The organism is Nocardia sp. NPDC059195, assembly GCF_042754695.1.
Classification (GTDB): Bacteria; Actinomycetota; Actinomycetes; order Mycobacteriales; family Mycobacteriaceae; genus Nocardia.
Window position 1 is genome coordinate 56681 of record NZ_JBHZBG010000025.1, and the last position, 47540, is coordinate 104220.

General features: G+C 68.3%; 29 protein-coding genes (1 of these 29 cut by a window edge). 20 read left to right on the top strand and 9 right to left on the bottom strand.

All coding sequences use genetic code 11. The annotated features are described in order from the left end of the window. The 4 genes in view from ehuA to ehuB are tightly spaced (at most 7 nt apart) and all read right to left on the bottom strand, a layout consistent with a single transcriptional unit that may run on beyond the window. Positions 1-471: the 5' portion of an ectoine/hydroxyectoine ABC transporter ATP-binding protein EhuA gene (ehuA, locus tag ACFXKN_RS25995; RefSeq protein WP_378946135.1), read on the bottom strand. The gene continues 285 nt to the left of window position 1, outside the view; only the first 471 of its 756 coding nucleotides appear in the window; the start codon lies at positions 469-471; its stop codon lies beyond the left edge, outside the window. Between the two features lie 7 nt (positions 472-478). Continuing rightward, positions 479-1126 carry an ectoine/hydroxyectoine ABC transporter permease subunit EhuD gene (gene ehuD / locus ACFXKN_RS26000; protein ID WP_378944231.1) on the bottom strand — a complete coding sequence of 216 codons (648 nt, stop codon included), beginning with the start codon at positions 1124-1126 and terminating at the stop codon, positions 479-481. Further along, positions 1123-1839, bottom strand: coding sequence for an ectoine/hydroxyectoine ABC transporter permease subunit EhuC (gene ehuC / locus ACFXKN_RS26005; RefSeq protein WP_378944235.1), 717 nt, complete (start codon positions 1837-1839; stop codon positions 1123-1125). Before ehuC ends, ehuD begins: the two co-directional genes overlap by 4 nt. A gap of 7 nt (positions 1840-1846) precedes the next feature. After that, positions 1847-2734 (bottom strand): ectoine/hydroxyectoine ABC transporter substrate-binding protein EhuB, encoded by an 888-nt coding sequence (ehuB, locus tag ACFXKN_RS26010; RefSeq protein ID WP_379433994.1) that lies wholly within the window; start codon positions 2732-2734, stop codon positions 1847-1849. A gap of 258 nt (positions 2735-2992) precedes the next feature. Here ehuB and ACFXKN_RS26015 point away from each other — a divergent pair, with 258 nt between their 5' ends. From ACFXKN_RS26015 to ACFXKN_RS26025, 3 genes are all read left to right on the top strand, one after another. Next, positions 2993-4741 carry a proline--tRNA ligase gene (locus ACFXKN_RS26015; RefSeq protein WP_378944243.1) on the top strand — a complete coding sequence of 583 codons (1749 nt, stop codon included), beginning with the start codon at positions 2993-2995 and terminating at the stop codon, positions 4739-4741. A gap of 174 nt (positions 4742-4915) precedes the next feature. Beyond that, complete coding sequence (locus ACFXKN_RS26020; protein ID WP_378944248.1) at positions 4916-5743, top strand: hypothetical protein; 828 nt, start codon at positions 4916-4918, stop codon at positions 5741-5743. 128 nt (positions 5744-5871) lie between these two features. Next, positions 5872-7623: an acyl-CoA dehydrogenase family protein gene (locus ACFXKN_RS26025; protein ID WP_378944254.1), complete on the top strand. Its 1752-nt coding sequence runs from the start codon at positions 5872-5874 to the stop codon at positions 7621-7623. A 210-nt stretch (positions 7624-7833) separates the two neighbouring features. Here ACFXKN_RS26025 and ACFXKN_RS26030 read toward each other — a convergent pair whose 3' ends face one another. Both ACFXKN_RS26030 and ACFXKN_RS26035 read right to left on the bottom strand, forming a co-directional pair. Further along, positions 7834-8265 carry a ferritin-like domain-containing protein gene (locus ACFXKN_RS26030; RefSeq protein WP_378944257.1) on the bottom strand — a complete coding sequence of 144 codons (432 nt, stop codon included), beginning with the start codon at positions 8263-8265 and terminating at the stop codon, positions 7834-7836. Next, entirely contained in the window at positions 8262-9017 is a 756-nt protein-coding gene (locus ACFXKN_RS26035; protein ID WP_378944260.1) for a hypothetical protein, read from the bottom strand. The genes ACFXKN_RS26030 and ACFXKN_RS26035 overlap by 4 nt, the downstream gene beginning before the upstream one ends. A 183-nt stretch (positions 9018-9200) precedes the next feature. Between ACFXKN_RS26035 and rimP the strand changes: the two genes are divergently transcribed. The 7 genes from rimP (at position 9201) to ACFXKN_RS26070 (ending at position 16308) form a co-directional block, all read left to right on the top strand. Next, positions 9201-9830: a ribosome maturation factor RimP gene (gene rimP, locus ACFXKN_RS26040; RefSeq protein WP_378944264.1), complete on the top strand. Its 630-nt coding sequence runs from the start codon at positions 9201-9203 to the stop codon at positions 9828-9830. Then, the gene (gene nusA / locus ACFXKN_RS26045) at positions 9827-10855 is read left to right on the top strand and encodes a transcription termination factor NusA (protein WP_378944269.1); all 1029 of its coding nucleotides are present in this window, start codon (positions 9827-9829) and stop codon (positions 10853-10855) included. The genes rimP and nusA overlap by 4 nt, the downstream gene beginning before the upstream one ends. Before the next feature lie 69 nt (positions 10856-10924). Beyond that, a complete protein-coding gene (locus ACFXKN_RS26050; protein ID WP_378912298.1) occupies positions 10925-11236 on the top strand; it encodes a YlxR family protein in 312 nt (103 codons plus the stop codon). A gap of 108 nt (positions 11237-11344) precedes the next feature. Beyond that, on the top strand, positions 11345-14380 hold the full coding sequence (infB, locus tag ACFXKN_RS26055) for a translation initiation factor IF-2 (protein WP_378944274.1): 3036 nt from the start codon (positions 11345-11347) through the stop codon (positions 14378-14380). Between the two features lie 95 nt (positions 14381-14475). After that, on the top strand, positions 14476-14769 hold the full coding sequence (locus ACFXKN_RS26060) for a DUF503 domain-containing protein (protein WP_056811534.1): 294 nt from the start codon (positions 14476-14478) through the stop codon (positions 14767-14769). 90 nt (positions 14770-14859) lie between these two features. Then, entirely contained in the window at positions 14860-15306 is a 447-nt protein-coding gene (rbfA, locus tag ACFXKN_RS26065) for a 30S ribosome-binding factor RbfA (protein WP_378912296.1), read from the top strand. Between the two features lie 3 nt (positions 15307-15309). Next, a complete protein-coding gene (locus ACFXKN_RS26070; RefSeq protein WP_378944279.1) occupies positions 15310-16308 on the top strand; it encodes a bifunctional oligoribonuclease/PAP phosphatase NrnA in 999 nt (332 codons plus the stop codon). 76 nt (positions 16309-16384) lie between these two features. On the opposite strand, the gene ACFXKN_RS26075 is transcribed toward ACFXKN_RS26070, so the two are convergent. Beyond that, complete coding sequence (locus ACFXKN_RS26075; RefSeq protein ID WP_378944282.1) at positions 16385-17548, bottom strand: MFS transporter; 1164 nt, start codon at positions 17546-17548, stop codon at positions 16385-16387. 378 nt (positions 17549-17926) lie between these two features. On the opposite strand from ACFXKN_RS26075, the gene ACFXKN_RS26080 reads away from it, so the two are divergent. The 4 genes from ACFXKN_RS26080 to truB all read left to right on the top strand — a co-directional run bounded on the left by ACFXKN_RS26080 (position 17927) and on the right by truB (position 22117). Next, entirely contained in the window at positions 17927-19276 is a 1350-nt protein-coding gene (locus tag ACFXKN_RS26080; RefSeq protein WP_378944287.1) for an MATE family efflux transporter, read from the top strand. Between the two features lie 140 nt (positions 19277-19416). Then, positions 19417-20358, top strand: a complete 942-nt coding sequence (locus ACFXKN_RS26085) for a metallophosphoesterase family protein (RefSeq protein ID WP_378946139.1) — start codon at positions 19417-19419, stop codon at positions 20356-20358. Positions 20359-20513: 155 nt separating this feature from the next. Continuing rightward, complete coding sequence (gene npt, locus ACFXKN_RS26090) at positions 20514-21185, top strand: 4'-phosphopantetheinyl transferase Npt (protein WP_378944291.1); 672 nt, start codon at positions 20514-20516, stop codon at positions 21183-21185. Between the two features lie 20 nt (positions 21186-21205). Beyond that, positions 21206-22117, top strand: a complete 912-nt coding sequence (gene truB, locus ACFXKN_RS26095) for a tRNA pseudouridine(55) synthase TruB (RefSeq protein ID WP_378946143.1) — start codon at positions 21206-21208, stop codon at positions 22115-22117. Between the two features lie 89 nt (positions 22118-22206). Here truB and ACFXKN_RS26100 read toward each other — a convergent pair whose 3' ends face one another. After that, positions 22207-23697, bottom strand: a complete 1491-nt coding sequence (locus ACFXKN_RS26100) for an FAD/NAD(P)-binding protein (RefSeq protein ID WP_378944295.1) — start codon at positions 23695-23697, stop codon at positions 22207-22209. 195 nt (positions 23698-23892) lie between these two features. Here ACFXKN_RS26100 and ACFXKN_RS26105 point away from each other — a divergent pair, with 195 nt between their 5' ends. Both ACFXKN_RS26105 and ACFXKN_RS26110 read left to right on the top strand, forming a co-directional pair. Continuing rightward, complete coding sequence (locus ACFXKN_RS26105; RefSeq protein ID WP_378944299.1) at positions 23893-25008, top strand: LuxR C-terminal-related transcriptional regulator; 1116 nt, start codon at positions 23893-23895, stop codon at positions 25006-25008. 140 nt (positions 25009-25148) lie between these two features. Then, complete coding sequence (locus ACFXKN_RS26110; protein WP_378944304.1) at positions 25149-25985, top strand: hypothetical protein; 837 nt, start codon at positions 25149-25151, stop codon at positions 25983-25985. Positions 25986-26027: 42 nt separating this feature from the next. On the opposite strand, the gene ACFXKN_RS26115 is transcribed toward ACFXKN_RS26110, so the two are convergent. Further along, complete coding sequence (locus tag ACFXKN_RS26115) at positions 26028-26789, bottom strand: metal-dependent transcriptional regulator (protein ID WP_378944307.1); 762 nt, start codon at positions 26787-26789, stop codon at positions 26028-26030. Positions 26790-26889: 100 nt separating this feature from the next. Between ACFXKN_RS26115 and ACFXKN_RS26120 the strand changes: the two genes are divergently transcribed. The 4 genes from ACFXKN_RS26120 to ACFXKN_RS26135 all read left to right on the top strand — a co-directional run. Then, positions 26890-27858, top strand: a complete 969-nt coding sequence (locus ACFXKN_RS26120; RefSeq protein WP_378944310.1) for a bifunctional riboflavin kinase/FAD synthetase — start codon at positions 26890-26892, stop codon at positions 27856-27858. A gap of 127 nt (positions 27859-27985) precedes the next feature. Then, entirely contained in the window at positions 27986-28255 is a 270-nt protein-coding gene (gene rpsO / locus ACFXKN_RS26125; protein ID WP_056811493.1) for a 30S ribosomal protein S15, read from the top strand. 413 nt (positions 28256-28668) lie between these two features. Beyond that, positions 28669-30942 carry a polyribonucleotide nucleotidyltransferase gene (locus tag ACFXKN_RS26130; RefSeq protein WP_378944315.1) on the top strand — a complete coding sequence of 758 codons (2274 nt, stop codon included), beginning with the start codon at positions 28669-28671 and terminating at the stop codon, positions 30940-30942. Positions 30943-31535: 593 nt separating this feature from the next. Further along, positions 31536-47540, top strand: a 16005-nt coding sequence (locus ACFXKN_RS26135) for an amino acid adenylation domain-containing protein (RefSeq protein WP_379433995.1), incomplete at its 3' end; no start/stop codon positions are given.

Genomic DNA, 47540 nt, shown 5'->3' on the forward strand with positions numbered 1-47540 from the left:
GATCGCGACCCGCTGCTGCTGCCCGCCCGACAGCTGCGAAGGATGCGCGTTCGCCTTGTCGGACAGACCGACCACGTCGAGCAGATGCCGAGCACGTTCGCGCGCTTCGTCTTTCGACTTGCCGAGCACGTGGATGGGCGCCTCGGTGATGTTCTCCAACACCGTCATGTTCGGGAACAGGTTGAACTGCTGGAACACCATGCCGATCTTGGTTCGCACCGCGCGCAGATGTTTCTCCTTGGCGGGCACCAGCTTTCCGCCGCGCTCGGTATGGGTGAGCGGTTCACCGTCGACCCAGATCACGCCGTCGCTGATCGTCTCCAGGGTCATCAGCAGCCGCAGGATGGTGGTCTTGCCGGACCCGGACGGCCCGATCAGCGTCACCTTCTCACCGCGCCGGACGCTGAAATCGAGTTCGTCGAGCACGGTGAGCGCGCCGAAGCGTTTGACCACCTGATCGAATCGGATCATCTCGTCATCAGTAGTAGGCAAGTCGCTTCTCCAGTCTTCTGATCAGCACAGACGTCGGGTAGCTGGCAACGAGGAAGAACACCCCGGCCATCGTGATCGACTCCAGGTACGCGAAGTTGCGTGCCCCGAATTGCTGTGCGGCGGTCACCAATTCGACGACCGAGATGGCGAACAGGAACGGTGTGTCCTTGAACATCGAGACGGCGTTGGTGCCGAGCGCGGGCAGGCTCGCCCGGATCGCCTGAGGCAGCACCACCGCACCCCAGGTGCGTATCGGCGGCAACGACAGCGCGCGTGCCGCCTCCCACTGCCCCTTCGGCACCGCCTCGATCCCGGCCCGGTACACCTCGGCCAGGTAACTCGAATAGTGGATGCCCAGCACCACGATGCCGATCTGCAACGCCGAGAACTGCGTGAGCAGCGTGTAGGCGAACAGCAGCTGCACGACCAGCGGGGTGAGGCGGATGAACTCGCTCACCGCGTGCACCGGTGCGGCGATCGGGCGCGGCATCGTGCGCCGGATCATCGCGATCGCCAGCCCGAGCACCGCGGCCAGCGCGAAGCCGAGCACCGTCGCCAGCAGCGTGATCTGGAAGCCGTCCCAGAGCACCGGCAGCGCCTCGCGGGCGCGCTCCCAACTCCATTCCGCGGTCATGGCGCCACCTTCGTGTCATCGGGCGCCAGGCTCAGCACATCCTTGAGCGTGGCCCCGCGACCCAGCTTGGTCTTGGCGCGGGTTTCGAGCAGGTTCATGCCGAGGGTGAGCAGGTAGCCCAGGACGAAGTAGATGACCAAGCCGACACCGAAGGAGAACAGGGTGTCGCTGGTGGTCTTGCGCAGGTCACCGATCTCGTAGGTCAGGTCGTGCAGGGTGATGTAGGACGCCACCGCGGTGCCTTTGAGTAGGTGAACCAGCAGATTGGTCAACGAGGGCAGCATCAGCGCCCACGCTTGCGGGAACAGCACCCTGCGCATCCGCTGCCACGGACTGAAATTCAGCGCGACCGCCGCCTCGAACTGCGCACGCGGCACCGCGTTGAGCGCGCCACGCACCACCTCGGCACCGTAGGCGCCGTAGTTCAGGCCCAGCGCCAGGATGCCGCAGAGGAGTGGTTCGAGTTTGTAGCCGAGCAGCGGGAGCACATAGAACAGCCAGAAGATCTGCACCAGAAGTGACGTGCCGCGGAAGAATTCGATCATGACCCGGGCGCTGCCGCGCGCCGCGAGATTGCGGACGCGGGCGGTGGTGCCGAGGGCGAGGGCGAGGACGAACGCGAGGAGCGCGCCGCCGATGGTCAGCTCCAGCGTGACGGCGATGCCCTTCCACAGTGCGGGAAGGGCATCGCGTACCGCGTCGAAATTGCTCATGCGTGGATCAGATTTCGCCCTTGCACAGCTTGGCCGTCGTGTACTTCGGATCCGGCAGTTCGCGCTCGGTGAACCCGAACTTCCCGACGATCGACAGGTACTTGTCCTTGTCGCTGGTGATCTTGGTCAGCTCGGCGTTGTAGGCGGCGAGCAGGTCGGGATCGGTGGTGCGGAACACAGTGCCACCGGCGCCGACCTGCGGCTTGCCGTCGATGACGGCCACGAACGACGGTGTCACGTCGACCGCGGCGTTGGGGGTGTGGCTCTCGAGCCAGTTCAGCGAGATCGCGGTGAGCGCGAACACGTCGGCGCGCCCGGAGGTGACCGCGTCCATGCCGTCCTGCGGGGTGCCGACCTGGGTGGCGTCGATGCCGAGCGAGCTGGCGTAATCGGATTCGATGGCGCCGGTCATCGCGGCCATCTTCGCGCCGCTCGCCTTGATCGACTGCATATCCGTCAAATTCATCGGATTACCGGGTTTCACCATCAGCGCGGTGGTGTACATGAATTCCGGTTCGCTGAAAGACGCCTGTTCACAGCGTTTCGGCAGGATAGACATGCCGGCGCTGACCGCATCGAATCGATTGGCCTGCAGGCCGGGGATCAGTGCGCCGAACTCGGTCTGTACACCGTCGACGGTCTTGATGCCGAGGTTGGCGAAGATCTCCTTGTGCAGGGCCACGGTCGCACCGGTGAGCTGGCCGCCGTCTTCGAACGAATAGGGCGCCTCACCGGCGAAACCCACGGTGATCGTGCCTTTGTCCTTCAGTGACTGCAGGAGCTGACCGCTCTCGGTGGGCTCGGTCTTGGTACATCCGGCGAGGGCCGCGGCCACCAACGCGGCACCGGCGAACACTGCTGTACAGCGCTTCGACATGGATTTCGTCTCAGCCATTGTGACCTCTCGCAAGGGCAGCGTCACCGCTACCAATTCTCTGTTGTAAGTGCGTAATTGACTTATAGGGAAAACCTAGTCATCTCAGAATTGCCAAGTGCGGTTACGTTATCAGGTTGTTATCTGATGATTGAAATAGATTTGTAATGGGTAACCTGATGCGCGCTCTTTACCGGAACCGGTTTTCGGGGTCTGGCGGAGCGCCCAGGTGGTAATCGGCTGTCGCCCGGCCAGGACCAGGGACTACCCTGTGCATCCGTGATCACCCGCCTCTCCCGCCTGTTCCTGCGCACCCTGCGAGACGATCCCGCCGACGCCGAGGTGCCCAGCCACAAACTGCTCGTTCGCGCCGGCTACGTCCGCCGGGTCGCCCCCGGCGTGTACTCGTGGCTGCCGCTCGGTCTGCGCACGCTGCGCAAGATCGAGGACGTGGTGCGCCAGGAGATGGACGCCACCGGCGCCCAGGAGATCTCGCTGCCCGCGCTGCTGCCACGCGAGCCCTACGAGACCACCAACCGGTGGACCGAGTACGGCCCCGGCCTGTTCCGGCTCAAGGACCGCAAGGGCGGTGACTACCTGCTCGGGCCCACCCACGAGGAGCTGTTCGCGCTCACCGTGAAGGGTGAGTACAACTCCTACAAGGATCTGCCGGTCACCCTGTACCAGATCCAGACCAAGTACCGCGACGAGGAGCGGCCCCGCGCGGGCATCCTGCGCGGGCGCGAGTTCGTGATGAAGGACTCCTACTCCTTCGACATCGACGACAACGGTCTGACCAACAGCTACGCCACCCATCGCAAGGCCTACGAGGCGATCTTCGAGCGGCTCCGGGTCGAGTACGTGATCGTGGCCGCCACCTCCGGTGCCATGGGCGGCAGCGCGTCCGAGGAGTTCCTCGCCGCCAGCCCCGTCGGTGAGGACACCTACGTGCGCTGCGTCGAGTCCGGCTACGCGGCGAACGTGGAAGCCGTGGTCACGCCCGCGCCCGCGTCGCTGCCCATCGAGGGTCAGGCCGCCGCGGTCGAGTACGACACCCCGAACACCCCCACTATCGCGACGCTGGTCGACTGGGCCAACGAGGCGAAGGTCCTCGACCGTACGGTGACCGCCGCCGACACGCTGAAGAACGTGATGGTGAAGCTGCGCCACCCCGACGGCAAGACCGAGATCCTCGGCATCGGCGTCCCCGGTGACCGCGAGGTCGACGACAAGCGTCTCGGCGCCGCCGTCGAGCCCGCCGAGGTGGAACTGCTCACCGAGGCCGACTTCGTCGCCAACCCCTTCCTCGTGAAGGGCTACATCGGCCCGAAGGGGTTGGCCGCCAACGGTGTTCGCTACCTCGTCGACCCCCGCGTCGTCGAGGGCACCGCGTGGATCACCGGCGCCGACGTCTCGGGCAAGCACGTGGTCGGCCTGGTCGCCGGTCGTGACTTCACCCCCGACGGCACCATCGAGGCCGCCGAGGTCCGCGACGGCGATCCCTCGCCCGACGGCGCGGGCCCGCTGGTGTCCGCGCGCGGCATCGAGATCGGCCACATCTTCCAGCTCGGCCGCAAGTACACCGACGCCTTCGACGTCGACGTGCTCGGCGAGAACGGCAAGCCGGTCCGCCTCACCATGGGCTCCTACGGCATCGGCGTCTCCCGCATGGTCGCGGTGATCGCCGAACAGCAGCACGACGAGAAGGGCCTGCGCTGGCCCGCCGAAGTCGCCCCCTTCGACGTGCACGTGGTGATCGCCAACAAGGACGCCGCCGCCCGCGACGGCGCCGAACACGTAGTCGCCGGCCTGGACGCCGAGGGCCTCGAGGTCCTCTTCGACGACCGCACCGCCTCGCCCGGCGTGAAGTTCAAAGACGCCGAACTCCTCGGCATGCCTTGGATTCTCGTCATCGGCCGCGGCTGGGCCGAAGGCAAGGTGGAACTGCGCAACCGCTTCACCGGCGAAGCCGAGGAGATCCCGGCCGAAGATGCCGTCAGCGCGGTAACCGCCAAGATCCGCGGCTGATCTCGTCTCACCGATCGCGCTGTCCCACTTCTTGGGGGGCAGCGCGATTTGCTGTCTCAGGCGCCGATGCCGGCTGAAACTCGCTGGAACCGAATGGGTCTATGGCGCGTCTAATCCAGTAGACGAGGCTGAGCAATAGGGGATGGTGTGGGTAGGTACCGGAGTACGTCTGATTTGCCGCTGCCGGAGGATTGGAAACGCAAGGCATTCGGCGCGTACCGCTATATGGTGCTGCCGTTCGTGTGCGCGCTGGCCTTGTGGCCGATGGTGTTCAGCGCGATCTTGGTGATGGTGACGGAATCGGTGGCGGGCGGATTCTTCCTTCTCGCGCTGATCGGCCCACTGGCCGCCGCGTTGACCTGGTGGGGATTGTCGGAGCTGCCACGATCCGCTCCGGTGGCCGCTGACATTCGTGCCACCGATACGGGTCCCGCACTCGCGTTGCCCGTGGCGCGCCCGTCCTCGGCCGGACGTTTGGTGTGCGTAACGTACGGAGTGGTCGTTCTCGGGGCTGGGTTGTGGCACTTCATCGCATCGTTGAACGACGACTGGTCGATGGGAGCCGCGTACTTATTCATGATCTCCTTGCCCGCATTGGTCGCTCTACTCATCGGCTTCGGCATCTACCAGCCCCCTCGAAAGACCCTCGGCAACGTCGGCATCGTGCTTACGCCGCAGGACATCGCGATCGACTACGGCAAGGGTCCGACCAGCGTTGCCTGGCAGGATGTCACGGCGGTCGGCGCCCAAAGCCGCAAGGAGTCCCGATTGAGCGGCGGCACCAATGTGATCACCCTTGTCATCGGAGATGCCGATACCGGCTACCGAACCATCGATATCGAACACACCGAGCTCGAGACCGACCCGACCCGTCTCTATCACCTGTTCGTCTTCTACGTGCGCAACCCTGGGATGCGAGCGGAGCTCGGGACCGAACTCGGGCTGGATCGCTTCCGGCGCGCCGGATATGTGGGCGAATACCAGACCCCGGCCACGCTGTGATCGCCCCGGCGCTGGGTGTCGTCGAACAGGAGGCCGGGCGGTCCGAACTTACGGCTACGTAGGCGAAAGTGCTGGTAGCGGGTTCGAGGGTCGTCGAGGCGAGTGGGCGGCGCTGATAAGTTAACGGCATGACGAGTTCGCCCAGCCTGCTGTTCAACCCGGCCACCTACGACCCGCAGCATTTCGATGCCGAGACGCGGCGGCTGCTGCGCGCCACCATCGAGTGGTTCGAGTCCAAGGGCAAGGCGCAGCTGCTGGTCGAGGATCGCGACGCCGTGTGGACCTCGGAGTTCCTCGAGTTCGTCGGCAAGGAGAAGCTGTTCGCGACCTTCCTGACCCCGGCCGCCTACGCCGACGGCGACCCGAACAAGCGCTGGGACGCGGCGCGTAACGCGGCCCTGGCGGAGATCTTCGGCTTTTACGGACTTGCGTATTGGTACGCGGAACAAGTCACGATTCTGGGCCTCGGCCCGATCTGGCAGAGCGACAACGAGATCGCCAAGCGCAAGGCCGCCGCCGATCTCGACGACGGTCAGGTGATGGCGTTCGCGTTGTCCGAGCGCGACCACGGCGCCGACATCTACAACACCGACCTGATCCTCACCCCGAGCGAGCCGGGCAGTGCCGACGCCGAGGCGGGCATCCTGTTCCGGGCGAGCGGCGAGAAGTACTACATCGGCAACGGCAATGTCGCCTCGATGGTGTCGGTGTTCTCCCGGCGCGGTGATGTCGAGGGCCCCGAAGGCTACGTCTGGTTCGCCGCCGACAGCCGCCACGACAACTACCACCTGATCGAGAGCGTCATCCACGGTCAGATGTATGTCAGCCACTTCCGGCTGGAGAACTACCCGGTGACCGCCGCCGACGTGCTCCACGAAGGGCCCGAAGCCTTCTCGGCCGCGCTCAACACCGTCAATGTCGGCAAGTTCAACCTCTGCCACGGCGGCATCGGCATGGTCGAGCACTCGTTCTTCGAAGCCATCACCCACGCCAACAACCGCATCCTCTACGGCAACCCGGTCACCGACTTCGCTCATGTGCGGGGCAATTTCGTCGACGCCTATTCGCGGCTGATCGCGATGAAGCTGTTCAGCGACCGCGCCGTCGACTACTTCCGCAGCGCCTCGCTCGAGGACCGCCGCTACCTGCTGTTCAACCCGATGACCAAGTCCAAGGTCACCTCCGAGGCCGAGGTCGCGATGACCCTGCTACTGGATGTGCTGGCGGCCAAGGGTTTCGAGAAGGCCACCTACTTCGCGCAGGCCTCGCGCTACATCAACCACCTGCCGCGCCTCGAGGGCACCGTGCACGTGAACGTGGGCCAGATCCTGAAGTTCATGCCGAACTACCTGCTCAACCCGAAGGAATACCCGGCGATCGGCACCAACCTCGAAGCAGGCGACCAGCCGTTCTTCTGGCAGCAGGGTCCGGCACGCGGAGCGGGCAAGGTGCAGTTCGCCGACTGGACCCCCGCCTACGAGCAGGCAGCCGAGGTCCCGAATGTCGGCCGGTTCTACGAGCAGGCCCAAGCGCTGCGCAACCTGCTGCTCACCGCGGCCCCCGACGCGGCCCAGCAGAAGGACCTGGACTTCATGCTGACCATCGGCCACCTGTTCTCCACGGTGGTCTACGGCCAGCTGATCCTCGAGCAGGCCGAGCTCACCGGGCTCGACCGCGATGTGCTCGACCAGATCTTCGACTTCCAGATCCGTGACTTCAACACCCACGCCACGGCGGTGCTCGGCAAGCCGTCGGTCACCGAGGCTCAGCGTGCATGGGCGATCGCTGCCCTGCGCAGCCCGGTCGCCGACGCCGAGCGCTTCGACCGGGTGTGGCAGCAGGTAGCGGCCTACGACGGCGCGTACGCGATGCGCCCGTAGTCGGGCCCTCGGTTCCGGGTGGGTCGCTGAGCTACCCGGAACCGTGTCCGAACCCCGCCGAGGAGCAATGCTGAACTGGTCGGCACGGTCGTCATCGGTGGATCGGTTCGGCCGGATATCGGCTCGCTATGAGCCGACCATCGACCGGATCGCCCATGGGTCGAGTCGTCTGTGCAGGGCCCGGAATCGCCACAAATGTCGGCTCGTTGCCTACGCCCGCCCCGGGAAGGTGACGGTGACCGGGACCGATCCCAGAATCGTCTGCCAGCGGGCGCGGCGGACGGCGGCCTCGGTGAGTGCCTCCGTCGCGGTGGCGCGGACCGATTCGTCGGTCGCGTTCTCGACGACCGCGTACCACGCTGCGGCACAATCGGATTCGACGCTCACCGCCAGATGAGCGGCCGGGATCGGGTCGTCGACCGGCGCGGGCGGGGTGTAGGCGGCGCCGGGGGCGTTCGGTGCTGTGCCCTCTGCTTCGAGCAGCTCGACCGTGGCGTCACGGCGTGCTCGATGCGCGGCGCTGAACTCGGCGACCAGGCGGGATCGGTCGGCGTTGGCGTACGCGGCGATCAGGCCGTAGGAGTAGACGGCGGCGTACTCGGCATCGAGCGCGTTCTGCAGGGACTTGCGCTGTTCGGTCATGTCAGCAGGACTCCTGCCTGGGTGGCGCAGGCCGCACTGATCGACGCGAGAAGTCCGGCGCGATAACCGGATTCGGTGCGGGCCAGGGCGGCGGCGGATTGTTGGGAGCGGACCAGCTGATCACGCAACTGCGCGACGGTAGTCGGCTGCGCGGCCGCGGTCTCGACTTCGGCGGCGGGCACCGGGGAACCATCGGGGCCGGGCACGGTCACTGTGCCCGTGCGATGTACGGGGGTGGTGCCGTCGCCGTAAACGCCGATCACCCGGTCGATTTCGGTGCGAAGCGCGTCGGCATGGGCAGTGCGCTCGGTGGCGATCGTGCTCAGCGCGGCGTTCGACTGCGGTGCCAGCGCGATCGCGGCCGTCGCGGCGGCGGCATCGGCTCGGGCCAGAACCTCTTGCGCGGCAAGAGAATCCGGCGCGTGCACGGTATCGTCCGCAGCGCAGGCGGCTAGCGCGGCCACTGCGGGAATGCCGATCGCGCTCGCGCCGACGAGTCGCAGCAGTGTGCGGCGGCGCCACATCGACCGTGTGTCGGCCGGAGCGGGCACCGACGGTGAAAGCCGCTGCACCGGTGTGGGATGCGGCACTATGGCGGCTGGGCGCGGCGGGGTCGCGCCGGTGGGAGTCGGCGTCGACCCGGCGAGGTGCGCGGTGGCAGGCTCGACCCGTAACTGATGGGGTTCGTGCCGGTCGGAGCGCATGCCGGAAGGTCGCCCGGCTCTCGGCGGGACGGTATGGCGGTGGGGCACGTGCACCATCGTGCCAGATCGCGCGCGGGTAGTTCGCGCGCGCGGCGACACGCCTCGGGCACGCCGAGTCGGACCGGTGCGTGGTGCTCAGCGCCTGGTCCTTTACACTCTCTGAGCGCGTTACGCTAGACCTTCGGCGTAGATATTTCCGATCGCGTCACAACTGAACCAGGAGCCGCCCATATGCCGATGCCCACCGAGGAAAGGGTGAGCCAGCTTGTCGCTGAGCTCGTCGCACGCCGGGGGTTCGACCTCGAGGGCGTCGCGATCGTGGCTGCGGGCAACGGCGAGTTGGCTCCGGTTCGGGTGAAGGTCACCGTCGACAGCGACGGCCCCGCGAACCTGGACGCCATCGCCGCGATCAGCCGTGAGATGTCCGAACTTCTCGATGCCGCAGGCGATTTCGGCGAATCCGCCTATCTGCTCGAAGTGACGACGCCCGGCGTGGAGCGCCCGCTCAGCACCGAACGGCACTGGCGGCGCGCACAGGGCCGCAAGGTCCGCGTCAAGCTGGCCGACGGTGCCGAGCGGATCGAGGGCAAGGCCCGTTTCGACGCGCGCGTCGGCCCACTCGCCGACGACGCGACCATCGCACTCGTCATCGGCGGCAAGGCGAAGCCGCATCGCGTTCATGTGCGGTTGGCCGATATCGCCGAGGCTGTCGTCCAGGTCGAATTCAACGCACCGGGCGCCGCCGAACTCGAACTCGCCGGCGGCATCGCGCCGGGCCGCCCGGTACCGGGCGAAGAGCCCGCCGACCTGGCCGCGCCAGGACAACACCTTGACACTCCCACCGAAGGGGTTGCGGAATGAATATTGAAATCGAAGCCTTGCGGGCGATTGTCGCCGACAAAGGCATCTCGATCGAGACCGTGATCTCGGCGATCGAGTCGGCGCTGCTCACCGCCTACCGGCACACCGACGGCCACGAGGCCAACGCACGCATCGACATCAACCAGAAGACCGGTGTGGTGCGGGTGATGGCGCGTGAACTCGACGCCGACGGCAACCTCGTCTCCGAATGGGACGACACCCCTGAGGGTTTCGGCCGCATCGCCGCGACCACCGCCCGCCAGGTGGTGCTGCAGCGGCTGCGTGACGCCGAGAACGAGAAGTCCTTCGGTGATTTCGCCACCCATGAGGGCGAGATCGTCGGCGGTGTGGTCCAGCGCGACGCCAGGGCGAATGCTCGCGGCATCGTGGTGGTTCGCATCGGCAGCGAGGCCAACGGGGCCGAGGGTCTGATCCCGCCCGCCGAACAGGTGCCGGGGGAGACCTACGAGCACGGCGACCGGATCAAGTGCTACGTCTACGGCGTCTCGCGTGGCCAGCGTGGCCCGCAGATCCAGCTCTCGCGCACGCACCCGAACCTGGTGCGGCGGCTGTTCTCGCTCGAGGTGCCCGAGATCGCCGACGGCTCCGTCGAGATCGTCGCGGTGGCCCGCGAGTCGGGACACCGTTCCAAGATCGCCGTGCAGTCCACCGTGCCCGGCGTGAACGCCAAGGGCGCGTGCATCGGCCCGATGGGCCAGCGCGTGCGCAACGTGATGAGCGAACTGGCGGGCGAGAAGATCGATATCATCGACTACGCCGAGGATCCGGCGACCTTCGTCGGCAATGCGCTCTCGCCGTCGAAAGTGGTATCGGTCACGGTCGTCGATCCCGACGCCAGGGCGGCCCGCGTGATCGTGCCGGACTTCCAGCTGTCCCTCGCCATCGGCAAGGAGGGGCAGAATGCCCGCTTGGCTGCCCGTCTGACCGGCTGGCGCATCGATATCCGCAGCGACGCGGCTCCGCAACCGGACGACTCCACCCGGCCGGAAGCGCACCGTAGTTGATCCAGGCACATCGAATCCCTGCCTGCGGATGACATGTTGGTAACTTCCGGAGGGGAGGGGTTCGTCGTTATGACCGGGTCACCGGTAGAGTGGGTACAGGACCGGCCCGCGCAATCCGTTCGCACCTGTATCGGATGCCGTCAGCGTGAGCCATCTGCCGACCTGTTGCGGATCGTTGCGCAGCATCGGAACACCGATGTCGCGATTGTTCCCGATCCGCGGCGCAGACTTCCCGGACGGGGTGCCTGGCTGCACCCCGTTTCAGCTTGTTTGCGTTCCGCAGAGCGGCGCCGAGCATTCGGCAGAGCCCTACGAGTGTCCGGAAATCTGGATATCTCAGCCCTGGAGCAGTACCTCGAGAACAGGCACGAGCACTCATGAGCACACCGTGAAGCACCAACGATGAACGTCCGTCGGAGATAACCCGAGGTCGTGCGGGCCCGCCTTACCTAGGCGGCGTCACTGCTCGGCCTCTCAGTGAGGAGAGCAGTGGCAGGCAAGGCCCGCGTGCACGAGTTGGCTAAAGAGCTCGGTGTCACAAGCAAGGAACTACTCGCGAAGCTCAAGGAGCAAGGCGAGTTCGTGAAGTCGGCGTCCTCGACGGTGGAAGCACCCGTCGCACGTCGTCTCCGTGAATCTCTGGCGTCGAAGTCCGCTCCGGCGGCCGATGCCAAGTCGGCGGCCCGTCCCGGCCCGTCGGCGGCAGCGGCAGCAGCCCGTCCGGCTGGTGCCAAGCCCACCCCCGGTGGCCCCCGCCCCGGTCCGCGCCCGGCTCCGGCCGCTCCCGCCCCGGCAGCTCCTGCCGCGCCGGTTGCGCCCAAGGTCGAGACCGCTCCGGTCGAGGCGAAGCCCGCACCCGCGGCACCCGCGAGCCCCGCTCCGGCCGCCGCGCAGTCGGCTCCGGCCGCCAAGCCCGCAGGCGCCCCGGCGCCCGGCCCGCGTCCGGCTCCCGCCGCGCCGCGTCCGGCACAGGCGCCCGCAGCGCAGACCCGTCCGGGTCAGGCCACTCCCGGTGCGGCCGCTCCCGGTCCGCGTCCGGCCGGTCCCGGCCCGAAGCCGGGGCCCAAGGCTCCGCGCGTCGGCAACAACCCGTTCAGCTCGGCCCCCGATCGTGAGCGTCCCGCGCCGCGTCCGGCCGGTCAGGGTCAGGGTCAGGGTGGCGCTCGTCCGACTCCGGGTCAGGGCGGTCCCCGTCCGACTCCGGGTCAGGGCGGTCCCCGTCCGGCTCCCGGCCAGGGTGGTCCCCGCCCGCAGGGTGGTCAGGGCCAGCGCCCGGCCGCCGCGCAGGGCGGTGCCCCGCGTCCCGGTGGTCCCCGTCCCAACCCGGGTTCGATGCCTCCGCGTCCGAACCCCGGTGCCATGCCGGCACGTTCGGCACGTCCTGCCCCCGGTGGCGGCGCGGGTCGTCCCGGTGGCGGCGGTCGTCCCGGTGGCGCTCCCGGTGGTGGCGGCGCAGGCCGTCCCGGTGGTGGCGGCGGTGGCGGTTACCGCGGTGGCGGTGGCGGTGCTCCCGGTGCTCCCGGTGCCGGTGCTCCCGCGGCCGGTGGTTTCCGTGGTCGTCCCGGTGGCGGCGGCGGTCGTCCCGGTGGCCCCGGTGGCCGTGGTGGCGCGGCAGGCGCGTTCGGTCGTCCCGGCGGCGCTGTCCGTCGTGGTCGCAAGTCGAAGCGGGCCAAGCGCGCCGAGTACGAGAACATGCAGGCTCCCGCCGTCGGTGGCGTGCGGCTGCCCCGCGGCAACGGTGAGGTCATCCGCCTCGCTCGCGGCGCGTCGCTGTCGGACTTCGCCGAGAAGATCGACGCGAACCCCGCTGCTCTCGTGCAGGCACTGTTCAACCTCGGCGAGATGGTCACCGCGACCCAGTCGGTGAACGACGAGACCCTCGAGCTGCTCGGCGGCGAGATGAACTACGTCGTCCACGTGGTCAGCCCCGAGGACGAAGATCGCGAACTGCTGCAGTCGTTCGACCTCACCTACGGCGAAGACGCCGGCGGCGAGGACGACCTCGAGCACCGTCCGCCGGTCGTGACCGTCATGGGTCACGTCGACCACGGTAAGACCCGACTGCTCGACACGATCCGTAAGGCCAACGTCGCTGAGGGCGAGGCCGGTGGCATCACCCAGCACATCGGTGCCTACCAGGTGCTCACCAACCTCAACGAGGAAGAGCGCCTGATCACCTTCATCGACACCCCGGGTCACGAGGCGTTCACCGCCATGCGTGCTCGTGGTGCGAAGGCCACCGATATCGCGATCCTCGTGGTCGCGGCCGACGACGGCGTCATGCCGCAGACGGTGGAGGCGATCAACCACGCGCAGGCCGCGGATGTGCCGATCGTTGTCGCGATCAACAAGATCGATAAAGAGGGTGCGAACCCGGACAAGATCAAGCAGCAGCTCACCGAGTACGGCCTGGTCACCGAGGAGTACGGCGGCGACACCATGTTCGTCAACATCTCGGCCAAGCAGGGCACCAACATCGATCAGCTGCTCGAAGCCGTGCTGCTGACCGCGGATGCCTCGCTCGACCTGCGGGCCAACCCGGACATGGACGCCCAGGGTGTCGCCATCGAGGCGCACCTCGACCGCGGCCGTGGCCCCGTGGCCACCGTGCTCATCCAGCGCGGCACGCTGCACGTCGGTGACTCGATCGTGGCGGGCGACGCCTACGGTCGCGTCCGTCGCATGGTCGACGAGCACGGCGAGGACGTCCACGCGGCGACCCCGTCGCGCCCGGTCCAGGTCATCGGTTTCACCTCGGTGCCCGGCGCGGGCGACAACCTGATCGTGGTCGAGGAAGACCGCATCGCCCGTCAGATCGCCGATCGCCGCAATGCGCGCAAGCGCAACGCGCTGGCCGCTCGCAGCCGCAAGCGGATCAGCCTGGAAGATCTGGATGCCGCCCTGAAGGAGACTTCGGAGCTCAACCTGATCCTCAAGGGCGACAACTCCGGTACCGTCGAGGCCCTCGAAGAGGCGCTGCTCGGCATCCAGATCGACGACGAGGTGCGTCTGCGCGTCATCGACCGCGGTGTCGGTGGCGTCACCGAGACCAACGTCAACCTGGCGTCGGCCTCGAACGCGATCATCATCGGCTTCAACGTCCGCGCGGAGGGCAAGGCCACTGAGCTGGCCAACCGCGAAGGCGTCGACATCCGGTACTACTCGGTGATCTACCAGGCGATCGACGAGATCGAGAAGGCCCTCAAGGGCATGCTCAAGCCGATCTACGAAGAGGTCGAGCTGGGCCGGGCGGAGATCCGCGCGATCTTCCGTTCGTCCAAGATCGGCAACATCGCCGGTTGCATGGTCACCTCGGGCTCGGTCAAGCGCAACGCCAAGGCGCGCCTGATCCGTGACGGTCGAGTGATCGCGGAGACGATGACCATCTCCTCGCTCAAGCGGGAGAAGGACGACGCTCCTGAGGTTCGCGAAGGTTTCGAGTGCGGTATGACCGTCACCTACAACGACATCAAGGACGGCGACATCATCGAGGCCTACGAGCTTCGTGAAAAGCCGCGCGACTGATCAAACGCAATACCGTTCGACCCACGCCGCATCCGATTCTTCGGGTGCGGCGTGGGGTCTTGCGGGATCCCCCATCTACCAGGAGGTGAGCACCGCTGTTCATCGGTGCGCTCGAATTCGATCTACTGCTCGGTGACGTGCATTCGCTCAAGGAGAAGCGGTCGGTGATCCGGCCGATCCTCGCCGAGCTCCAGAAGCGCTTCGGCGTGAATGCGGCCGAAGCCGGCGATCAGGACCTGCACCGCCGGGCATTGCTCGGTGTGGCCATGGTCAGTGCGGAAACGGGACACCTCAACGAGGTGCTCGACAAGTGTGAGCGGCACGTTGCCGCGCGTCCGGAGATAGAGTTGCTGGCAGTACGCCGCCGGATCTTCGGACCCGAAGACTAGAGGCTGCGGCACGGGTGTCAAGGCCCGGAGGCGGGAGCCTGCGTAACCACGCAGGGCCTCACCCGTGCCGCCGAAGAGAGGAGCACTCCCATGGTGGATCAAGCCAGGGCACGCCGACTCGCCAAGCGGATTTCCGCGATCGTGGCTACCGCGATCGAATACGAGATCAAGGATCCGCGATTGCGGTTCGTCACCGTCACCGATGCCAAGGTGACCGGCGATCTGCGCGAGGCGAACGTGTACTACACGGTGATGGGCGAGACCATCGATGCCGAACCCGACTACGTCGAAGCCGCCGCCGGACTGGACGCGGCCAAGGGTGTGTTGCGGTCCAAGGTGGGCGCGGGTACCGGAGTGAAGTTCACCCCGATCCTGTCTTTCACTCTCGACAAGGTGCCCGAGGTGGCCCGCGAGATGGAAGAGTTGCTCGCCAGGGCGCGCGCCATCGACGACGAGGTGGCCAAGGTCGCCGCCAATGCCAAGCACGCGGGCGAGGCCGACCCGTACAAGGCCGATCGCGACGACGAAGACGAGTAGGCGGTGACCAGCGTCCGCGACGGGACCGAACTGGGCGCGGCCGTCGCCGCATTGGCGGCGGCGCGGTCGGTGACGATCCTGTGCCACGTGCAGCCCGATGCCGACACCGTCGGTAGCGGGCTCGCGCTGGCGTTGGCGCTGCACCGGCGCGACGTACCGGTGTGCGTGTCCTTCGCCGAGCCCGCTGAGCTGCCCGCCTCGCTGCGGACCCTGCCCGGTGTGCGGTTGATCGTGCCACCGGCGCAGGTGCCGCACGAAGTCGACCTGTTGATCGTCGTCGACTGCGGCGCGCGCAACCGTCTCGGTGCTCTCGCGGACCGATTACCCGGTGCGACAATGACATTGGTGATCGATCACCATCGCGCCAACGACGGCTTCGGCACCGTCGACCTGATCGACGAATTCGCGGCCTCGACGACCGAACTGGTGACCCGGCTGCTCGACGCCTGGGGCGCGGAGATCGACGCCGACATCGCGCACTGCCTGTTCGCGGGTCTGGTCACCGACACCGGCTCGTTCCGCTGGGCCCGCCCCGGTAGCCACGCTATGGCTGAGCGTCTGCTCGCCACCGGCATCGACGGCACCGAGATCACCCGTGTCCTGCTCGACACCCACCCCTACGCCTGGCTCCCGATGCTGTCGACGGTGCTGTCCACCGCCGTGGTCGTGCCATCCGCCGGCGGTGTCGGCCTGGTCTACGCGCTGGTCCGCGCCGCCGACACCCACGATGTGGGTCCCGAAGAGGTCGAAAGCGTCATCGACGTCATCCGCACCACCGCCGAAGCGGGCATCGCCGCGGTGTTCAAGGAAGCCCGCGGCCACAACGACCGCTGGACCGTCTCACTGCGCTCCCGCGATTCCGCCCCCGGCCGCACCGACGGCGTCGACGTCGCCGCGGTCGCCAGCGGTTTCGGCGGCGGCGGCCACCGCTTCGCCGCCGGCTACACCACCTACGGAAACGCCGATGATGTTGTGCGCGCACTGATTACCGCACTCGGCTGACCTCTCGATCGCGGTGATCGCCGCGTGGTGGTGTCACCAGATCGGGGCAGTTGCGCTCGGTGTCGTTCGGTGGTGTTCAGACCGCCGCGGCGCTGTCGCGGCGGAGGCGGAGAGCAAGGGGGACGCCGAGGATTGTTGTGGTGGCGCAGAGGGTGAAGGCTAGGGATGGGGTGTCTACCAGGAGGCCGGTCAGGCCTGCCACGACGAGGCCGCCGAGGTTGCCGGTCATCCAGATGAGGCCCGCGGCGGTGCCTTCGGCGGCGCCGGTGTGGCGTTCGGCCATGGCCAGGACGATCGGGAGGGCGGGGAGCAGCGTCATGCCGATGAGGGCGAAGGCCACGAATCCTGTCGCCAGGCCGGGGGCGAGGGCGACGAGCAGGCAGGCGGCGGCGCTGGCGGTGAGGCCGACCAGCACGGCGGGAAGTTCGACGCCGCGGCGCAGGACCGCGACCGGTACCACCGCGCAGCCGACCACACCGGCGAGCACGTTCACCAGCAGCACGATGCTCGCCGCGTCGGCGCTGACACCGGACGGTTCCAGCAACGCCTGGCCGAAGGTCGCCAGCGCGACGAACGTGCCGAAGGGGAAGAACACGGCGACGCAGAGACGCCGCACATACCGGTCGCCGATGGTCGCCCGGAGCGCGCTGAGCGAGGTCGAGGTGCTCGCCGCGGGCCCGGTACCCGCGCGCATCAACTCGACGGTCAGTGCGATCGCGGCCAGGGCGGCGAAGATCGTGCCGACCGCGGTGAGCGTGGTGAGCTGGCTTTCGGCGGGGAGCGCGGCACCGAGCACGAACGCCGCCGCCATTCCGGCGAAAGTGCTCGCGGTGCCGACCGCGATGCCGGTCGGCCGATCCTTCTCGTCGAGATAGTGCCCGGCGATTCCGGTGATCGCGTTGAGCACCAGCGGTTGCGCGATCGCGACGACGGTCTGACCGATGAGCACGATCGCGAAACCGCCGTCGAGCAGGCGCAGCGCCGCGCCGATGGCGGTGAGTACCGCTCCGGCGATCAAGCTGGGCCGGAACCAGCGATCCAGTGCGATCCCCGCGGGAACGGCCAGCACGACGTAGAGCAGCGGGAACATGTTCGCCAGCCACCCGACCGCGGACTCGGAGACGCCGAAGTGCTCCGCCGCCACGGTCGTCACCGGCGCATAGGTGAGCCACACCAGCTGGGTCGCCGCGCCGACCAGGGCGAACGCCGTGATCACCCGCCATCGCTGCACAAACACCATGGTCGATCCTGAGTTGTTCGGGCGAACCGGGTGTCCGCGGCGTGATGTCGTCCACCCGAGCTGGGCGGACGACCAGTATCGCCGCCCATCCTGCCCGCCGTCCACACTTCAGACCTGCGATTCATGCTGATCGGTTGGTATGTCGGCAGTTCCGTCCGCCGACGCCGACTTGATCGACAGTTCGTGTGGTGGAGGCAGGCCGAGAACTCGGCTGCCGCGCGGCGATCATCCCCGGCGGTCGGCGAGATCGTCCTTGTGGCGATGCGCGCGATGGGCGATGTTGTCGGTGGCGTGTGCCACCATCGGCAGGTCGGCAGCGCGTTCGCGCCCAATTGTTCGTGGTGACCGTGGGAGGTCGGTGTGGGGTCCGCTGAACCGATGGATGAGGCCGTGACCGGCGAGGTCGACCGGGCCGGGCCACGGCGCATTCTCGGCATCGCCGTGCCTACCCTGGGCGTGTTGGTTGCCGAGCCGCTGTATCTGCTCTTCGACATCGCGGTGGTCGGCAGGTTGGGGGCGCTGGCGCTGGCCGGGCTGGCCGTCGGGGCGGTGATCCTCGGGACGGTGAGCACCCAGCTGACGTTCCTGTCCTACGGGACGACCGCGCGCGCGGCCCGCAGACACGGTGCGGGGGACCGGATGGGTGCGGTCGAGGAAGGCGTACAGGCCAGTTGGGTGGGTGTCGCGGTCGGTCTGGTGATCGTCGCGGTGATCCAGGTGTTCGCGGTGCCGTTGTGTTCGGTGCTGTCCGGCGGTGGGGAGATCGCCGACGAGGCGCTCGCCTGGGTACGGATCGCGCTGTTCGGCGTGCCGTTGATCCTGCTGTCGATGGCGGGTAACGGGTGGATGCGCGGCGTGCAGGATGTGCGACGACCATTGACCTACGTGGTGGTGGGACTGGCACTCTCGGCTGTGCTCTGTCCGGTCCTGGTATACGGATTGCTCGGTGCGCCGCGGATGGAACTGGCCGGTTCCGCGGTGGCGAATCTCGTCGGCCAATCGGTCTCCGGTGTCCTGTTCGCCTATGCCCTGCTGCGCGAACGTGTTTCGCTACGGCCACAACTCGCGGTGATGCGCGCTCAACTCGTGCTCGGCCGCGACCTCATCGTCCGCAGCCTGTCCTTTCAGATCTGCTTCGTCTCCGCCGCCGCGGTGGCCGCCCGTTTCGGCGCCGCGTCCGTCGCTGCCCACCAACTTGTCCTGCAACTCTGGAATTTCCTTGCCCTGACCCTGGATTCGCTCGCCATCGCCGCCCAGACCCTGGTCGGCGCGGCTCTCGGTGCGGGAAACGCGCACGGCGCCAAGGCGATCGCCCGCCGGGTAACCGTCTGGTCCGAGATCTTCGCCCTGCTCCTGGCCGCCGCCTTCGCCGCAGGTGTGACCGCGATCCCGCTGCTGTTCACCGACGATCCGGAGGTTCTCGAACGTGCCCACGTCATCTGGTGGTTCTTCGTCGCCATGATCCCGGTCGCCGGCGCCGTCTTCGCCCTCGACGGCGTCCTCCTCGGCGCGGGCGACGCCGCCTTCCTCCGCACCGCGACCCTCGCCGCCGCCCTGACCGGCTTCCTCCCGCTGATCTGGCTGTCGCTGATCTTCGACTGGGGCGTGGCAGGAATCTGGTCGGGACTGGTCGCCTTCATGCTGCTGCGATTGATCGCCGTCGTCGCCCGAGCGAAATCGGGCCGCTGGGCCAGGGTGGGGGCCGACGTACCGAGCGGGGCGGCGTGACTCAGCGCGGACAGGGGCTCGACACACGGTTTCCCGGACCGCTGGACCACCTCGTCGCCGAGGCCGCGGACGCGCAGGGGTGAACCCGGAGGTGTCGCGTGTCCGGGGTGTGCGACTGTGGACAGGTGAATCCGAAGTTGATGGCGGTCAGCGATGTGCATGTGGGGCATCAGGGGAACAAGCCTGTGGTGGAGCAGATCGTTCCCGACTCGCCCGAGGACTGGTTGATCGTCGCCGGTGATGTGGGGGAGAAGGCCGAGGAGGTGCGGTGGGCGCTGGAGTTGTTGCGCGGCCGCTTCGCCAAGGTGATCTGGGTGCCGGGTAATCACGAGCTGTGGACCACGCCGAAGGATCCGGTGCAGATGCACGGCGCCGCCCGCTACGACTATCTCGTGGCGATGTGTCGTGACCTCGATGTCGTCACCCCGGAGGACCCGTTCCCGGTGTGGACGGGAACGGGTGCCGAGAAGTACGGCGGCCGGGTCACCTTGGCACCGATGTTCCTGCTCTACGACTACTCGTGGCGACCGGCGGGCACGAAGACCAAGGCGGAGGGTTTGGCACTGGCGCGCGAACGCAATGTCGTCGCCACCGACGAGTTCCTGCTGACCCCCGACCCGTACCTCACCCGCGATGCCTGGTGCCACGCCCGCGTCCAGTACACCCAGCGCCGCCTCGACGCGCTGCCCCCCGAAACCCCGCTGGTGATGATCAACCACTTCCCCCTGGTCCGCCAGCCCACCGACATCCTGTTCTACCCGGAGTTCTCGCTGTGGTGCGGCACCGACCTGACCGCCGACTGGCACACCAGCTACAACGTGGTCTGCTCGGTCTACGGCCACCTCCACATCCCCCGCACCACCTACTACGACGGCGTCCGCTTCGAGGAGGTCTCCCTCGGCTACCCCCGCGAATGGAAACGCCGAGGCATGCCGAACCCGCTCCTACGCCAAATCCTGCCCGACCCGGTCTATGCCGAAGGCGACCTGAACTCCTGGGGCGGCCACTTCAAGGTAACCCCGGAGATGGAAGCCGCAGCGGCGGAAATGCGCGAAAAAGCCGAACGCAGACGAGGCATCTAAGCGCAAATTTGCACGAGAACGCCACGCCTGATTTCGTAAGAACATCGGTAACTCACCGGGCACGAGCAAACCCGCCCACCCCGGTACCGCCAGACGCCCACGCTGCTGAACCAGCACCCGAGTCTGGCCAAAATACGCGGAGAGGCGGAACAGCAGTGCTGGAGAGGATATTGCCGAGGAGTGTGGCTTCGGCGGAGTTGTTGGTGTTTCCGGAGGAGTTGACAGCGCATCCCGCCGAGGAACACCTCATCGCCAAATCCGTGGAGAAGCGTCGCCGCGATTTCATCGGCGCCCGGCACTGTGCTCGCCTCGCCCTCGAACAGCTCGGTGAGCCGCCCGTCGCGATCGGCAAGGGTGAACGCGGCATGCCGCTGTTCCCGCGCGGCATTGTCGGCAGCCTCACCCATTGCGACGGATACCGTGCCGCCGCGATGGCGCACGCGCTGCGTTTCCGCTCGGTCGGGATCGACGCCGAACCGCACGGCACCCTGCCCGAAGGCGTGCTCGATTCGGTCAGTCTGCCCGAAGAACGTGAGTGGCTGTCCGCCACGCCCGGCGAGGGCCTGCACCTGGATCGGCTGCTGTTCTGCGCCAAGGAGGCCACCTACAAGGCCTGGTTCCCGCTGACGCTGCGCTGGCTCGGTTTCGAGGACGCGCATATCACCTTCGAGATCGACTCCCGCACAGACGATTCGGGATCGGGCACCTTCCACACGAAACTGCTCGTGCCGGGCCTGGCGAACGACGGCGGCGCCGCGCTGACCGAGTTCGACGGCAACTGGTTGATCGCCGACGGGCTGATCCTGACCGCGATCGCGCACGTCTGATGGCGGCGCGAGTGTCGCGGGTGGGCGAGCTCGGCGGTCTCGTGATCGTCGACAAGGACAGCGGGCTCACCAGCCACGATGTCGTGGCGCGCAGCCGAAAACTGTTGCAGACCAGGAAAGTCGGCCACGCGGGCACTCTCGATCCGATGGCCACCGGTGTGCTGGTGCTCGGGGTGGAGCGGGCCACCAAACTGCTCGGCCAGCTGCTCCTCACCACCAAGGCCTACACCGCGACGATCCGCCTCGGCCAGGCCACGAACACCGACGACGCCGAGGGCGAAGTCACCGCGACGACGCCCGCGGTGCACATCACCGACGACGAGATCGCGGCCGGTGTCGCGGCCCTGACCGGTGACATCGAGCAGGTCCCCGCCACGGTGAGCGCCATCAAGGTCGACGGTGAACGCGCCTACGCGCGCGTGCGCGCCGGCGAAGAGGTGCAACTGGCCGCCCGCTCGGTGACGGTGTCGCGCTTCGATATCCTGGCGCGCCGCGATATCGCCGACGGCGAATTCGTCGATGTCGATGTCGACGTCGAATGCACCTCGGGCACCTACATCCGCGCGCTGGCCCGCGACCTCGGCGCCGCCCTCGGCGTGGGCGGCCACCTGACGGCCTTGCGCCGTACCAGAGTCGGCCCCTTCACCCTCGAGCACGCCCGCACCCTCGAAGAACTGGCAGCTGCCGCCGAGGCGGAGCAACCGCTGCTCAGCCTCGATATGGACGCAGCTGTCCGTATCTCCTTCCCGCTCCGAGACATCGACGAATCGCAGGCCACCGACCTGCGTACCGGTCGCTGGCTCGAACCTGTCGGCATCAAGGGCGTCTACGCTGCCATCGACCCACGCGGCCGGGCGATCGCACTCCTGGAGGAGAGCGGTAAACGCGCGGGCTCGGTCATAGTGGTGCGCCCGAGGGGAATCGGCGACTGACCGGTGCGCCCGGTGCCGGTCGATCTTTCGACGACCGATGCCTGCTCGGGCTACGGTGGCCGCGGTGACGAATCCGCCGCCGACAGAGGTCAGCTGCGCACCGTCGCAGACGCCGCCTGTCGTCCGAGTTCTGGGCGGGGAGATTCCCTCGTCAGGTGCGCGGCCAGCATCGCCGCTTCGGCGGCGAGGCCGGGTGGATTGGTGGCGATGAACATCGAATCCGCTGCCAGGTTGCCGAGGACGTGCCAGGTGTCGGCGCGCAGTGCGCGGGTCCGTGGTTCGGCGCGTAGACCGCCCGTGGGTGCGAATTCCGCTGTGCCACTGTCGAGTAGGCCTGCCATCAGCGCCTCGGTGTCCTGCGGGGTGCGGTAGGCGGGTGGGTTCACGGCGTTGATAACGATGTCGGCCGGCCAGCTGGATTCGTCGGTCACCGTGAATGCGGAGTCGGCCGCCGTGATCGCCGTGATTCCGATGCGCAACCGGACCTGGCCCGAATCCACCAGGCGCAGCAGGATTTCCGCGTTGTGCGGGACCATCGGTGAGCTGAGACTGCTGATGGTGCGGTGATGGCCGGTGCGCAACATCGTCCGGTCGTCATCGGTGAGGGCGGGCCACAGGATCGGGCCCATCGTGCGAATCGCCATCGTGACCAGGCGTCGACCGAGCAGTGTGGAATCGACATCGGCGAGCTGGCGGCGCAATCGGTGTGTCGGGTCCTCGGTGCCGGTGGCCCGGATCTCGGCGGCGAACTCGTCGAAATCCTCGCCCAGGTCGGCCAGCTCGGCCCGTAGCAGCGAGACCACGTCGGTGAACTCGACCGGACCGCGCGCCGCCAGGTCCAGCGCGGCGGCCGGGGTGAGGTGTCGCGGTGTCAGTGGTTGTGGACGTTGCTGCACGAAGGGCAGGATGCCGCTGCGCGACAACAGGGTGATCGGACCTCGATGGCCGTTCGCGGTCAATGAGGCGGCGATGTCGACGGCGGTCAGGCCGCTACCGATCACGGCTACCCGAGCTTCGGGTCCCACCTCGGTGAGGGTGTGCGCCAGTGGATACGGCTCGTCGATGTAGCCGGGCGCGCCGGTCAATCCGTACCGGTCACGAGGGCGGCCGCTGCCGACACAGAGCGCCACACGATCGACCGGATGCGCCGCCCCGCCCTCGGTGCGCAGCACCACCGGCTGTCCTGCGGCGACGCCGGTCACCCGGTCGTTCACGACGCTGACCTGCCATCCGTCGCGCCGCAACCCGTCGATCGACGCCCGCGCCGATTGTTCCAGGTACTCCCCGTACAGCGCGCGTGGCACGATCGGCTGACCCAGCCCGGGATCGACGAAGCGCCCGGCATCCGGGTGCTGCGTCAGCCACCGCTCGAAATGCCCACGATCGTTGGCTCGCACGGACATCAATCCGGGCGGTGCGTTCACCCGCACCGCGGGCACGTCGTGCTGGTAGGCACGGCCCCGCCACAGCGCCGACGTACCCTCGAACACCGTGATCGTGCCTGGTTCTCGGTCGGCGGACGCGAGCGCGTCGAGCAGTCCGACCGCGGCCACTCCCGCACCGATGATCCCGATTCGCATATCGACTCCTGTCGTCAGACGGCATTGCCGCACAAGCTCATTCGATGGCGTGACGACGTGTGTCGATGTCGTGCGCGCTCGTTGTTCAGCGTGGTCGCGCGCGGGCCGCTGCGAAATCCCGCGTTTGCGGGATGTGCCGGAAGCCCCCTCGATTGCGGGATGGCCACGGGTGCTCAACCCGACGACAATCGATGAATGACCGCCCCGGCTTCGCCCTCGATGACCGCCCTGCTCACCGGGGTCGCGGCCGCGCCGGACGCGCACGAGTTGTTCGCGCGGACCTCTACCCGACTGCGTCGGACGGTGGGGTTCGATGCCGCGGTGTGGGTGGCCACCGATCCGGTCAACGGTCTCACCACCGCGCCGGTGCGGGTGGAGAACCTGCACGAGGGCGGCTGCGGGATCTACTGGGAGTCGGAGCTGTTCGCCGAGCACGTCAACTTGTTCCGCGATCTGGCGCTGGCACCGGTACCGGTGGCCGGATTGCGCGCGGTGACAGGCGACCGGCCGACGCTGAGCCCGCTGTATCGAAACTTCATGCGCCCGCGTGGCTTCGGTGACGAGTTGCGGGCCGTGCTCCGCGTGGACGGGCAGGGCTGGGGACAGGTGAGTCTGTTCCGGGAACGCGGCAGGCAGGCGTTCGCCGCCGCCGATATCGCGGTGCTGCAAGCACTGTCGGCCCCGATGGCGCGTCGGCTGCGTAGTTTCGCGCGACCGGCGACAACGGGCTCGGACGGCGTCCACGCACCCGGCCTGCTGCTGTTCGGCGCCGACGGCGCACTGCTCTCGGTGAACGACGAGGCCCGTGAACTGCTCGCGCTGATGCCGCCGGGCCCGTCGACGACGACCGATACCGGACTCGAATTGCCCTTGCCGGTCTGGATTCTCAGCACCGCAGGGCGTGCGCGGCTCACCGGCGACAGCGCCCGCATCCGAATCCGGACCCTGACCGGGCAGTGGCTCGTCTGCCACGCCTCGTGCCTGCGTGATGTGAACGGCGAACCGACGACCACGGTGCTGGTGATCGAACACGCGACCCCGTCCGACGTCGCCGCACTCGTCGTCGCGGCCTATGAACTGACCCGCCGCGAACTGGAGGTCACCGAACTCATCGCGGCGGGGCTGTCCACCGCGGGCATCGCCCGGCACCTGCTGGTCTCCGCGCACACGGTGCGCGACCACGTGAAGTCCATCTTCGACAAGACGGGCGTCACCAGTCGTGGTGAGCTCGTCGCGGCCTTGTTCACCGAATACCGGCAACCGGCGTCCGAACCGGTCACGCTGCGTGTACTCGACGGGCACGCCAGCTGAGCCGCGGCCCCGAATCCCTGGAGCGTCGCGGCACCTTGCCGGTGAGATCAGGCTGTCAGTGGCACTGGACGCGTGGCTAACGCCCTGTCCGGAACAGGCGATAGCGAAGATATATAGCTTTCGCGTCGGAGGGGCAGACCATGACTGCGATCAGGAAGACCTGGATCGGTGTCGTCGCCGGTATGACGATAGTGCTCGCGGGCTGTGGCAGCGGCGATCCGCAGGGTCCGGCAGCGCCGCGTCCGACGACCACGATCACCGCGCCGAATTCGGTCACCGCTCCCAGCGCTGCTCCCGCGGTCACCCAGGCCGGGCCGCCGCCTGCCGCTTCTCCTGGCGGACCGCCGAATTCCGTGGGTGTCCCCACTGCGCCCGCGGTGACGGCCAGGCCGCCCGAACCCGCGACCGGCACTGTCGTCCTGCGCACCGTGACCCTGTCCGGCATCCCTGTTCCCGGTGTGCCGGTGCACCTTTCGCTGCAGCAGCCGTGTGATCCGTCGAGCAATGACATCCCCGTCGGTGAAACGGTGGAAACGGTACGCCGCGACGGTGTCACCGACGAGCAAGGCCGGGCGGCCTTCATCACCGAAATCGGTTGCTATCGCTTCGGGATGACCGCGCCCGCGGGCACGAACCCGGTCCCCGAGGGCATGCACACGCTGTTCCTGGTCACTCCGGGTGGCACGGCCACCGGCCAGCTGCGCTTCCAGGACACGCCACCCGAACCTGCCCCTGCCTGCGCCGAATCCACCATCGAATCCGAGCTCGGCGTCGATCCAGGACCCACCGCGACCATCCCCGACTGCGATGGGCAGTGGGGTGTCATCCGCTGGGATACCCCCGGCGACAACCAGCGCGTTATCACCCGCACGTCAGGAACCTGGACCACCTACGTCATATTCCCCCATGACACCTGCTGGGCCGGCGCCGCCGCCGACGGCGTACCGGACCGCCTGCGCACCTACTTCAACTGCTGATCCATCGGACATGGGTCAGCCGGTCGGCAGGGTTCCGCGGACCTACGTAGTGAGCCAAATAGCTTCGGCGGCAAGGGTTCCCAGCTCGGTAGGGGTTTCGGCCGAGGCGATGTGGACGGCGATGGTGCCGGCGAAATCGCGCCTTTCCGCTACTTCGATGGTGGTGTCGAGGGCGATGCCGACGGAGTCGAAATAGCGCAGCATGGCGGGGTCGGAATCGGAGATGCGGGCTACCCGGCCGGATTCTCCCGCGGCGAAGTCGCTGAGTTGACGGGCCGGGGGAGTGGGCACAGCGCCGTCGGCGGACGGGATGGGGTCGCCGTGGGGGTCGCGGTCGGGGTAGCCGAGTTTCGCGTCGATGCGGGACATGAGCAGGTCCGAGACGGCGTGTTCGAGGACCTCGGCCTCGTCGTGCACCTCGTCCCAGCCGTAGCTGAGTTCGTTCACCAGGAACGTCTCGATGAGACGGTGCCTGCGCACCATCGCGACTGCGGCGCGGCGGCCGTGTTCGGTCAGGGTGATCGCGCCGTAGCGGGCGTGTTCGACCAGACCCTGATCGGTGAGCTTGCGCACCGCCTCCGACACCGTCGAGGCCGACACGCCGATTCGCTCGGCCAGCAGCTTGGTCGACACCTTCTCCTGCGACCACTCCTGGGCGGTCCAGATGACCTTCAGGTAATCCTGTGCCACCGCCGACAGTTCGGGCGCGATCGTGGCGGCGAGTTCGGCCTGCTCGGCGGGTTGCGTCAGCGCGCTGCGGGTCGCGACATCTCGTTTAGCTGGCACATCACCAATGTTAGGCATCCCTGGCCCGAATGACACATCGGCGAACCGGCACGGCGCGCACCGATGATCGGTCACACCTGAATTCTGTTCGGGGACCGCTTTGCGTAGGCTTCGCTCTGTGCAGAGATGGCGAAGTCTCGACGACGTGCCCGCGGACTGGGGGCGTTGCGTTCTCACGATCGGCGTGTTCGACGGGGTACATCGGGGGCACGCGCAGCTGATCAGCCGCGCGGTCGCCGCGGCGGGCAAGCGTGGTGTTCCCTCGGTCCTGATGACCTTCGATCCGCACCCGATGGAAGTGGTGCGACCCGGATCGCATCCCGCACAGCTGACCACGCTGACCCGCCGCGCGGAACTGGCCGCCGAACTCGGGATCGACGTGTTCTGCGTGATGCCGTTCACGCAGGATTTCATGCAGCTCACCCCGTCCGATTACGTGCACGACCTGCTGGTCGAACGTCTGCACGTCACCGAGGTCGTGGTCGGCGACAACTTCACCTTCGGCAAGAAGGCCGCGGGCACCGTCGACACCATGCGCGAACTCGGCGAGCGGTTCGGCTTCGAGGTCGACGGGGTGACCCTGCTCGGCGAACACGCCGTCACCTTCTCCTCCACCTATATCCGTGCCTGTGTCGACGCGGGCGATATGGCCGCGGCGGCCGAGGCGCTCGGGCGCCCGCATCGTGTCGAGGGTGTCGTCGTGCACGGCGACGGTCGCGGTCGCGGGCTCGGCTTCCCGACCGCCAACGTCGCCCCGCCGATGCACGCCGCGATCCCGGCCGACGGGGTGTACGCGGGCTGGTTCACCGTGCTCGGGGCAGGCCCGACCATCGGCCAGGCCGCACCCGGCGAGCGCGCGATGGCCGCCATCTCGGTCGGCACCAACCCCACGTTCTCGGGCCGCGCGCGCACCGTCGAAGCGTTCGTCCTCGACGGTGAGGCCGACCTCTACGGCCAGCACGTCGGTGTCGATTTCGTCGAACAACTGCGCGGGATGCGCAAGTTCGACTCCATCGACGATCTGGTCGAGGCCATGGGCCGCGATGTCGAGGCCGCGCGCAAAGTCCTCACCGCCGCCGACGCCTGAGCCCGGATTTACCTCGCCACCACGTGTCGAGTAAAGTGGCTCCTCGGGTTTGCTGCGGTCCGCGGTGGCGCCCATCCCGGGTAACCGGACCTTCGAGCGCGGAACTGAAAAATAGGAGTCGAGCCACATGGCGCTGACCACTGAGCAGAAGTCGGCGATTCTCGCCGAGTACGGCCTGCACCCCACCGACACCGGCTCGCCGGAGGCGCAGATCGCGCTGCTGTCGAAGCGGATCTCGGACCTGACCGAGCACCTGAAGCAGCACAAGCACGATCACCACACCCGTCACGGCCTGCTGGCCCTGATCGGTCGTCGTCGCCGCCTGTCGAAGTACCTGCAGGCCAACGACATCAACCGCTACCGTTCGCTCATCGAGCGCTTGGGTCTGCGTCGCTGATCTGAATCAGACACGCCTCCTCGTCGAGGCGGTCGACACCTAGCCAACGAGAAGAAGTACACTTCTTCTCGTTGGCTATTCGTGTATTCGGGGACCATCGGGTTCCCGGCTGCACTACAACATGTGACAGCCGTATGTACCCGTCCGCGTGGCGTCGGTCTTCGGTAGTGGCCTTTCGGCAGGCGTTTCCCGCCGCCGTCGGGCTTCGATCGATGATCGCCTCCGCGTCGCCCCTCTTGTGGAATGTTCCAGCCAAGGGGATCCGGCCGGGTGCTGCGCGTGGCAGCCAGGAGGGTTTCCACGTGTCCGTGTCCGGTACGGCTGACGACAGCTGGGTTCGCGCCCACCAGGGGAAAAAATACGCCTGGAAACGGCAGCGCGACCAGCGAGACGAGAGGTCGAGAGAAGAGAATATGACGCAGACAACTGAACGCCCTTCGACTGCGGTCGAGGTCGAGCCCGGAGTTTTCGAGTCGGTCGCGCTGATCGACAACGGTAGCTTCGGCACCCGCACCATCCGCTTCGAGACCGGCCGTCTGGCCAAGCAGGCCGCGGGTTCCGTCGCCGCCTACCTCGACGACGAGACCATGCTGCTGTCGGCGACCACCGCCGGTAAGTACCCCAAGGACCAGTTCGACTTCTTCCCGCTGACGGTCGATGTCGAAGAGCGCATGTACGCCGCGGGTCGCATCCCCGGCTCGTTCTTCCGTCGCGAGGGCCGCCCCTCCACCGACGCCATCCTGACCTGCCGCCTGATCGACCGGCCGCTGCGCCCGACCTTCATCGACGGTCTGCGCAACGAGATCCAGGTCGTCGTCACGGTCCTGAGCCTCAACCCGGCCGACCTCTACGACGTGGTGGCCATCAACGCCGCCTCGGCATCGACTCAGCTCTCGGGCATCCCGTTCTCCGGCCCGATCGGTGGCGTCCGCGTCGCCCTCATCGGTGGCCAGTGGGTCGCGTTCCCGACCGTCGAGCAGCTCGAAGGCGCCGTGTTCGACATGGTCGTCGCGGGCCGCGTCACCGACACCGGCGACGTCGCCATCATGATGGTCGAGGCCGAGGCCACCGACAAGGTCATCGCGCTGATCGAAGACGGTGCGCAGGCCCCGACCGAAGCCGTGGTGGCCGAGGGTCTGGAGGCCGCCAAGCCGTTCATCGCGCGCCTGGTCCGCGCCCAGGCCGACCTGGCCGCGCTGGCTGCCAAGCCGACGCAGGAGTTCCCGCTCTTCCCGCCGTACGGCGCCGACGTGTTCGAGGCCGTCGAGGGCACCTCGAAGGTCGAGCTGAACCAGGCGCTGAGCATCGCCGACAAGCAGGCCCGCGAGGCCCGCATCGACGAGATCAAGGCCGAGGTGCTCGGTCGCCTCGGTGACGACTTCGTCGGTCGCGAGAAGGAACTGGGTGCCGCGTTCCGCTCGGTCACCAAGAAGCTGGTTCGCCAGCGCATTCTCACCGACGGTTTCCGCATCGACGGTCGTGGCCTGGCGGACATCCGTCAGCTCTCCGCCGAGGTCGACGTGATCCCGCGCGCCCACGGTTCGGCGATCTTCGAGCGTGGCGAGACCCAGATCATGGGCGTCACCACCCTCGACATGGTGAAGATGGCGCAGCAGGTCGACTCGCTCGGCCCGGAGACCTCCAAGCGCTACATGCACCACTACAACTTCCCGCCGTTCTCCACCGGCGAGACCGGTCGCGTCGGTTCGCCGAAGCGTCGCGAGATCGGCCACGGCGCGCTCGCCGAGCGTGCGCTGATGCCGGTGCTGCCCTCGCAGGAGGAGTTCCCCTACGCCATCCGTCAGGTCTCGGAGGCGCTGAGCTCCAACGGCTCCACCTCGATGGGTTCGGTCTGTGCCTCGACCCTGTCGCTGCTCAACGCCGGTGTGCCGCTGAAGGCGCCGGTCGCGGGTATCGCCATGGGCCTGGTCTCCGACACCATCACCAACGACAAGGGCGAGGACGAGGTCCGCTACGTCGCGCTCACCGACATCCTCGGTGCCGAGGATGCCTTCGGCGACATGGACTTCAAGGTCGCCGGTACCCGTGACTTCGTCACCGCCCTGCAGCTCGACACCAAGCTCGACGGCATCCCCTCGCAGGTGCTCGCCGGTGCGCTGAACCAGGCACACGACGCCCGCACCACGATCCTGGACGTGATGGCCGAGGCCATCACCGATCCGGACGAGATGAGCCCCTACGCCCCGCGCGTGACGGCCATCAAGATCCCGGTCGACAAGATCGGCGAGGTCATCGGGCCCAAGGGCAAGATGATCAACCAGATCACCGAGGAAACCGGCGCCAACATCTCCATCGAAGATGACGGCACCGTGTTCGTCGGTGCGACCGATGGGCCGTCGGCCCAGGCCGCGATCGACATGATCAACGCCATCGCCAACCCGCAGCTGCCCAAGGTCGGCGAGCGCTTCCTCGGCACGGTCGTCAAGACCACCGCCTTCGGTGCGTTCGTTTCGCTCCTGCCGGGCCGCGACGGTCTGGTGCACATCTCCAAGCTGGGCAACGGCAAGCGCGTGGCCAAGGTCGAAGACGTGGTCAACGTCGGCGACAAGCTGCGCGTGGAGATCGCCGATATCGACAACCGCGGCAAGATCTCGCTCATCCCGGTCGAGGACGAGGCCGCTGCCGCCGAGCCGGCCGCCGTCGAGGAGACCACCGAAGCCGAGTAGGCCTCGCTCCAGCTGACTGACGAAACCCCCGCCGTTGTACGGCGGGGGTTTTGTCGTTCTCCGGCGCCGGACGGGTCCGTGATCTGGATCACGATGATGCAACGGTGATGCAACGTTGTCTCGCTTAGTGTGTCCGGACACAGTAAGAATCTGTGTCGACAGCCGTGATGCCGCCCATCGAGAGCGGCGCGCCGACCGCTGTCGGCTCGGCGTACGCGGTCGGATCGCTGGACCGTTCTCAGCGTCGAAAAGTGAGTCGTCCAGCCGTGATTTTGACTGAATCTGGTCCGGTTTATTATTGAAACGAATACGCTTCTCCTCGTGTTCGCCACGCGTGGTTCAGGTGTCGGGGTTGACGATGGAGGTCGGGAGATAGCCGAGTCATTGCTGGTTGTGTGGCGGCGAGCCGGATTGCCGCGATCGTGTCATAGCCGATCGCACTGAATCCGGTGTGAGCGGGTGGATTTCGGGCAGGGTGCCCGAGGTTGGCCACCCCCCGCCGATCCACCTCACCCCGGTGCGAGCCGGGGAGTTCCGAGAGTTTGTGCGGCCGCGTGGCGTTACCCGCGGCCGGTAATGGAAGGCAGTGTGCGATGACCAACCCCACTCCGGCGCGCGCGGAAACAGAACAGCTGGCAGCGCTGGTGGCGACGGTCGCGGCGATGGATCCGGCGCGGATCGCGGTCGAGTTCGACGGCACCGCGGTGTCCTATGCCGATCTCGATGCCCAGCTCACGCTGATGGCCGAGCTCACCGGTGGGGCGCTGGACGCGGACACACTCGTGCAGGTGGTGCTCGCCGAGTTGTTCCCCGGCGTGGTCGATGCCGCCGAGGGGACCTTCGGTGTGCTGCTGGATTCACTCGCCGGTGATGCGATGGCCGCGTTGGGGATGGAGGTGGCGGCCGCCGCGACGCTGGTCGATCGGTTCGCCGCGCAAGTGGCTCGGACGCCTGATCGGGTCGCGGTGCAGTTCGGTGACGAGGTGCTCACCTACGCGGAATTCGATGCCAGGGTGCGGGTGCTGGCGGTGCGGCTGGTCGAGTCGGGCGTCGGCCCCGAGACGCTGGTCGGGTTGGCACTGCGACGCAGCGTCGAGTTGATCGTCGCGGTGCACGCGATCGTGCGGGCGGGTGGTGCGTACGTGCCGCTCGACCCCGATCATCCGGTGGACCGGCTGCACTATGTGCTCGAGGTGGCGCGGCCGGTAGTGGTCGTGACGCGTGCCTGCGATGAGCCGGATCTCAACGGCGCGCCGGTGCTGCGCACCGATGACATCGACTGGGACGCGGCGCCCGGCGTGGTGGCTTCCGCGGCGCGGGCCGACAATACGGCCTACGTCATCTTCACCTCCGGTTCCACGGGCCGCCCGAAGGGGGTGGCGGTGACCCACGGGGCGATCGTGGCGAACCTGGATTGGCGGCAGCGCCGCTACGGCATGACCGATGCCGATGTGGTACTGCAGAAGACGCCCTACACCTTCGATGTGTCGGTGTGGGAACTGTTCTGGCCCTTGCAGATCGGTGCTCGGCTCGTTGTCGCCGAACCGGGGCGCCACGGTGATCCCGCGTATCTGGCGTCGTTGATCGCGGCGCATCGAGTCACCGTGACGCACTTCGTGCCGTCCATGCTGGCCGCGTTCGTCGGTGAGCTGGGGCCCGAGGTGGATCTGTCGTCGTTGCGGATGGTGTTCGCCTCGGGCGAGGCGCTGCCCGCTGCCACTGCCGCCCGGCTGCGCAAGCTGTCCTCGACCGCGCTGCACAATCTGTACGGGCCCACCGAGGCGGCCGTCGACGTCACCGCGCACGAAGTGACCGCGCTCGACGAGGTGTCGGTGCCGATCGGTGGTCCGGCCGATGACACCGGGCTGCTGGTGCTCGACGAGAATCTCGATCAGGTGCCCGTTGGAGTGGTCGGCGAGCTGTACCTGTCGGGTGTTCAGTTGGCTCGCGGGTATGTGGCGCGGCCAGGTCTGACCGCGGACCGGTTCGTCGCCAACCCCTACGGCGTGGCCGGTGAGCGGATGTATCGCACCGGTGACCTGGTGCGTGAGTCGCGTGGTGAGCTGGAGTATCTGGGGCGCACCGACTTTCAGGTGAAACTGCGTGGTCTGCGGATCGAGCTGGGGGAGATCGAGGCCGTGTTGGCCGCGCATCCGCGGGTGGGCAATGCCGCGGTGGTGCTGCATCGGCATGCCGCGGGTGAGGCACTGGTCGGCTATGTGGTGAGCGGCGACGGTGCGGCCATCGACGAGGCCGAGTTGGTCGCGCACGCGAAGGCGTCGATGCCGGAGTACATGGTGCCGTCGCTGCTGGTGCGGCTGGACGCGATGCCGATCAATGCCAGCGGAAAGCTGGACCGGAAGGCGTTGCCGGAACCCGACTTCCGGGTTGCGGCCGCGCAATTCCGGGAGCCACGCACCGCGACCGAACGTTCGGTCGCCGCGTTGTTCGCCGAGCTGCTCGGGGTGCAGACCATCGGGTTGGACGACGACTTCTTCCGCCTCGGCGGCAACTCGCTGATCGCGACCAGGGCCATCGGGCGGTTGCAGGCGAATTTCGGTGTGCGCGTGGATGTTCGCGACTTCTTCGACAGCCCGACTGTCGCTGTGCTCGCGAAGCTGGTCGAAGGCGGCGTGGTCGACGAGCGGCCCGCGCTCGTCGCGGGGCCGCGTCCCGAGGTGGTGCCGCTCTCGCCGGCGCAGCAGCGGATGTGGTTTCTGAACCGGTTCGATCCCGAGGCCGGGGCTTACAACATTCCGATCGCGGTGCGGTTGTCGGGTGTGCTGGATCAGGACGCGTTGCGGGCGGCGGTCGGCGACCTGATCGCTCGGCACGAGGTACTACGCACGGTGTACCCCGAGGTCGGCGGCGTGGGAACGCAGCAGGTGCTCACGCCCGCTGATGCGCTCGAAATGCTTGTCGCCGAGTCGAACTCGGAGATCCGTGCGGCCGACGCCGGTGCGGCGGTCGGCGTGGGTGGTGGAATTCACGCTGCCGACACGGTGAGCTTCGGTGGTGGGGCGAACCCACTGGTCAACGGTGTAGCGAGGTACCTCGAACCGGTCAGCATCGGTGCTCGAGAACTTCCCGGAGTGCTGGCCGCGGTGATCCTGCGCGGATTCGACGTCACTGCCGCACCGCCGATTCGGGCCAGGTTGTTCGAGGTCGACGGCGATCACGTGTTGGTGCTGGTGGTGCATCACATCGCCGCCGACGGCTGGTCGGCCGGTCCGCTGGTGCGCGACACGATGGCCGCCTACTACGCGCGTACCGAAGGCGCGGCGCCGCAGTGGGCGCCGTTGCCGGTGCAGTACGCCGACTACACCCTGTGGCAGCGTGCTGTCCTCGGCGCGGAAGGTGATGCCGACTCGCAGGCCGGGCGGGAGATCGCGTTCTGGCGAGATTCGCTGGCCGGGCTGCCGGATGAGTCGGGCCTGCCGACCGACCGGCCTCGCCCCGCCGTCGCGTCGATGCACGGACGCCGGGTCGAGTTCGAGCTCGACGCGGACGTTGTCGCCACGCTGAATGCTGTTGCGGCGGAACACGGTGCGACGCTGTTCATGGTCCTGCACGCGGCGCTGTCGGTGCTGGTCGCGCGACTGTCGGGCACTGCCGATGTGGCGATCGGCAGTCCGGTCGCGGGACGCGGCGCGGCGGAACTCGACGACGTCATCGGCATGTTCGTCAATACCGCTGTGTTGCGCAGCCAGGTGCGTGGCGCGGAACCGTTCGCCGAGCTGCTCGGCCGCGTCCGCGCCGGGGATCTGGCCGCGTTCGACCACACCACCGTGCCGTTCGAGCGACTCGTCGAGGTGCTCGCGCCGTCGCGTTCCGGTGGTCGCCATCCGCTGTTCCAGGTCGCGCTGTCGCTGCAGAACCTGCCACCGACCACCTTCGAACTTCCAGGCCTGCGGGCTGCCGCTGTCGACCTGCCCTATGACGTCGAGAAGTTCGATCTTTCGGTGACTGTGCGCGATTCCGAGACCACGGGGTTGCTCGGCGAATTCTCGTACGCCACAGATCTATTCGACGAGCCGACCGTGATCGGCATGGTGCGTCGCTTCACCGGTTTGCTCGCCGCGATCGCCGCTGCCCCGCAGACACCCGTCGCCGATCTGCCCTTGCTGATCGACACCGAGCTCGATGAACTGACCACCCGCAGCGGCGGCCCGTCGACTCCCGCTCCCTTGCTGCCGGAAGTGTTGTCGCGTGCCGCCGCCGACCCCACCGTGATCGCGATCCGCGACGGTGCCCGTACCCTCACCTACGGCGAGCTCGATGCGGCCTCCGCGCACCTGGCCGCCCGTCTGACCGCCCTCGGCATCGGCGCGGGTGACCTTGTCGCCGTGAGTATCCCGCGCTCGGCGGACTCGGTCACCGCGGTCTGGGCCGTGGTGAAGTCCGGGGCAGGCTTCCTTCCGGTCGACCCGAACTACCCTGCCGACCGCATCGCCCACATGCTCGCCGATTCCGGCGCGGCGGCGGGCATCACCATCGATGCGGTGCTGGCGGATTTGCCCTCCACAGTGAACTGGCTCGTGGTCGATCCGCTGCTGCCTACCGCCGCGGCCGCTCGTGGTGATGCGGCCGAACGGGGCGTCGGAGCCGGTCATTCGACAGCGTCGGATAGCACTGATCCCGATACCGATACCGATGCTGATGCTGATGCTGATGCCGGTGTCGGCGATCGTCGCGGTGGCGTCGACGACGCGATCTCGACAGGTGATGACACCTTCTCGAACGGCGTGCCGGGTGGACGTGCGGTGGATCCGCTCGATCCGGCATATGTCATCTACACCTCCGGAACCACGGGTCTGCCCAAGGGCGTCGTGATTCCGCACGGTGCGGTGGCGGCGTATCTGCCGGTGCAGGCGGGGCGGTATCTGGCATCGGCGGATTCGCGGGTATTGCACGTGGCGTCGCCGTCGTTCGACATTTCCGTGGCCGAGCTGCTGCTGACGGTGACCGAGGGGGCGACGATGGTTGTCGCGCCCGCCGGCGTGTTCGGCGGGGCGGAGCTGGGTGAACTGTTGCGGGTCGAGCGGGTGACCCACGTGGTCATCACGCCCTCGGCGTTGGCGACGGTGAACCCGGAAGGGCTCGACGAGCTGCGGGTGGTGGTGGTCGGTGGTGAGGCGTGCCCCGGGGAACTGGTCGCACGCTGGACGGCCGCGATTCCGGGGCTGATCTTCCGCAACGGGTACGGCCCGACCGAGACGACCATCGTCACCAATATCAGCGAACCACTCAGCGCGACAACGCCTGTCACCCTCGGCGCGCCCGTCGAGGGCACCACCGAGCTGGTGCTCGACGAGCGGCTGCGACCGGTACCCGTCGGCGTCGTCGGCGAGCTGTACATCGCAGGTGCCCAGCTCGCGCGCGGCTACCACCGCAGGCCCGCGCTGACGGCGGGCCGGTTCGTCACCAATCCCCATGGCGCGCCCGGTGATCGGATGTACCGCACGGGCGACACCGTGCGGTGGGTGCGGCGTGCTGGTTCGCTCGACCTGGAATACCTGGGCCGCAACGACTTCCAGGTGAAGGTACGCGGCTTCCGGATCGAACTCGGCGAGATCGACGCGGTCCTCGCCCGCCATCGGGCGGTCGATTTCGCCGCGACCATCGGCCACCGCACCGATGCGGGCGCGACCCTGCTGGTGTCGTATGTGGTTCCCGTCGCCGGAGCCACGATCGACACCGCGACCCTCATCGCGCACACCGCCGCGCACCTGCCCGCACACATGGTGCCTGCCGCGATCGTCGCCCTCGAGGCTGTGCCATTGACTCCGGTGGGCAAGCTCGACCGGTCCGCACTGCCCGCGCCGGTCTTCGAAGCCGCCGTCTACCGCGCACCCGAAACCGGCGCGGAGCAGGTCGTGGCCGCCGCCTTCGCCGAGGTACTCGGACTGGACCGGGTGGGCCGCGACGACGACTTCTTCGACCTGGGCGGCAACTCGCTGCTCGCCACCCGGTTGATGGCACGCATCGGCACCGACCTCGACATCCGCATCCCGATCCGCCAGCTTTTCGACACCTCGACCGTGCTGACCCTCGCCGCGGCGGCCGACCCTCTGCGTGGGACGGGCACCGGCCCCGCTCTGGTGGCAGGACCCCGCCCGGATCCGCTTCCGCTCTCGCCCGCCCAGCAGCGCATGTGGTTCCTGAACCGCTTCGACCCCGGCTCGGCCACCGACAACATCCCGATGGCTGTCCGCCTCACCGGCGCCCTCGACATCGCCGCACTCCAGGCGGCGATCGTCGACGTGCTGGACCGGCACGAGGTCCTGCGCACCCGCTACCCGGAGCTCGACGGCAACGCCATCGCCGAGATCCTCCCGGCAACCGGCATCATCCGCGAGGTTCACCCCCACCTCGTGGGCGCGACCGAACTGTCCGATGCCGTACGCACCTTCGCCGCTACCGGCTTCGACCTCACCGTCGATGCCCCGATCCGCGCGACCTTGTTCCGCGTTGCCGCGAACACGGTGGCAACACATGCTGATTCGTCGGAAATCGACGTCGACCGTGCGACCCCCGGTCCCTTGGCGGAACGCGCCGACTCCATGGGACAAGTCGACGCGGTGGATCATGCTGCATCGGTTGATCACGCTGGATCAGCTGATGGCGCTGGGACGGTTGATCACGTCGGACCCGTAGGACGTGCGCGGTCGCTGGATCGCACGACTGTTGATCGTGAACGGGCCTTCCGGCGGACCGGGGCGGTGGACTCGGCAGGGTCTGCTGCGGAGTATGTGCTGGTCATCGTGTTGCACCACATCGCGGCCGATGGTTTCTCGTTCGGGCCGTTGATCCGGGACGTGCTCACGGCCTACGGCGCGCGCGCCACCGGCGAGGCCCCGAGCTGGATGCCGTTGGACGTGCAATATGCCGACTACGCCGTGTGGCAGCACACGGTGCTCGGCGACGCGGCCGATCCGAAATCGGTGGCGGCCGAGCAGCTCTCGTTCTGGCGCGCTGCGCTGGCGGGAGTGCCCGAGCAGTTGGAGCTGCCCACCGACCGGACCCGGCCCGCGGTCGCTTCTCGCCGCGGGGCGATGCACAACGTCGAGATCGATGCCGACACCCATCGGGCGCTGGCCGAATTCGCTCGCGCACAGGGTGTGACGGTGTTCATGGCCGCGCACGCGGTGTTCGCGATACTGCTGGCGCGGTTGTCGGCAACCGCCGATATCGCGATCGGCACCCCGGTGTCGGGACGTGGTGAACGCGCGCTCGACGATCTGGTCGGCATGTTCGTCAACACGCTCGTGCTGCGCACCGAAGTCGCGCCCGCGACCCCGTTCACCGAGCTGATCGCCCGGGCCCGCGCTACCGACCTCGCGGCCTTCGGTCACGCCGACGTCCCGTTCGAGCGCCTGGTCGAGATCCTCGACCCGGTCCGCTCCACCGCCCGCAACCCGCTGTTCCAGGTGATGCTGTCCCTCAACGAGGACACTCCGAGCGAGCTCGCGCTGCCCGGTCTCGCCGTCGCGGGCTACGACCTGCCGACCGGCGTCGCCAAGTTCGACCTGGAGCTCACCCTCACCGAACATCGTGACGACAACGGCACTCCCGCCGGCATTTCCGGCGCCTTCCTGTACGCCACCGACCTGTTCGACGCGGCCACCATCGCCGGCTTCGCCACCCGTCTGCACCGCGTACTCACCGCCGTTCTCGCCGACCCGACCCGCCCCGTCGGCGACGTCGACCTCCTCGACCCGGCCGAGCAGACCCAACTCCTGACCACGTGGAACGACACCGCCACCGCCACCGGCCAAGCCGCAACTCTCGCCGCACTCCTCGCCGACCAGGCCGCCGCAACTCCCCACGCAATCGCCGTGGTCGTCGACACGGACCCCGCCGCGGCCGGTGACGCGACAGCGTCGGCCGCCTGGGGCGCCGCTACGACGGCTACGCGTCAGCTCGCCGCACATCACGCTGGGGGAGCGGCTTCTGAGGTTTCCTCGCGTGACACCGGCGATTCCACGGCAGCAGTGGAGCTTTCGTACGCGGAGTTCGGTGTTCGAGTCGCACGGCTGGCCCGTCATCTGATCGGGCTAGGGGCGGGTCCGGGCTCGCTGGTCGCGGTGGCGATGCGTCGTGGCGCGGAGCAGTTGGTCGCGGTGCACGCGGTGCTCGCGGCCGGGGCGGCGTATGTGCCGGTGGATCCCGATCATCCGGCCGAGCGGACTGCCTCTGTGCTGGCGCAGACGGCACCGGTCTGTGTGCTGACGGTTGCCGGAAGTGGTATGGCTGTAGGCGAGTCGGTGCTGGAGGTCGATGGGCTCGATCTGTCGGAACTGTCCGGCGAGCCGATCACCGATGACGAGCGGGTCGCGCCGCTGCGTCCCGAGCACCTGGCCTATGTGCTGTTCACCTCGGGGTCAACCGGTCGGCCGAAGGGTGTGGCCGTGCCGCACAAGGCTGTGGTGAACCAGTTGCGTTGGCTGCAGCGGGAATACCCGCTCGGTGTCGACGATGTGGTGCTGCAGAAGACGCCGTTCACCTTCGACGCGTCGGTGTGGGAACTGCTGTGGCCGTTGCAGGTCGGTGCTCGGCTGGTGCTCGCCACCGCCGACGGGCATCGCGACCCGGCGTACCTGGCGGCGGCCACCGTGCGTCATGGAGTGAGCGTCGTCCAGTACGTGCCGTCGGTACTCGCCGCTGTGGTGGCGGAACCGGCTTGCGCGCAAGCGGATTCGTTGCGAATGGTCTTCGCGGGCGGTGAGGCGCTGATGACCGACCTGGCGCGGCGGGTGCGCACGAGCACCGGCGCGACCGTGGTCAACCTGTACGGCCCCACCGAAACCGCCATCCAGGTCACCGCATACGAGGCCGGTGACGAGCGGAGTGCCACGGTGCCGATCGGTGCGCCGGTCGCCGATACCCGTGTCTACGTGCTGGATTCGCGCCTGCATCCCGTTCCGGCGGGTGTTCCGGGTGAGTTGTATGTGGCGGGCGCTCAGCTCGCCGACGGCTACCACGGCCGCGCCGACCTCACCGCCGAACGTTTCATCGCCGACCCCTTCGGCGCGGGCGAACGCCTGTACCGCACCGGCGACCTCGTCACCTGGCGCACCGGCCCCGACGGCCCGGCGCTGCACTACCTGGGCCGCACCGACTTCCAGGTGAAGCTACGCGGCCTGCGCATCGAGCCCGCCGAGATCGAAGCCGCGATCGCCGCTGTTCCAGGAATCAGCCGTGTCGCCGTCCTGGTCCGCTCGGACGAAGGCAGGCCCGACCAGCTCGTCGCCTACGTCGTCCGTGCCGCCGGTACACCCGAGGTCGTGCCGCGCGAGAAGGCGGGAGCCTCGGACTCCGGCGGCCCGGATGCCGCGCTCGCACCAGATGCCGTGCTCGGCACCGACATCGCCACCAGGGGTCGCGGCGCCGATTCCGACGGAGACGGTGCGGTTCGTGCTGTCCTCGCGGCCGCCGACACCGCAGCAGCCGGTTCGGTGCCTGTCTCGTCGACAGTCCCCAGCCCCGCCGATCTCGACGCCGCGATCGTCGCGACCCTGCCCTCCTACATGGCGCCGGGTGCCTACGTCTTCCTCGACGAATTGCCCGTCAATGCTTCCGGCAAGCTCGACCGCCGGGCGTTGCCCGCGCCGCAATCACGGCAGCTCGACTATCGCGAACCGGCCACCGCCACCGAGCGGGTCGTTGCCGCGACCTTTGCCGGAGTACTCGACCTCGACCAGGTCGGTGCGGGTGACGACTTCTTCGCCCTCGGCGGCAATTCCCTGCTGGCGACCCAGGTAGCGGCGCGGCTCGGTGCCGCGTTGGATGCCAGGGTGGCCGTGCGGGAGCTGTTCGAGGCGAGCACCGTCGATGGACTCGCGGTGCGGCTGGACGCGCTGCGTGGCACCGGCAGCAGGCGTGGACCCGTGGCAGGTCAACGGCCGCAGCGGATTCCGCTCTCGCCCGCGCAGCAGCGGATGTGGTTTCTGCACCGCTTCGATCCGGACTCCGCCGCGTACCACATCCCGGTCGCGATCCGGCTCAGCGGCGAACTCGACACGAAGGCGCTGCGCGGTGCGTTGGGTGACCTGATCGACCGGCACGAGACATTGCGCACCACCTATCCCGAATTCGACGGGCAGGCGACGCAACTCGTTGGCCCGCCGTTCGTGCCCGCTCTCGCTGTCGCCGACGTCGAGGCCGATGATGTGCCCGCGGCGGTGGCCGCCGTCCTCGCCGGTGGTTTCGAGATCACCACCGAGGTGCCGGTGCGCGCCGCACTGCTTCAGGTGGCGGCGACCGAACACGTGCTGGTGCTCGTCGTGCACCACATCGCGGCCGACGGCTGGTCGATGGGCCCGCTGACTCGCGATCTGGTGGCCGCCTATGCCACCCGCGCGGCGGGCGCGCAACCGCAACTGCCCGCGCTGGCCGTGCACTACGCCGACTACGCGCTATGGCAGACCGAGGGACTCGGCAGCGCCGACGACCCGGACGCACCGCTGGCCCGCCAGCTCGGGTACTGGACCCACCGACTCGCGGGCCTACCCGATGTCCTGACGCTGCCCGCCGACCGTCGCAGGCCGCTGATCGCCTCGAACCGGGGCGCCACCTTCATGACCACCCTCGGTGCCGACCTGCATCGCGGGATCGAGGAGCTGGCGCGTGCGCACCGCGCCACCCCGTTCATGGTGCTGCACGCGGGCCTGTCGGTGCTGCTGGCACGGCTCTCGGCCGGTGCCGACATCGTTGTCGGCACACCCGTGGCCGGTCGCGGTCATCGCGAACTCGACGACATCGTCGGCATGTTCGTCAATACGCTCGTGTTGCGTGCGCGGGTCAGTGCCGACGCCCGCTTCGGTGATCTGCTCGACGAGGTCCGCGCCGACGATCTCGACGCCTTCGACAACGCCGATGTGCCGTTCGAAAGCCTGGTCGACGCGCTGAATCCCGCTCGCTCACAGGGCTATTCGCCGCTGTATCAGATCTCGCTCGCGCTACAGAACCAGCGCAGGACCGCGTTCGAACTGCCCGGTCTCACCCTGTCGGGGCTGACCCTGCCGGATGCGCCGATCGAAGTGGATCTGGACTTCACCTTCGTCGACCGATTCGCCCCCGATGGCGCACCCGACGGTCTCGACCTCGAACTGCGCTACGCCACCGACCTTTTCGACGCCGACACCGTCGCGACGATGGTCGCGATGCTCGAGCGGGTGCTGCGGAACGCGGTCACCGCACCCGGCACCGCGGTCGGCGACCTCGCCCTGCTCGCCGACACCGACGAGGCCACGCTGCTGGCGGGCCCCCACGGCGACGTGGTTCCACTCGGCAGCGCACTGGCCGAACTGGGCGTACGCGCCCCACTGGCCGCCCATCTGCTCGATGCCGCGGCCGCGCGAGATCCGCGGGCGGTGGCGGCGGTGTTCGAAGGCGCCGAGATCACCTACGGTGCGCTCGCCGCCAGGGCCAACCGGCTCGCCCGGCGGTTGATCGACTGTGGCGTCGGGCCGGAAACGCCGGTGGCCGTAGCTGTTCCGCGCAGCATCGAACTGCTGGTGGTGCTGCACGGCGTGCTCGCCGCCGGTGGCGTGTACGTGCCGATCGACGCGGGCCAGCCCGCCGAACGCATCGGGCATGTGCTCGAGACCGCTACGCCACGACTCGTCGTTGTCGCGTCCGCCGGTGACCTCGACCATGTGGACAGCGGGATCCGATCCGCCACGGCCTCCGTACATTTCGCCGCCGCGTCGCGCTCCGGATTCCCCGTACTCACCGTCGCCCAGCTCGAGGATTCCGCGCACGACACTGTCTCGGGCCGCCCGCTCACCGATGCCGAACGCCTCGCGCCACTGCACCCCGAGCACCCGGCCTATGTACTGTTCACCTCCGGCTCCACCGGTACACCGAAGGGTGTGCTGATCTCGCATCGGGCCGTCGTCAACGAAATCTGCTGGCTGCGTGGTGAATACAGCATGACCGCGGCGGATCGTTTCCTGCAGCGCGCGCCGCTCACCTTCGATGTCTCGCTCTGGGAACTGCTGGCTCCCGCCTTGCTCGGTGCGCCGCTGGTGCTGCTGCGCCCCGGCGGTCACCTCGACCTGGATTATCAGGCGCGAGTGGTGCGTGAGCAGGGCGTCACCATCATGGAGATCGTGCCGTCGGTGCTGGCCGCGATGCTCGCCGAAGGGCTCGGCGACGCACTGCGCGGGCTGCGGATGCTGCACGTGGGCGGCGAGGAACTGCCAGCCCCGCTCGCGGCGACCGTGCTCGCCGCGATCCCCGGCGAGCTGCACAACACCTACGGCCCCACCGAAGTAGCGATCACCAGCACCTTCGGGCAGATCACCGCGCCGGTCGAGCAGACCGAGCTGCCCATCGGCAGGCCGACCTGGAACGTGCGCGCCTACGTCCTCGACGAGCGGCTGCACCTGGTGCCCGGCGGGGTCGCGGGAGAGCTGTACCTCGCGGGCGATCAGCTGGCCCGCGGCTACCTCGGCAGGCCCGACCTGACCGCCGACCGCTTCGTCGCCGATCCGTTCGGGGCCGACGGTGCCCGCATGTACCGCACCGGCGACCTGGTGCGCCGCGATCGGGACGGTGCGCTGGTTTACCTGGGCCGCAACGACTTCCAGGTGAAGATCCGTGGACTGCGGATCGAGCTGGGCGAGATCGAGACCGCGCTCGGCGACGCACCCGGGGTCACCCACGCGACCGTGCTGCCCGCCACCGACGACGCAGGCCGCCAATGCCTGGTCGGATACGTCGCGGGCGAGGTCGACATCGTGGCGGTGCGCGCGCACGTCGCGGGCCGGGTGCCCGCGTACATGGTGCCCTCGCATCTGCTGGTGCTCGACACCGTGCCGCTCAACTCCGCGGGCAAACTCGACCGGGCCGCGCTACCGGCCGCAGACCTGTCCACCACCACCGAATACGTGGCGCCCCGACCGGGCGCGCAGACCGCTCTGGCGGGTGTGATCGGTGAACTGCTCGGGGTGGCGCGTGTCGGTGCCAACGACGACTTCTTCGCCGTCGGTGGCAATTCACTGCTCGCGATGCGGCTCGTCGCCCGAGCCAACGCGGCGCTCGGCAGTGCGCTGGACGTGCGCGACGTGTTCGACGCCCCGACCGTCGCCGGACTCGCCGAGCGTGCTGGCACCGGCGGCGAACAGGTGCCCGCGCTGGCCGTCGTGGGACCGCGCCCGGACCGAATCCCGCTGTCGCTGGCGCAGACTCGCCTGTGGCTGCTGAACCGGATCGATCCCGAATCGGCCGTCTACACCCTGCCGATCGCCCTGCGCCTGACCGGCGACCTCGACACCGATGCCCTGTGGGCGGCGCTCGCCGACGTCCTGGACCGGCACGAATCACTGCGCACCGTCTTTCCGGAAGACGCCGATGGTCCGACCCAGGTGGTCCTGCCCGTCGACGCGGTGTTGCCCGCCACCGTCGTACACGAGATCGCCGAGGCCGATCTCGCCGACACCGTGCGCACCATCATCGGCGAGGGTTACGACCTGACCACCCAGCCGCCGCTGCGCGCCGCGCTACTCCGTCGCGCGACGCGAGTCGCAGCTGCGGACCACCTATCCGATGAGGCGATGGGCGATGTAACGCGTCCCGCTGCTGTGGATTATGCGGATTCGCGCGAGACCGAGCATGTGCTGGTACTCGCGGTGCATCACATCGCCGCCGACGGTGTATCGACCACACCGCTGGCACGTGACCTGATCGCTGCCTACGCCGCGCGCGCGGCGCGGATCGCTCCGGCGTGGGAGCCGTTGCCGGTGCAGTATCCGGACTTCACCCTCTGGCAGCACGCCGTGCTCGGCGACGCGGCCGACCCGGCGTCGCGGCTGGCGCGGCAGTTGGCGCACTGGCGTCATGAATTAGCCGGGATCACACCGGTTCTCGAACTGGCGGCAGACCGGCCGCGGCCCGCTGTGCGCACGGGCGCTGGTGGCGCTGTCGGGTTCGATGTGCCCGCCGAAGTGGTCGCGGGGATCGAGGCGCTGGCTCGCCGCCACGGGGTGTCCACCTTCATGGTGGTGCACGCGGCGTTCGCGGTGCTGCTGTCTCGTCAGGGCGCCGGTGCGGATGTTCTCGTCGGCACGCCGGTCGCCGGGCGGGCCGATGCCGCGCTCGACGATCTCGTCGGGATGTTCGTCAACACCCTCGTGTTGCGGACGGCGGTCGACGCCGGTGCCGGGTTCGGTGCGCTGCTCGCCGAGGTGCGGGCGGCCGATCTGCGGGCCTTCGCGAATGCCGATCTGCCGTTCGAGCGACTGGTCGACGAGCTGAATCCGGTTCGCTCCACCTCGTATTCGCCGATCGCGCAGGTGATGCTGGCGTTCGAGCATCGCGAGGACACCACCATCGAACTGCCCGGGCTGCGGATCGACGAGTTCGCGCTGCCCGCCGCGACCACCCAGTTCGACCTGTCCCTGGCGATCAACGAGATCGTCGGTGCCGCGGGCGAACCCGGAATGCGGGGGTGGCTGCGCTATGCCACCGATCTGTTCGACGCCGACACGGTGGCTTCGTTCGGTGCGCGGTTCGTGCGGGTGCTGAGCGCCGTCGTCGCCGATGACAGCGTCGCGGTCGGCGAGATCGATCTCCTGGATGCCGCCGAGACCGCCCAACTCGCGGCGTGGAACGACACGGCCGCCCCGCTCGACACCGACGCGACATTGGTCTCGTTGTTCGCCGCGCAGGCCGCGCGCACCCCCGACGCGGTTGCCCTCGAGTTCGAGGGACAGCTGATCACCTACGGCGAGTTCGCGGTTCGTGTCGCCCGCCTGGCGCGATGGCTGATCGCCGAGCAGGTCGGACCCGGCGCGGTGGTCGGTGTCGGGCTCCGGCGTGGCATCGATCTGCTGGTCGCCATCTACGCCGTGCAGGCCACCGGTGCCGCGTACCTGCCGCTGGATCCCGACCACCCGGCCGACCGGATCGCCGATGTCCTGGCGACCGCGGCTCCCGTCTGCGTGCTGGCCGCCGCCGACTTCCCCGAAACCGGTTCACACACAGTTCAACCCGATTCGCGCCTCGAATCCGGCCAACGGACAGTCGTATCCATCCTTCGCGCGGTTGAGTCCGGCACGCGCGCGAACGGCCTCGGCAGTCGGGCAGGCGAACCCGGCAGTCGGGCAGGCGAACCCGCCAGTCGGGCAGGCGAACCCGCCAGTCGGGCAGACGAACCCGCCAGGCGGGCAGACGAACCCGGCACGCGGGCAGACGAATTCGGCACGCGGGCAGACGAACTCGGCAGTCTGGCAGTCCGGCCTGCCACGCGTGTCGTCGAGCCCGCCGCGCTCGACCTGTCGGGGTTCGGTGCTCACCCGGTGACCGATGCCGACCGGATCCGGCCGTTGCGTGGCGCGGACCTGGCGTATGTGCTGTTCACCTCCGGCTCGACCGGTAAGCCCAAGGGGGTCGCGGTTACCCATTCCGCGATCGTCAACCGCCTGGTCTGGATGCAGGATGCCTATCGGCTCGATGGCACCGGCACCGTATTGCAGAAGACGCCGATCACCTTCGACGTGTCGGTGTGGGAACTGTTCTGGCCCTTGCAGATCGGTGCCACCCTGGTGATCGCTCGTCCCGAGGGGCATCGCGACCCCGCGTACCTGGCCGAGGTCATCACCCGCACGGGTGTCGACGTCGCTCACTTCGTGCCGTCGATGCTGGCGGCGTTCCTCGCCGAACCGCGTGCCGACGACTGTGTTTCGCTGCGGCAGGTGTTCGCCTCCGGTGAGGCGCTGCCCGCGGCCGATGCCCAGCGCCTGCGCGCGCTGATCCCCGGTGTCACCGTGCACAACCTGTACGGGCCCACCGAGGCCGCCGTCGACGTCAGCTTCCACGAGGTCACCGACGTCGACACTGCCACCGTGCCGATCGGCGCCCCGGTCGCCAACACTGCCCTGCACGTGCTCGACGCCCGCCTGCGCCCCGTTCCTGTCGGCACACCGGGTGAGCTGTATCTGGCCGGCGTCCAACTGGCCCGCGGCTACCTCGCCCGCCCCGACCTGTGCGCCGACCGCTTCGTCGCCAACCCGCTCGGCGCCCCCGGCGACCGCATGTACCGCACCGGCGATCTCGTGGTCCGCACGCGCTCGGGCGAACTGGAATACCTGGGCCGCACCGACTTCCAGGTGAAACTGCGCGGCCTGCGCATCGAGCTCGGCGAAATCGAAGCGGTCCTCACCGGTCTCGACACCATCGAACGCGCGGTAGTCACCGTCCGTGACGACGGCACCGGCGACTACCTCACCGCCTACCTCGTCCCTGTACAGGCGAGCCACACGGCTAGCACTGCTGAGGATGGCACCGCCGACGTTGCTGTCGACGTCAACGCTACTGCCGGCGCTTCCTTTGCTGACGGCGCTGCGACTGCCGACGTTGCCGCCGCCGACGCCGATGCCTTTGCTGCCGCCTCTACCTTTGCTGACGCCCTTCCCACTGCCACTGCCACTGCCACTGCCACTGCCACTGCCACTGCCACTGCCGCTGCCACTGCCGCTGCCGCTGCCGCTGCCACTGCCGCTGCCGCTGCCACTGGCACTGCCGCTGCCGCTGCCGCTGCCGCTGCCGCTGCCGCTGCCGCTGCCGCTGGCACTGCCGCTGCCACAGCCGCC

Bases quoted from the DNA above. Each gene is read 5' to 3' on its own strand.
- ehuB (WP_379433994.1), bottom strand. From the start codon at position 2,734: ATGGCTGAGACGAAATCCATGTCGAAGCGCTGTACAGCAGTGTTCGCC.
- ACFXKN_RS26130 (WP_378944315.1), top strand. From the start codon at position 28,669: ATGACGCAGACAACTGAACGCCCTTCGACTGCGGTCGAGGTCGAGCCC.
- ACFXKN_RS26085 (WP_378946139.1), top strand. From the start codon at position 19,417: ATGGCGGTCAGCGATGTGCATGTGGGGCATCAGGGGAACAAGCCTGTG.
- ACFXKN_RS26105 (WP_378944299.1), top strand. From the start codon at position 23,893: ATGACCGCCCCGGCTTCGCCCTCGATGACCGCCCTGCTCACCGGGGTC.
- rbfA (WP_378912296.1), top strand. From the start codon at position 14,860: ATGGTGGATCAAGCCAGGGCACGCCGACTCGCCAAGCGGATTTCCGCG.
- rimP (WP_378944264.1), top strand. From the start codon at position 9,201: ATGCCGATGCCCACCGAGGAAAGGGTGAGCCAGCTTGTCGCTGAGCTC.
- ACFXKN_RS26080 (WP_378944287.1), top strand. From the start codon at position 17,927: ATGGATGAGGCCGTGACCGGCGAGGTCGACCGGGCCGGGCCACGGCGC.
- ACFXKN_RS26115 (WP_378944307.1), bottom strand. From the start codon at position 26,789: ATGCCTAACATTGGTGATGTGCCAGCTAAACGAGATGTCGCGACCCGC.
- ACFXKN_RS26075 (WP_378944282.1), bottom strand. From the start codon at position 17,548: ATGGTGTTTGTGCAGCGATGGCGGGTGATCACGGCGTTCGCCCTGGTC.
- ACFXKN_RS26100 (WP_378944295.1), bottom strand. From the start codon at position 23,697: ATGCGAATCGGGATCATCGGTGCGGGAGTGGCCGCGGTCGGACTGCTC.
- ACFXKN_RS26030 (WP_378944257.1), bottom strand. From the start codon at position 8,265: ATGACCGAACAGCGCAAGTCCCTGCAGAACGCGCTCGATGCCGAGTAC.
- rpsO (WP_056811493.1), top strand. From the start codon at position 27,986: ATGGCGCTGACCACTGAGCAGAAGTCGGCGATTCTCGCCGAGTACGGC.
- ehuC (WP_378944235.1), bottom strand. From the start codon at position 1,839: ATGAGCAATTTCGACGCGGTACGCGATGCCCTTCCCGCACTGTGGAAG.
- ACFXKN_RS26110 (WP_378944304.1), top strand. From the start codon at position 25,149: ATGACTGCGATCAGGAAGACCTGGATCGGTGTCGTCGCCGGTATGACG.
- ACFXKN_RS26050 (WP_378912298.1), top strand. From the start codon at position 10,925: ATGACCGGGTCACCGGTAGAGTGGGTACAGGACCGGCCCGCGCAATCC.
- nusA (WP_378944269.1), top strand. From the start codon at position 9,827: ATGAATATTGAAATCGAAGCCTTGCGGGCGATTGTCGCCGACAAAGGC.
- ACFXKN_RS26025 (WP_378944254.1), top strand. From the start codon at position 5,872: ATGACGAGTTCGCCCAGCCTGCTGTTCAACCCGGCCACCTACGACCCG.
- ehuD (WP_378944231.1), bottom strand. From the start codon at position 1,126: ATGACCGCGGAATGGAGTTGGGAGCGCGCCCGCGAGGCGCTGCCGGTG.